Raw genomic sequence first — 57,671 nt, 5'->3', positions numbered from 1 at the left:
CTTTTTTTAGAATCTTTATTGTCAATCAACGGGTCGTTAAAGGCATCCACGTGCCCAGAAGCTTTCCATGTGGTGGGATGCATAAAAATCGAGGCATCAATCCCTACAATATTTTCGTGCATTTGCACCATTGATTTCCACCAGTACTCGCGAATGTTCTTTTTTAACTCTACTCCGTTTTGTGCATAATCATACACAGCACTTAATCCATCGTAAATTTCGCTTGACGGAAAAATGTATCCGTATTCTTTTGCGTGCGAAATTACATTTTTAAAAATGTCTTCTTGTTTTGCCATAGTGCAAAAATAGTAAAATTGAAGTTTATTAAAAATTTGTGCAACAATTCGTTGAACACAATTGTTTTTTATCGTATTTTAACGCAAAGGTACATAAACTTGTTGGTAATGTGGGCAATTATCGATGTTTTTGATTTATTTTATCCGCAACTTTGTTATGGTTGTGATGCTGTTTTGCAAAAGCAAACCGATATTTTGTGCCCTTCTTGTTTGTTGCATTTGTCTTTGGTTCCGGCGAGTGTTTCTAGTTCCAATGAAATGAAACGCAGGTTTTATGGCAAACTGTTGGTGAAACATTGTGCGGCGGTTTTATATTTTTCGCAAGAAAGCATTACTCAAAAACTGCTTCACGAATTAAAATACAGAAACAAACAATCCATTGGCTTTTTCATGGCGCAATTGGCTTTAAAACAGCTAAAAGATCAAAGCATTTTTAATGAAGTTCAGGCTATTGTGTGCATTCCTTTGCATAAAACCAAAGAGCGCAAACGCGGTTACAATCAATTAACGGCTTTTGGAACCGCATTAAGCAAACAACTAAACATTCCGTTTTACAAAGATTTTTTGATTAAAACCACTAAAAGCAAAACACAAACCAAGAAAAATATTTTTCAGCGTGCTAAGAAGAAAGCCGAATTTAAGGTGAACCCAAAATATCATCACTTTGAACAGTTGCATCTTTTGTTGATTGATGATGTAATGACCACCGGAGCTACTTTGCAAAATGCGGGAAAAACCATACTGCAAAATTCCAACCATAAAATAAGCATTCTAACAATGGCATATACACGCTGAAAAAATCAAATAAAAATAGTTACTTTGCAGGGTAAATTTAAGTACATGAAATTGCTACGATATTTTTGTTTTTTTTCGATACTAACGTTGGTGCTTTTTACCAATTGCGCAAAACGCGGAACCATTAGCGGCGGCCCACAAGATTCGTTGCCCCCGGTGATTTTATCCTCTTCGCCCGATAATTTCAGCACGCATTTTAAAGAAAAAATCATTCAAATTAATTTTGACGAATATGTGAAGCTGAACAAAGTAAACCAACAGTTGATTATTTCGCCACCAATGGACACGCAGCCCGAAATTACTCCGATGGGCTATCCCAGCAAATTTATAAAAATCAAGATTTTTGATACTTTAAAACCCAACACCACATATAGTTTTAATTTTGGCGAAAGTATCCAAGACAATAACGAAGGAAATCCGTACACGAATTATAAATATGTTTTTTCTACGGGAGATTATATCGATTCATTAAAACTTGCTACTACTTTTGAGGATGCTTACAACCGAAAATCAAAAGGTTTGGTTAATGTTCTTTTATACGAAAAAGAAGGATTTACCGATTCTACCATTTATAAAAAGAAACCGTTGTATGTGGCCAATGCAAAAGACAGTGTTACCCAAGCCGATTTGGAAAACTTGAAAAGTGGCAGTTATTATCTTATTGCCTTGCAAGAAAAAAACAGCAATTATAAGTTCGACCCTAAATCAGATAAAATAGGTTTTCACCCAACGCCCATCAGCTTACCAACAGACAGTGTGTATCATTTAAAATTGTTTTCGGAAGTAAAGCAAACCACTGCCTATAGACCGTCGATGGTGAGCCAAAACAAATGGTTGGCGGCTTATGAGGGCGATACAAAAAACTTAGAAGTGGCGGTAAAAGGCAACAACCGCACCATTGCCTCACGTTTTAACAAAGTGCCCGGAAAAGATTCTCTTTATATTTATACTCCACTGGAAAAATATGACTCGTTGCAGTTTCAATTCAAATCGGGCATTTATGAAAAAACACATACCGTAACGCAGCGAACCGTGAAACCAATTGATACGCTTCTGATAAAATTCACCAAAACAGGAACTATTCAATTTAGAGATACGATTTCGTTTACCACCAACACGCCTTTTAAAAACATTTCAAAGGATTTAATGCAGGTGATAGGCAAAGATTCGCTTCAGATTCCATTTTCGGTTAAAACCGATAGTTTAAACAATGCCATACAAATTTTGTTTGATAAGGTGGAAGATGAAAAATATACCGTTTTTTTAAAACCAAACAGCGTTACTGATTTCTATGATAATGCTTTAAAAACCGAAATTATTCAGCGCTTTCAGACCGGAAAATTAACCGATTATGGCAACATTGCTTTTACACTTTCGGGAACAGTCAACTATCCTATTATTTTTGAACTGTTAACCAAAGATGAAAAATTGTATGATTATCTTTATATAACCGAAGAAAGTTCAATTGAATTTCGAGCCATTGAACCCGATAAATATTTTGTAAGAATTATTGAAGATGCCAATGGCAACAAAAAATGGGACACCGGAAACTACCTTGAAAAACGCCAGCCCGAAAAGGTTATTAACTTTCAAAAAGAATTTGACATACGAGCCAATTGGGAATTAAACGAGACATTGGTTCTTCCTTAAAATAAAGCCCCAAATAGATTTTAACTTTTGGGGCTTTTTGCTTATTGCACTGCTCTTTTTAAAAATTAATATCTGGTTAAGGCAGCAAAACCATTAAATTTAGTGAGACTATCTTCGGGAAGAAAAACCACATCACCACCAAAATTGCTATTTAAATCAATTAATTCGTCATAAAGATCATCAACTACATTTGTGTTTTCTTGTGTATCGTTTGAAATGTATGTAATTTGATCATCAACAATGAGCGCTGGTTGAAATAAGTTTTTTTCGATGTATAAGGTTTGCACTCGACCTTCTTTAATGGCACGGTAAATTTCATTTGTATCGCTTATGAAGCGGTTAGACGATACCGCTTTTTGCAAATCTTCTTTTCGCTTTTCATTTTGCTCGGAAACATATTGCTGCATAAGCTCCCAAGCATCTTCTACGATAGCATGGGCACTTTCAGAAGCCCGGCTTCTAACCAACACTTTTGGAACAATTATTTGCGGTTTATCTGCTATTTTTAAATACTCGTGATAATTTGGTTCATCCGTTGAAATTAATACAGGTAGCGCATTTTCTTTATGTGTATCGTTTACGGCTTTGTCTACTTGATTAAAAAATTCAGCGATTATATTATCTAATTTACCAGCACCAGAAAGTTCTGCTTTGTTTGATGTTTGTAAAAGCACATTTTCAAACGGGAACGGTGCGTCCCATTCTTTTACAACTTTATCGTTCGATGCTTCTATTAATCGGGCATCTTCTTTTCTTAACACCAACACATAATAGTTCACTTGCTGGTGTATAGTTCTAATTAAATCACGCATGGCAAAACGGTTTCCTATCGCTACACGGTCTTCTACGTCAATGGGCAATCTTATAAATTCTGCTGTTTGGTGGTTTACAAACAATATCAAACTTTCTAGGTTTTGCCTGTGATCCACACTATTTGCCAAATCATGTATCCGATCGACTAATTCATCAACTTGTTTTTTAGGAGCAATTTCGAGTAATTTGCGTTCCGCTTCTTTGATTAAGTTTTTAAGAACCAACGGATCTTGTTCATTTTCGGGGAATGTTCTGTGGGTGTTTAGAAGAATGGTTACACAATTTTCTGCATGCACATTTCTTAATTGTTTCAATTTCGTTTCCATAGGCTTATAATTTTTCATTTATCCTAAATTTACGAAATTCTTTTTAAGCACACATTATCATTCAATTAAAATAGTGAAAATCAAATATATATTTTAAAGCATAAATCCTTATTTCATTTCAAATTTGTCGGCATCATTTAAAAAAGCAAATTTTGCTCTCGCTTTTTGTAAAGATTCTTTTTCAAGAATTGCTGTTTTGGTATGTTGCTTTTCAAATGGCTTCACCATTATATTTCCCATACAATCAATGATTTGTGAATGCCCGGAATAGTACACTCCTTCCGGATCGGTTCCGCAACGGTTTACTGCCACCACATAACTCATGTTTTCAATAGCACGAGCTTTCAGCAAGGCATCCCAAGCATTGATTCTGCGGTCGGGCCATGATGCTACATAAACCAATATATCATAATTTTCACCAACGATTCTCGAAAATATAGGAAAACGCAGGTCATAACAAACCAACAAACAAATGTTCCAATCTTTGTAGGATACAATTAATTTTTCATTTCCTGCCGTATAAACCTTTTCTTCTCCTGCAAGGGTAAACAAATGGCGTTTATTGTAAGTTTTGTAAGATCCATCGGGGAAAACAAAAAACAAACGATTGTAGTACTTGTTGTTTTCTTTAATCACCCAACTACCGGTGATGGCTGTTTGCTTGCTTATGGCTAATTTTTGAAGGTTTTGAAATGTGATTCCTTGCTCCTCTTCGGCCACATGTTCAGGTTTCATGGTAAACCCGGTAGTAAACATTTCAGGAAGTACTATTAAATCAATATCGGTTGGCATACTTAAAATTTCAGTCTGCACAAAGTTTAAATTGGTTTGTTTGTCTTCCCAAATGGTATCAAATTGTAGTATGGCTGTTTTCATACTTAAAGATATTGAATTGTAAACCAAACTAAGAAGAAAATTGCTCTAATTTTTTGCCAATAAAATAAAACAGAAAATTATAACGACTATTTATAGAAATTGAAGCTTTCTCCACTCTACTTATTTTTTTTCCTTGTTCTTCAAAATATTTCTTAACCTCTTGATCTCTTTCTTCATCTAACAACTTATACTCTTTGTACTCCTCAGACTTTTTATCTCTTAATTTATCAATATAAGCGACATATTTTTCATTTTGTGGCGCTAATATTTTAAGTAAAGGAAGTTGTCTAGGCAGATATTGTCCTGACATATTGAAATAAAATGTATCTTCACTATCTCTATGCTTTACAAAATAGTTTAATACCGGAGCACTACCTCCTCTTTGGTCAAAATAGAGATTAGAATACACTTTAAAGACATCATCAACTTTAGCCATTTGGAACATATAAGCCACGTTTTCACGATTCACTTTTAGCGTTTTCTTTTTAAATTTGTAAACATTGATTCTATCAAAAGTCCAAATTTCCTCGCCCTGAAAAACAATTTTCTTTATTTTATCAGCAGAAATTTTCTCATAAACGTCGGATTCTTTTTCCTTAAATTGTATGTAATCTACTTCTACAGGAGCATGTCTAAAAGCATAGGCATCTTGAGAAAGAATACGCAAAACAATTTTATCTGGTCGGTTATTTTTTACATTACCGATTCTCACAACACCATCGTTCATTATCAATTCAACCAATTCTTGAGCTTCTTCTCCAGGTTTCATGTGAACAAATTGAGAAAAAGATATTGTACTAATTAAAAGCATTAATAACACGTAAATATGTTTCATAATTGTAAGTTTTATTTTCGCTAAAATAAAAAAATCCGAACTATAAAGTCCGGATTTCCTATTAAAACATTTATTATTTAATTATTTTATAGATGCTGATAAGTATTCACGGTTCATACGTGCAATGTTTTCTAAAGAAATTCCTTTAGGACATTCTACTTCACAAGCTCCGGTGTTTGTACAGTTTCCAAAACCTTCGTTGTCCATCGCTTCCACCATATTTAATACACGTTCTGTAGCTTCAACGCGACCTTGTGGCAATAAAGCAAACTGCGAAACTTTAGCAGAAACAAACAACATTGCAGAAGAGTTTTTACAACTTGCCACACAAGCACCGCAACCAATACATGTAGCAGCATCAAATGCTTTGTCTGCATTGTCTTTACGAATGGGTAATGCGTTGGCATCTTGCGTGTTTCCTGATGTATTTACAGATACGAAACCGCCTGCATGCTGAATACGGTCAAAAGAAGAACGATCAACAACTAAATCTTTAATTACAGGGAATGCTTTTGCACGGAATGGCTCTATATAAATAGTATCGCCATCTTTAAACTTACGCATGTGTAATTGGCACGTTGTTACGCCACGATCGGGACCGTGTGCTTCACCGTTAATAAACAAAGAACACATACCGCAAATACCTTCACGACAATCGTGATCGAATGCTACGGGATCATCTCCTTTTTCAACTAATTCGTTGTTTAAAACGTCTAACATTTCAAGGAATGACATATCAGGTTCAATACCGCCGATTTTATAATCGACCATTTGACCTTTATCTTTTGCGTTTTTTTGACGCCAAATTTTTAATGTAAGATTCATCTGATTCGAATTTTTACAAAAGAGCACGATAAAAGACCTAAATCTTTCATCGTTACTCCAATATTATTTATAACTACGAGTTACCATTTTAATGTTTTCATATACTAAAGGTTCTTTGTGAAGAACGGCTTCACGCGGATTTCCTTTGTATTCCCAAGCTGCCACATACGAGAAGTTTTCGTCATCGCGTTCTGCTTCTCCTTCGGCAGATTGGTGCTCTTCGCGGAAGTGACCTCCACAAGACTCTTCGCGGTGCAATGCATCTTTAGCAAATAATTCGCCCAATTCTAAGAAATCGGCAACGCGTAATGCTTTTTCTAATTCTTGGTTGAATGATTCTGCAATACCTGATACTTTCACGTTTTTATAGAAATCTTCACGAAGTGCTGCAATTTCGTCCATTGCTTCGTTTAATCCTTTTTCATTACGAGCCATACCTACTTTGTTCCACATAATTTTTCCTAATTTTTTGTGGAAGTAGTCAACCGAATGTGTTCCTTTATTGTTCATAAAATGATCAATCATAGAACGCACATTGTTTTCTGCTTCTACGAATTCAGGTAAATCGGTAGAAATATGTCCGGTACGGATATCATCTGCCAAATAATCGCCAATGGTGTAAGGCAATACAAAGTATCCGTCTGCCAAACCTTGCATTAAAGCCGATGCACCTAAACGGTTGGCTCCGTGGTCAGAGAAGTTTGCTTCACCAATACAGTAACATCCTTCAACAGTTGTCATTAAGTTATAATCAACCCAAACACCACCCATTGTATAGTGAACTGCAGGGTAAATCATCATTGGTGTTTTGTACGGATCTTCATCAACAATTTTGTAGTACATTTGGAATAAGTTTCCGTATTTGTTTTCTACTACTTTTTGTCCTAAATCATACACCAATTTGGCATCGTTTTCGTCTAAATTGTGAATACGGGCTTGCTCTTTACCATAACGTTCAATAGCTGCTGCGAAATCTAAATAAACTGCTTCACCAGTAGCATTTACACCAAAACCTGCATCACAACGCTCTTTAGCAGCGCGCGACGCAACGTCACGAGGTACTAAGTTACCGAATGATGGGTAGCGGCGCTCTAAGTAATAATCTCTATCTTCTTCGGCAATTTGCGTTGGTTTTAATTTTCCTTCGCGAATTGCTTGTGCATCTTCTAATTTTTTAGGAACCCAGATACGACCATCGTTACGCAATGATTCAGACATCAACGTTAATTTCGATTGATGATCACCTGTAACCGGGATACATGTTGGGTGAATTTGGGTGTAACAAGGATTTGCAAAGTACGCACCACGTTTGTGTGCTTTCCAAGCTGCTGTTACGTTTGATCCCATTGCATTGGTAGAAAGGAAGAAAACATTTCCGTAACCACCTGTTGCAATAACTACTGCGTGTGCAGAGTGACGTTCAATTTCGCCAGTAACCAAGTTACGAGCAATAATTCCACGGGCTTTACCATTCACGATTACCAAATCTAGCATTTCGTGACGGTTGTACATTTTAATTTTTCCACGACCAATTTGGCGGTTCATTGCAGAGTAAGCTCCTAATAATAATTGCTGCCCTGTTTGTCCTTTAGCATAGAATGTACGTGAAACCTGAGTTCCACCAAATGAACGATTGTCTAACAAACCACCGTATTCACGAGCCAACGGCACACCTTGCGCCACACATTGATCAATGATGTTTACAGAAACCTCAGCCAAACGGTGAACGTTTGCTTCGCGTGCACGGTAATCGCCTCCTTTTACGGTATCGTAAAACAAACGGTAAATAGAGTCGCCATCACCAGAATAATTTTTTGCTGCGTTGATACCACCTTGTGCAGCAATAGAGTGTGCACGGCGGGGTGAATCTTGGTAGCAAAATGCTTTTACGTTGTAGCCTAATTCTGCTAATGTTGCAGCAGCAGAACCACCTGCTAAACCTGTACCAACGATAATAACGTCGATATTACGTTTGTTAGCCGGATTTACTAATTTAATATGATCTTTATAATCAGTCCATTTTGATGAAATAGGACCTTGAGGAATTTTATTATCTAATGCCATAATCAATCTTCTTTATATGATTATTTAATGAAGTGAATGTAAATTGGAATAATTGCAAACAATAAAGGAACAATGATTGCAAAAAATTTACCTAAACCGTTAATTAATCCGTTGTATTTAGGATTGTTCGCTCCTAATGACTGAAATGCACTTGCAAATCCGTGTAATAAGTGAAAGGCCAAAACTGCCATTGAAAACACATAAAACAAGGTAAAGATTAATCCATAAGAAGGATCTTTGAAAAAATCGATGGTGATTTTGTATAAATCTTTGTATCCTTCTGCAAACTTTACATCGGTATCTTTAATGTAGAATTCTTTGTTGTTTCTAACTTCAAATTCACCGCCTTCTACTTGCTGTTGTGCAACAAATCCACCGTTTGTAGTGTTGTAAACCACCACTTCCATTTTTTGGCCGGTCATTGGCACGGTTTGCGAAACGGTTTGTTGCTGTAAAGGCATTTCAGAAAAATGCATTTTTGCCCAGAAATTTACCATGTGCGTGGCAATAAAAACAAGTAATAATGTTCCTAAAACAGCCATGTTTCTAGATTGCCATGTACTATTTGCTGCTGCATTGTTTTTTACATATCCAATTGGACGAGCCTTTTTGTTTTGGATGGTTAGCATGATACCATCAATCGCGTGGAATAAAATTGAAAAATACGTTACGTAAGATAAAATTTTTACCGCCGGATTTGTAGTCATAAAGTATGCATATTGATTGAACTGTAAATCGGTTCCAAAAATCAATTGCAAGTTACCTGCTAAGTGACCCACCAAAAACAAGCATAAAAATAACCCTGTAAGAGCCATCCAGTATTTTTTACCGATAGACGACTTTAATAGTGCAGATTTTGCCATAATGTAATGTTACTAGTTTTTCTTCTTAAAAAATCACACAAAAATACAGCTAATTATAAAAACAAAAAAAATGTTAATTGGTTTATTTCGCTATTTATAATCAATTTAAACAATTTTGACTTTTGTGTGAAAGGGTTGCTATTCGTAGGTTTTGGGCATATCGGCATCTACTACAATAATAAAATCTGCTTTTTTGAGATGCTCTTTATCTACCTTTTCTATATTTTCTTGTTCTACCACGCTAATTGTTTGCGCTTTTTTGCTGGGATTGTATTGATTGATATACCATCCAATTCCTTCAAAATAATCGCTGTGATACGATCCGTTTAAATGCAAAAAAACAGTATTTGCTTTGCTTTCTTGCAATAAAAAATGAGCCATTGTTGCATCTTTTATGGCTTGTGATTTTGGAAAATTTTCGTTTGCATGCATACTGTCATCAAACATTTTTAGCATTTTCACGTAGCCTGGCAGATTTTTATCATACGGAAACGGCAAAGGCGCTATCCACGATTTTTCTTCTGCTGATAATGTATCCAAAGCTTCTACTCCTTTTTTGAAAACCATGCTGGCATAGCGGCGCGGAATGTTTGTAGCGATGTACTTAATTTTATTTTCTTTAGCGAAATTCAACAGCGGTTTGTAATCGGTTTTATAATTATTCCACAAACGCATTTGTTTTTCAAATTCTTTTTCATCAAGCTTTCCTTCTACATAATTTTTAAGAATTTCTGCCTGATCGCGTTCAAACATTTCTGCGCCAATGATTAATTTTTTAGATTTATCGGCATGTAAACTTTTTGCCACTTTTACTTGCAAATAATGTGCAATGGTATTGTTGTGCAATTCGCCAAACAAAACCACATCTGCTTTTTGAAGACTTTTAGTCATTTTTTTGAACGATACTTCTTTTCCTTCTGAAGAGAATATCTTGTAAGGTTGCACTTGGGCGTTTATGGTTGCAACAAATAAAATTGCAGCGATTGAAAGGATTTTTTTAATATACATATTTTACAAATGATTTTTTACAAAAGTAATCATATTAAAACCTTAATCAATTTGTTTGCAGTTAAACCTTACTTTTTCTGTACCACAAAATATTCGTTTAAACTGTAACAAGAAGACAAGTCGTTATAATACTCCGGAAATTCTTTTTTTAATTTTTGGAATTTAGATGGATACCCATCAAAAGCAAGCTCTTCCATTCTTAAACACAATGCTTTAAACTTATCGTTTCGGGCATTTTGATATGCTTTTTTATAATATTTTTGTGCTAGTAATCTGTTGCGGTATTCCACCTCATCTATATAAGATTGTTTTTCATAGTCTTCGCCCCAACCAAAAGAGCGCGTAGAAGAAAAACGACGCATCATCCAAGAATTTCCCTCATCTGCCATATTGTAATAGCAAGTCGCAATTATAAAATAATAATAATCACAATCGGTATTTTGATTATCATTTGCCAATTTTTCAAACTTTATTAAATGATCTACAACCGATAATTTAGAAACAATGAATTTTTCTTTATGTGGGATAAAATTCGGGGTATATTTAAAATCGTAAAACGGATTTTGATCAAACATATAATATCCTTCATCAAAGCTGCTGCGTTCCCAAGCATTGTAATTTTCTTCCCAATAATCATCGCCCATGGCTTTAAAAATGTTATAAGCTTGCTGTAAATTATTTTCGCGCAGAAATTTTGTTCCCAGCAAGTCATTTAACTTCATATAATCGGTTTTTAGAACGCTGTATATTTTATCATAATACGGTGTAGTGGGTTTTGTATTAACGTTGTTAAGAACTTGTTGCATTTGGTTGGTGTCAAAAACAAAGTCTAAATAATCAAAGTAGCTGTAAAAATAATCAAGATTACCCGATGTTTTTAAGCGGTTTCCACGCCAAAAAGGTTTATCATAATACATATTGTTTTCATCTGCAATTTTATCGGCATATGAAATTAAGGCTAAACCATCGGTAAAATTATCTTTATATTCTAATTCTCTTCCCAAAGCAAAAAGAAATTTTACGTTAAAAAGCTGATTTAAAACAATGTTTTCTATTTCTTTTGTAACAACTGTATTTCCTTTTTTTTGAGCAGCAACCAAACAAAGTGCTTTAATTTGCATTAATTCTTCAACAACTTTTTCGTTAGGATGCTTTTTTTGAAAAACAGCTATTTTATTTAAACACTCATTGTATGATTTTGTCATAAAAAGCAACTGAATTTCGGCAGCTTTCCAAAGCAATGGATCGTTTACTTTATTGGCATTTGCGCTTTTAACAAAACTTAAAACGTCTTTTGCGTACAATCTATCTTTTTCAGACCTTGCAAATAATGTGTTCATAGTTTCTTTTTGTACATTCTCTCCCCAAAGATTATATTGTGTTGATGGCAAATAATTGGTGTAATAGGGCGTATAGATCCAATCTTCCAGCTTGTTTATTTCTCTTAACAATAAGGCTTCTAAAGATTTTGATACAGGGTTTAGTTTGTAAATTGCTTTTAAATTTTCTAGATTTCTATCCACCTTTTGAATGGATGCATACGCGTAAATAGTTGCTTTTTCTGTATTGTTTTTTGCTTGATTTAAAGCTTCGTTAAAGTTAAACTGCTCTTTAAAATAATAATACGAAGCGTATCTTTTACTTACAGAATTTTCGAAAACATTTGCTATATCTACAAAAGTACATTTGCTTGTAAAACAGTAGAAATACAAACTCCAATAATACAAATAGTCTTTTTTTGCAGTTTTAAAATAGGTCTCAAAAAGGTTTTCAATTTTGTGCAAATCACCATCGTAATACGCCAATCTAATTATCAAAAAAGCATATTTTTTCTGCAAAACAGCGTCTTTCTCTTTTTGTAGTTCTGCTTCGAGTTTTTTAATAAACAAACTGCGTTTCGATTTTATTTCCTGATGTTGCAATTCCCAAGGATCATCATCGAATAAAACACTATTAAACGGCTCTGCCATTTTTGCGTTTCTCAAATAGTTTAAAACATTGAACTGTTTATTCTTGTATAAAAATTGAACAAACTGGTTGGTTGATTTTTCGTTTAAATCATGATAATCACTCTCTTGTAAAAAAGATGCGATATGTTGAATAGCTACTTTTTCACCTGTAAACCCATACCAATCTAGCACATTTTCAGGATAAATATTCTTTGAATCTTCAAATGATGTTAAATTAGAATGATAACAGAACGATTCGTAACCTGGAACATTGACGTAAGTTGGCAAGAAAAGAGAAAAACGAATATCCTCGCCATAAGGAGAAAATCCGCAAGCCCACGTTTTTAAAACGCAACTAAAGAAAACGATTGTAAAGAGCTTCCAGTTCCTCATCTTTTCTGTTTATAAAGGTTTCGCCATTCAAATCGAACAACGTAATCGTGATATTATTTTTTCTCTTCAAATACTTTTTTAGTAAATCTGCTGTGTTGTTTAACTGTTCTAAAGTAACGGTTTCACACTTCACTTGATCGCCTTTTCTAAAATAAGTATCATAATTCAAAACAGTGTCCTTAGTAATTTCGTACCACATTGGTTCGGTTTTCTTTGCAAACTTGGCAACGCTTTCTTCATTTATATCAATTAAACCGGCAAACCGATTGTTTTTATAAAGTTGTGTCCATCCAAAAATAGGCAGAGCAATATCGGTATGTAAAGGATATTCTTTTTTGTTCTTTAAATATTTTTCTAGTTCATTGGTATCTAAAATAGCGTTTTTACTTTTCTCTTCCAGTGGTTTTATAAGGTTATAACACATCAAAGTTACTTTATCTACTGGTGGCACGCCCATAATATTGGGATAAGCATAAGGATACAACCTTAAAGTGCAACTTACTGTTTTTTTAGATTTGGTTTTTATTTGCTTTAGCAGATAAAAATATTTGTCTTTGGTAGATTTTGTCCAATCACAATCGATTTGAATTTCATTAAAATTAATATCAGGCTTTTCGTTGAACGATTCTTTGAAATATTTATCTACCAGAAAAACAATATTATCTGCCAATTTATCTAAATCTTTTTCGGTATTGTACTGATAAATTTCATTTTTTATAAAAATAGTAGGTACAACGGTTAAAGAATCTTCAGTAACTCTACTACCTAAACTTGGGCGGTTCTTGCTGTATGGAAAGTTACCCACGGTTTCGCTATAATCAACCTCAAAAAACTTAAAATAGATTTTTTTAGCGTCTAGTTTATTTACTTTTTCAAAATCAATGTCGTAACCCGCATCATTTCTCCAATAGTAAAAAGCTCGTTCCACTTGTCGTTTCTCATTGCACGATATAAATAAAACCAAAACCCAAAAAAATATAAATTTTTTCATAAAGCCGCTGCGTTGTATCATTCAAAAATAATAAAATTTGTCAAGCGATTTTAAGTTGCTCGTAAAACTTTGTATCTTTGAGATACAATTATTTAAAAAAATCAATCATAATGAAATATCATCAAATAGACCGCAACCTTTTTATAAAAAACCGTAAAAAGTTTGTGGCTCAAATGGCTCCTCAAAGCATTGCCGTGTTTAATTCGAACGACATTTATCCGGTTTCTGCCGATTCTACTTTACCTTTTGCACAACATCGCGATATTTTTTATTTATCGGGCGTAGATCAAGAAGAATCTATATTGGTGCTTTTTCCTGATGCTTTTGAAGAAAAACACCGCGAAGTGTTGTTTTTGCGCGAAACCAACGAACATATTGCCATTTGGGAAGGTGAAAAACTAACCAAAGAACGTGCTTTTGAAGTATCGGGCATCAAAACGGTTTATTGGTTGTCTGATTTCCCTACTATTTTCAGAAAAATGATGGTGGAAGCCGAAAATGTATACATTAACAATAACGAACATTACAGAGCATCGGTTGAAACGGAAACGCGCGAAGATCGATTCATAAAGAAGTTAAAAAACGATTATCCGGCACACCAATATATGCGAGCGAACCCTATTTTACAGCGTTTGCGTTCGGTAAAAGAGCCACAAGAAATTGCATTGATTCAACAAGCTTGCGATATTACCGAGAAAGGTTTCCGCAGAATTTTAAATTTTGTGAAACCTGGCGTTTGGGAATATGAGATTGAAGCTGAATTGGCACACGAATTTTTACGCAATCGCTCTAAAGGATTTGCCTACACGCCTATTATTGCATCTGGCAACAACGCCAATGTATTACACTATATTGAAAACAACCAACAATGCAAAGACGGCGATTTAATTTTGTTTGATACCGCAGCAGAATACGCCAATTATTCGTCGGACTTGTCTAGAACTATTCCTGTAAATGGTAGATACACCCCTCGCCAACGCGAAGTTTATGATGCGGTTTTGCGTTGTAAAAAAGCGGCTGAAACCTTATTGGTTGCCGGAAACAATTGGTACGATTACCACAAAGAATTAGGCAAGATTTATACGTCTGAATTATTAGGTCTGGGGTTGTTAGACAAAGCCGACGTGCAAAACGAAAACCCGGACTGGCCGGCTTATAAAAAATACATGATGCACGGAACATCGCACCACATGGGATTAGACACACACGATTACGGAATTTTAACCGATAATTTTGTTGAAGGTATGGTGTTTACAATTGAACCTGGTTTTTACATTCCTGCCGAAGGTTTTGGTATTCGTTTAGAAGATAATTATGTCGTGCAAAACCAAGGTTTACCATTGAATTTAATGAAAAACATTCCGTTGGAAGCTGCCGAGATTGAAGATTTAATGAATAGATAGTTGTAAGTTATAAGTTGTAAGTTATAAGTTGTAAGTTATAAGCAAACTCCGACAGCGTTCAGAACGCTGTTGGAGTTTTTTATTTTACTTTTTTAAGAACACTAAATTCTTTTCCAATTTCTTTCGTTCGAACTTTACAATCATAGACTGTTCCTAAAAAATAAAATTTATCAGTAAAACCAATCCGAACTATTTTTGGTTGAAAACGATCTTCAGGAAAATGCAATAGCAAACTATCCTTTTTTATTTCCCAAGTTCCTTCCCGAATCAAACTATCAACTATTCCTTTTTTTTCTTTGTAAACAACAAATCGCTGTTTAAAATTCTCTTTTAAATACAAAACACTTTTTCTTTCGTCATTAAAAAAGGCAGCTTTTAATTTATTACGTTTAAGTAACAGTATTTTTTCAGGTCGAGAAATTTTTTCTAATTTATATGTTCCAATAAAATCCTTAAAATTATCAGCATTTATGTTAGAGATAAATAGTCTAGAATATAGTTGAAAACAACAGAATATAATTAAACTTATAAAAATTGCAAATACTATTTTTTTAGTCATTGAAGTAATTTATTTGTAACCCTAATATACTAAAAAACAATTATCTAAAACAAAAAAAAATCCCGATTGCTAATCTTATCAGCATCGGGATTTCAACTTAAAAAATAAATAGTTATGTTATGACCAGCGTTTGTTTCCATAAGCTTCGTATTGGTATGCGTAAATTCTACTCCATTTATCGTATTGAGATCTGCTTAACAGATTTTGAATTTTACGATCGTACTCACGGTCTAGCATACGCAATTTTTGCTGTGGATTTCTGTATTTTCTGATAATGTATCGTTCTTCATTTTGTTTGTCTTTTAATAAATCTACCAACATGCGCTCTTGGCGGTTTGATAAATCTAATCGAGAAAAACTATAGTTTCCATATTTATTGTTGTACTGTTGGCTGTAACGGTTGTCTTGGTATCTGTTAGTATTATCAGTTCTTACCATTTGGCGTTGTTGTGCAAATCCGCTTAATCCTAAAGCTAATACTGCTAGTGTAATTATTGTTCTCATGATTTCTAAAATTTACTGTTTTAAACTTATTGTTTGATTAGTTAAAACCAATTCTCGTGCCAAAATATCTTTTTTATTAAATATATTCTTCAATAAATTGATAATCAATATTTTAATAAAAACAAAAAAGCACCAGAAAAACTGATGCTTTTAATATATTTACGTTTTATAATCTTAATACGCTCTGGCGTCTTTTCCTTCCACAAAGTTCATAAACGCTCGGTTTACTACGCGGTTTCCGCCTGCTGTTGGATAATTTCCGGTAAAATACCAATCACCTAAGTTATCAGGGCACGAAATATGTAAATTCTCTACCGTTTGAAACATTACTTTTAAATCGGCTTTTACCGTTTCTGGGTGCAACATTTCAGAGATTTTATCAGAAATTTCTTCGTCGGTAAACGGCGCATATATTTCTTTTACAAAATTCACCACTTCTTCATCGGGCAAATTTTCTTGTTTTTTACATTTCTGATACACTTCGTCAATGATATGATACATGTTACGGTCTTTCAGCAATTCTAAGGTGGCGTTAAAAGCAATTAAAGTTTCCATTTTTGCCATATCGATTCCGTAACAATCTGGATAACGAATTTGCGGAGCCGATGAAACTACGATGATTTTCTTAGGATTTAATCGATCCAACATTTTTACAATCGATTTTTTCAAGGTAGTTCCTCGCACAATGCTGTCATCAATCACAATCAAGGTATCGGTTGGTTTCACAACGCCGTAAGTTACATCATATACATGTTCCACCATATCGTCGCGGTTACTGTCGTCTGTGATAAACGTGCGCAACTTGGCATCTTTAATGGTAATTTTTTCTGAGCGGATGGTTTTTGATAAAATTTCGTTTATTTTTTCAGGAGACAATTCGTCTTTCAAAGCTAAAATTTGTTCCGTTTTTTGCTTATTTAAAAATTCTTGTGCCCCTTCCACCATTCCAAAATAGGATACTTCGGCGGTGTTAGGAATATACGAGAATACCGCATTTTCAACATCGTTATTCAATTCCTTCAAAATCATAGGCATCATGGTTCTGCCCAACATTTTTCGCTCTTGGTAGATCGATGCGTCATTTCCGCGAGAAAAATAAATACGTTCAAACGAACAGGCTTTTCGCTCCAAAGGATCTAAAATTTGTTCAAAAGAAACCGCACCATTTTTCTTGATAATAATTGCTTTTCCGGGATCTAATTCTTTAATATCGGTAAAAGGAACGTTAAATGCTGTTTGAATCACCGGACGCTCTGATGCTACGGCAACAATTTCATCGTCTTCGTAATAAAAAGCGGGACGAATTCCTGCCGGATCACGCAACACAAATGCATCGCCATGCCCCAACATTCCTGCCATTGCAAAACCGCCGTCCCAGTTTTTAGATGCTCTGCGCAAAATACGTGCAACGTCTAAACGCTCACCGATTACTGGTGATGCATCTTTTTTAGACAAGCCTTCTTTATCGCGAACATCGAAATACAACTCTTCTACTTCATCGTCTAAAAAATGACCAATTTTTTCCATCACCGTCACCGTATCTGCCATTTCCTTTGGATGTTGCCCCAAACGCACCAAATCATCAAACAAAACCTTTACGTTGGTTAAGTTAAAGTTTCCGGCCACAATAAGGTTGCGATGCATCCAATTGTTCTGACGCAAAAACGGGTGCACGCTTTCTATGTTGTTTTTTCCGAAAGTTCCGTAGCGTACGTGCCCTAAAAACACTTCCCCCAAATAAGGTATGTGTTTTTTTAGTGCATCTACATCGTTTGCCAACTCGGGCATTAATTCCAATTCTTCGTTGATACGCCCGTTTATTTGTGCAAAAATATCTTGAATAGGCGACGTTTTGTTAGAACGCACTCGGCTAATGTAGCGTTCGCCTGGTTCCATATCTAGCTTAATGCTTGCCAAACCCGCACCATCTTGTCCGCGGTTGTGCTGTTTTTCCATTAGCAAATACATTTTCTGAATGGCATAAAAGCTAGAACCGTATTTTTCTTTGTAAAAAGAAAGCGGTTTTTTTAATCGTAAAAATGCAATACCACATTCGTGTTTTATAGCGTCGCTCATATATGTTGTGTGTTGTTGTTAAACCAAAAAAAGCCCACAATTTGGGCTTTCTGTTGTTATTGTGTTAGTTCTATATCGAACTGTGTTAACATTTTAAATTGTTGCAAACGTGCGTTTACTTCTTCTTTATCTAATTGCTCCATGCGCTCGGTTCCGAATTTTTCAACACAGAACGATGCCAAATTGGAACCGTGAATAATCGCGTTTTTCATGTTGTGGAACGAAACAATTCCTTGCTGCGCTAAATAGCCTGAAAAACCACCAGCAAAGGTGTCACCGGCTCCCGTTGGATCAAACACTTCTTTCAAAGGCAATGCCGGTGCAAAAAACACTTGGTCATTGTTGAAAAGTAAAGCGCCGTGTTCACCTTTTTTAATCACCACGTATTTTGGTCCCATTTCGTGAATAATTTCTGCTGCTTTCACCAATGAATATGCTCCTGAAAGCTGGCGCGCTTCTTCATCATTAATGGTAAGCACATCTACACGTTTTAAAACTTGTTTTAGTTCTTCCAAAGCACAATCCATCCAAAAATTCATGGTGTCTAAAACAACCAATTTAGGTTTTGCGGTTAACTGGTCTAAAACACTGATTTGAATGTTTGGATGCAAATTTCCTAGCATGATTACATCAGAATCTTTAAAATCTTGCGGAACCACTGGATTAAAATCTGCCAAAACATTTAATTGTGTATCCAATGTATCGCGCGAATTTAAGTCGTTGTGATACAATCCACTCCAAAAAAATGTTTTGCCGTCTTTTACTACTTCAATTCCAGAAATATCGATGTTTTTGCTTGATAATAAATCTAAATATTCTTGCGGAAAATCGTTCCCAACTACAGAAACGATGGCTGATTTTACATTAAAATGTGCGGCTGAAAGTCCGATGTAAGTTGCAGCACCTCCAAGAATTTTGTCGGTTTTGCCAAAAGGTGTTTCAATCGCATCAAAAGCAACCGTTCCTACAATCAATAATTTGTTCATATAGTTGTTTGTAAATGAAGATGCAAAGATAAGTTTTTGTTTAGAAGTTTAAAAGTTTATGCGTTTAAAAGTTTAACGAGATTTACAAAACAATTTCTTTCCAAATCACAACCGTTCCAAAAGTTCTCTTTTGATTAAAAAATCTTGTATGAACCACTGATTTAGTTTGAATTAGTTCAGATTTTAGTTTTTCAAAATAGCTTAATTCTTTAAACATTTCGAGTATTATAGTTTCTGACGCTTAAATTTCTACTAAATTTAAAGTTTGGAATTTTACCAGATTACCGCAGATCAGTTAAGGCTAAAATAGGATGTTTCTTTTTATAAACATCCATTTGCAATTTACCCATCCTATTTGCACGCATAATTAGCATTTTAAAATACAACAACCTGTTTTGAAAATGCAGGCGTATCTTTTTAGAAAAAAAATTATAACAACATCCCTTCTTCGCTTTCGTAAAATTCATCAATTAACAATTTTGGTTCTTTTGATGCCTGAACTGCCAAGAAATCGCAACGTTCGTTCATTGGGTGGTTGTTGTGCCCTTTGATCCATTGAAAGCTCACTTTATGTTTGCGGTACACTTTTAAAAATCGTTGCCATAAATCGGGGTTTTTCTTCCCTGCAAAACCCTTTTTTTCCCAACCAAAAACCCAGCCTTTTGCAACAGAATCTACGACATATTTGGAATCAGAAACCACCAAAACCGTTAAATTGTCTTTTGTTAAAGCTTCTAACCCCACAATTACTGCCAACAATTCCATACGGTTGTTCGTGGTTTTGCGATATCCTTTTGATAATTCTTTGTAATGCTTGGTGTTGTTTAAATGAAGGATCACGCCATATCCACCCGGACCTGGATTGCCGCGCGATGAACCATCGGTATATAAAAGAATTTCGGGTTGCATGTGATTTCGTTTCAGCAAAAATACAATTCTATTTTGGCATTTTTTTTGTTAGTTTTGATAAAAATTTCTTTATGAAAACACTTCAAACATTCTTTTTACTATTTAGCTTCGGTTTTGGCAACGCTCAATATTTGCAAAACGACACCATTTATTTTGATATACCAAATGATACCATTGCCCGACTTTGGGACAGCAATGATTACAATCACACCGATATCGATTTAAAAAACAAACGAATTATTAACGATTATTATGTTTTTGAAGAGAATCTTATTTTTGCGGTTGATGATTCGCTATCATTTGAAATTGGCAGTTACAAAAGAAACGATTTGTATTTAGAAAAACACTACAAATTATCAAAACCATTGTTTAATCGATTAGAAATAACCGAAGTTGAAAGTAAAAAATCGGCAAAGATTCGCACAAAAACCGACCACCTTATTTTTGATGATCCACACCATATTTTAACCGATGTGGTGAAACTTTGGGCTACCGAAAAGTGTATTCGCCGCTTGCTGAACCGCGAAGAAGCCGAAGGTTTTATAGGGGAAATACTTATTGGTGTGGGAACATCGCTTTAATCGTTCAATAATTTTTCGATCACTTTCGGGAAATGTTCATACTCTAGTTTATGAACTTTATTGGCAATATCTAAAGGTGTATCGGTTACCACAACCGGCGTTTTTGCCTGAAAAATCACAGCACCTTCGTCGTAATGTTCGCTCACATAGTGAATAGTGATGCCAGTTTCGCTTTCTTTATGGGCAACAACCGCTTCGTGTACAAACGACCCATACATGCCTTTGCCGCCAAATTTGGGCAACAATGCCGGATGAATATTTATTATTTTATTAGGATACAAAGCCACAATTTCGGCAGGAAACAACAGTAAATATCCAGCCAAAACAATTAAATCGGGCTTTAATTCATTGATTCTATCAAGCAAAACACCCTCCTCATTTTGGTTTTTTGTAATTACTTCGGCAGGAACATTTAATTTTTTGGCACGTTCCAAAACAAAAGCATCCTTTTTATTAGTAATGATATGAAAATTGCACAAAATATTTTTATCTCTAAAAAAACAAATAATATTTTCAGCGTTACTACCCGACCCAGAAGCCATTAAAACAATGTTTTTCATACAATTACAAAATTTTTTATTGTGTTTTAAAAATAAAATAATTAAATTAACCACCACAAAAGTCGAAAAAAATATCCAATTAAAAATTATTTTTTTAACTTCGCAATTACAAAAACAATTAAATGTGTGGTTATAAACGAAAGTTTTATATTTTTGCCACAACAATTAAACTTAAAAAATAGAAAAGATTATGTCAGACATTGCATCAAGAGTAAAGGCAATTATCGTTGACAAATTAGGAGTTGACGAAAACGAAGTTGTAACAGAAGCAAGCTTCACAAATGATTTAGGAGCTGATTCATTAGACACTGTTGAGCTAATCATGGAGTTTGAAAAAGAATTTGACATTCAAATCCCAGACGATCAGGCTGAAAACATTGCTACTGTTGGTCAAGCTATCTCTTACATCGAAGAGGCTAAAAAATAATAACTAATAAGCCTGCGTGATACTATTATTGCGCAGGTGTTATTATTTACCTTTTTTTGGTTAAGATTAAATTTTAGATTAAAAATCTATAAAATTATAGCAACCCAATGTTTCCATTATCCTGAAACTTGGGTTTTATTTTTTTAATTAAAAATACAAAGTATATGCAATTAAAGCGTGTTGTTGTAACGGGTCTTGGAGCATTAACTCCTATTGGAAACAATCTTCAAGAATATTGGGACGGCCTTTTGAACGGAAAAAGTGGCGCTGCCCCTATTACTTATTACGATACTGAAAAGCATAAAACCAAATTTGCTTGTGAGGTAAAAAACTTCAATGTTGAAGATTTTATCGACAAAAAAGAGGTGCGTAGATTGGATAAATTTGCTCAATACGCAATTGTTGCCAGTGACGAAGCCATTAAAGATGCTGGAATTACATTGGAAAATGTAAACAAATACAGAGTGGGCGTTATTTGGGGAGCTGGAATTGGAGGTTTGCAAACTTTTCAAGACGAAGTGATGAATTATGCCGCTGGTGATGGAACACCGCGTTTTAATCCATTCTTTATTCCTAAAATGATTGCTGATATTGCTCCAGGACACATTTCTATGCGAAATGGTTTTATGGGACCAAATTACACTACCGTTTCTGCATGTGCTTCTTCGGCAAATGCGTTGGTAGATGCTTTCAACTACATCCGTTTAGGAATGTGTGATGTGATTGTTTCAGGTGGTTCAGAAGCAGCTGTAACCATTGCAGGTATGGGCGGATTTAACTCTATGCAAGCATTATCAACCAGAAACGAAAGTCCGGAAACCGCTTCAAGACCATTTGATGCTACTCGCGATGGATTTGTTTTAGGCGAAGGTGCGGGTGCTTTGGTATTAGAAGAGTACGAACATGCTGTTGCTCGTGGTGCTAAAATCTACTGCGAAGTTGGCGGTGGTGGTTTATCTTCTGATGCGTATCACTTAACTGCCCCACATCCTGAAGGAATTGGTGTTATTGCCGTAATGGAAAACTGTTTGCGCGACGCTGGCTTAAAACCTGAAGACGTGGACCATATCAACACACACGGAACTTCAACACCGCTTGGAGATGTTGCCGAATTAAAAGCAATTAAAGCAGTTTTTGGCGATCATGCTAAAAACATCAACATCAACTCTACTAAATCAATGACTGGTCACTTATTGGGTGCTGCTGGTGCTATTGAAGCAATTGCTTCTATCTTGGCGATGCAAAACGGAATTATCCCTCCAACAATCAACCACACAACGGTAGATGAAAACATTGATCCATCATTAAACCTTACTTTAAACAAAGCACAAAAACGCGATGTTAAAGTAGCCATGAGCAATACTTTTGGTTTTGGTGGGCACAATGCTTGTGTTTTATTCAAAAAAATATAAGAACAAACCGTGAATTGGCTTAAAAAAATAATATCAAAAAAATCCCCTATGAACAATAGTGGGATTTTTTGTTCTGCCATCACCAAAATCATCGGGTACAAACCCAAAAAAATCTTATTGTTTGAAACTGCGTTTACCCACAGGTCTTTAAACAAAACCACCCTTACAGGCGATGCGCTTAATTACGAACGCTTAGAATTTTTAGGCGATGCCATTTTAGGTTCGGTCATTGCTGCTTTCCTTTACAAAAATGCCCCAAAAGGCGATGAGGGCTACTTAACCCAAATGCGTTCCAAAATTGTGAATAGAGCGTATTTAAACAGCGTTGGCAAAAAACTGCAATTAATTCATTTAGTGCGATCTAAAGCCAATGTAGCCAATTTTGGAGACAACATCAACGGAAACCTTCTAGAAGCTTTAATTGGCGCTATTTATATTGATGCCGGATTTGCCGTTTGTGAAAAATTCATCTATAAAAACATTTTAATAGATTTTAAAGATTTGGGCTATCTGGAAAACAAAATCACCAGCTACAAAAGCTTATTCATTGAATATTGCCAGAAAAATAAATGTACGTTTAGGTTTGAAAATTGCGAAGACAATGGCAAAGACACTGTAAAACATTTCTGCATAAAATTATACTTCAACGATGTAGAAATTGCACGCGCACGCGCAACCAGCAAGAAAAAAGCAGAAGAAAAAGCTGCCCAACGGGCGTTTTTTGCATTGCAAAAAGAAATGCAGTAATTGCTTTAGAGGTTATGCATGATTTTCGCAAATAAAAAACTTTAGTCCATCTCACACTATATTATGAGTAAAAAAGCGTTTTATTGATTTTTTTTACCAATTCATTTTGTTTTACGTTAAAAAACAATAATTTAGCAATACACAAAAACAAAATCTTATGAAAAAACTACTATTTATATTAGCAACCATTGCTTTCTTTGTTTCTTGTAACAAAGACGACCAAGCACCACAACCAGAACCGCAAATAGCCGAAATAGACAAGCTGCCACCAGCAACACAAACCGGAGCCAATAAAATTGGTTGTTTGGTTAACGGTAAGGCTTTTTTACCTAAAGGGCAACTAACTGGTAGTAGCAACCCCTACTGTGCCTATTACCACGATGCTTTTGTTTTAATTATCAGAATTGTAAAAAATGAGGGGAACATTACCGGAAACGGAACGGAATCAGTAGCAATATACAGTAGTGATATTATTTTAGAGGAAAATATGACATATTCATTAAAAGAAATCCAGAGTAGAAAAAATGCTGTATTTGCAATAACAGGGGGAATGGCGGGAGTACCTGACGAAAGCTATGAAACTAATGAGGACTATAAGGGCGAGCTCCATATTACCAAATTGGATAAAGAAAAAAATATTATATCCGGTACATTTTGGTTTGATGCTGTGAATGAACAGAGTGAAAAAGTTGAAATCCGCGAGGGGCGTTTTGATATGAAGTTTGAAGGCTGGGCTGGATAATATACCGTTAAAGTAAATCAGCAATAAAACCAAGTGTTATAAATATAAAACGTTGATTTAAAATTTTTATTGATTAAAGTTTTGATTTTTAGTTATTTTTTTATTAATTTACGTTTCAAATTAAAACTACTTTTATGAAAAAACTACTATTTATATTAGTAACCATTGCTTTCTTTGTTTCTTGTAACAAAGACGACCAAGCACCACAACCAGAACAGCAAATAGCCGAAATAGACAAGCTGCCACCACCTACCCAAACCGGAGCCAACAAAGTAGGCTGTTTGCTAAATGGTAAAGCTTTTTTACCAAGTGGTACAAGAACAGGAGGGGCAAATCCCAACCCTTATTGCGGCTATTATCATGATAATTTAACATTGAAATTTTCTATTATAAGAAATGAAAACAATACCTCAATGCAAGGGACTGAATCAATTACAATCTACAATAATAATCAAATTTTAGAAGAGGGCAAAAAATATATCTTAAAGACAAATTCAAGTAATAATTCAGGAAGTTATATTCACTATACAAATATAGTTAACCCAGATAGCTATGAAACCGACAACAATAATACTGGCGAATTTCATATAACCAGATTAGATAAAACCAATAATGTCATATCGGGTACGTTTTGGTTTGATGCCGTTAATGAACAAGGTAAAAAAGTAGAAATCCGCGAGGGGCGTTTTGATATGAAGTTTGAAGGCTGGGCTGGATAATATACCGCTAAAACAAATTAGCAATAAGGTCAGGTATTGTAATTAAAACAACCTTATTTTATTGGCAAGCCTCTGCAATAGAAAGCTATTGCAGAGGCTTTTTTAATTTGCAAAGAGCGCATCAAACATTAAAAAACAATTAAATCGCAACTATGCTTCATTAAAACCGTATAATTTTTGTAATTTTGTTAAAGAATGAGTATGGTTAAAAAAAATACAAACGAAATTTTACATAAGTTAGATTTCATTGATGATGCAGACGATGAAACGATCCTTATTGCCTTAAAATCAAATATTCCCGATTACAAAATGGCGTATTTGCTCAACAGGCATTTATCGGTTCGTTTTGAAAAGGCAACAGATGATATTTCTTTGACCACCGACACTGGCGTGGCTTATTTTAGAACCTTTGCGTTTCAAGATACAAAAAATCACTTGGTTTGGCGGCTTTTAGAAAACAAATCCAATTATTCTGAAAACACCACCGAACAACCTCATTCATTATTTACCAACGAAAACACCTTGTTTACAGCCACCAATTATTTAGTAAACGAATGGAAAAACATCGATTTTTTTATTTTAATCGAAAATGCAGATCTGTTTTTTAACCCCGAAGAATTGCTGGAAAAACTGCAAGATATAAAGAACCTTTCAACCCATTTTTTAGTGGAATGGGATTCTTTAAGTATAAAAACACAAAAAAATTTAATTTTTTAATATGTTACCAAGAAAAAAAACAAAAATAGTCGCAACCTTAGGACCGGCTTGTAGCACCAAAGAAATTATTAAACAAATGATTGAAGCAGGTGTGAATGTTTTTAGAATCAATTTTTCGCATGCAGATTACTTTGATATCGAAGACAAGGTGCGAATTATCCGAGAACTGAACGAAGAGTTTCAATACAACACCTCGATATTAGCCGATTTACAAGGACCCAAATTGCGCGTAGGTGTGATGAAAGACGAAGTGGTTCTTAAAAAAGGCGACATCATTACTTTTTCAACTAAAGAAGAGTTTTTAGGAACAGCCGAAAAAGTGTATATGACCTATAAAAGCTTTCCGCAGGACGTGAACCCCGGAGAAAGTATTTTGCTTGATGACGGCAAACTGATTTTCAACGTTTTGGATACCGATCGCGAACACGAAGTGAGAGCGATTGTGGTGCAAGGCGGGCCTTTGCGTTCCAAAAAAGGCGTTAATCTACCCAACACTAAGGTATCGTTACCGGCATTGACCGAGAAAGATATTAAAGACGCTTTATTTGCCATTAAATTAAGTGTGGATTGGATTGCCCTTTCGTTTGTTAGAACAGAAGACGATTTGGAAGATTTGCGTTTATTGATTGAAGAACATTCGGATCACAAAATTCCGATTATCGCAAAAATAGAAAAACCCGAAGCAGTGGCAAACATCAACAAAATTGTTTCGCATTGCGATGGATTAATGGTGGCACGTGGCGATTTGGGTGTAGAAATTCCGGCGCAGGAAGTACCGCTCATCCAAAAACAATTGGTGCACAAGGCCAAATATGCACGTATTCCGGTTATAATTGCCACTCAAATGATGGAAACCATGATTACCAGCCTAACTCCTACTCGTGCAGAAGTGAACGACGTTGCCAATTCGGTGATGGATGGTGCAGACGCGGTAATGCTTTCAGGCGAAACATCGGTGGGTAATTATCCGGTGCAAGTTATTGAACGAATGACACAAATCATCAACAGTGTGGAAGATTCCGATTTAATTAAACTACCGGTGAATGATCCAAAAATAAAAACCAAACGCTTCATTACCAAATCAATCTGTTTCCACGCTGCCATTATGGCAAATGATATCGAAGCCAAAGTAATTAACACTTTGACCAATTCTGGTTATACAGCGTTCCAAATTTCGGCTTGGCGACCAAATGCACACATTTTGGCTTATACATCAAACAAACACATGCTAACGCAGTTGAGCTTGCTTTGGGGCGTTACTGCTTTTTGGTATGATAAATACGAAAGTACCGATGTGACGATTGAAGACATTAACCAAATTGCTAAAGAAAACAATTATGTGCAACCAGGCGATTACACGATTAATTTAGCTTCGATGCCCTTGATTGAAAAAGGAATGGTAAACACGATTCGAGTTTCTGAAATTGAATAGCAAAATTATCATTACATAAACAAAAAGTCATTCTTAACCGAGAATGGCTTTTTATTTTTTATTCGAAAAACACCAAGTGATCTGCAGGTTGCTACCCAAAAAGTTAGCTATTTTCAACTCCGGGAACTGTAAAAGGAAGTTCTTTAAGCCATGCTACTCCAAATTTTTGTGTTAATTGTTTGGCTATTTCTCTGTTGTTTTCTTCCGCTCGTTTTAAATCTGTTGGTAAAACTACGCAACTTTCAAACCGAAAACCAACTGCAAACTTATTTTTAAAAGAAAGAGCACTCTCGGAGTTGCTGTGGTCTGCAATTCCAAATAAAATAAAACTTACCGGAGTTTTTATTGTATCTCCTTTAATTGTTGATACACTGTGGGATTTTTGAGTTAATTTATAATCTTGGCTGTAAATGTTTAAGCTTACAAAGAAGATAAGTATTACTATAAGTTTCATAACCGGTTGTTTTTGATTGTTGTTATTTTATAAAAATACTAAAAAATATATTTGCTTAACAAGCAAATTGAATGTAAAGAACGAAAAAATATAAAAATGAAACCTTATAGTATAATTTGTTTTTTGCGGAAGGTTCATTTTACAAAAGGGATTACTTTCGGTAAGTTCGGATGAAGCCTCGGGTGAAGTGAAAATCCTTTTTTGTGAGGAACGAACAAAAAGATTGAAACAGAAAGCCCGATCCGCCCGGCGGAATTGTCCGAAATAATAAAAAAAAGAAAAGCCTCGAAAAATCGAGGCTTTTGTGTATAAAAGGTTGAAATTACTTTTTCTTTTTTGCTCCTTTTTCTGCTTTTGCAGCTTCTTGAGCAGCTTTCATAGCCGCACGAGAGATACGAACTTGAGCAACAACTGTGTTGTCTGGGTGTAACAATTTAAAGTTTTCGGTTGGCAACTTTGTAACGTATAATTTGTTACCCATTTCCAATTCGGTGATATCCGCCTCTACGAAATCTGGTAAGTTTGCCGGTAAAGCGCGCACTTTTAATTTGCGTTGGTTTAAACGCAATACACCACCTGCCATTACACCTTTAGAGTTTCCAACTACTTTTACAGGAACTTCCATAGTGATTTCTTTATCTTCGTGTAATTGGTAGAAATCGATGTGTAAAATTTTGTCTGATACTGGGTGAAATTGGATATCTTGTAGAATAGCATCAATTTTTTTACCACCTAAATCAATTGCAACTGTGTGTACGTTTGGAGTGTACACCAAGTTTTTAAACGCTTTTTCTTCAGCTGTAAAATGCACTGGTTGTTCTCCTCCGTAAACTACGCAAGGAACCAATCCAGCATTACGTGCGGCTTTTGTAGCTACTTTGCCCACGCTTTCTCTTTCTTGTCCTTTAATTGAAATTGATTTCATTTTGAATATATAAAAATTAATAAAAAATTACATGATAAATTTATCGCTGATTGATGTGTTGTTTTGCACCATGTGCATCACGTCTGCGAATAATTCGGCACAGCTTAATACGCGTATTTTGCTGCTTTGTTTTTTTAACGGAATAGAATCGGTAACGATCAATTCGGTTAGTGATGAGTTTTCTATTTTTTCGTAGGCATTGCCTGATAAAATGGCGTGTGTGCAAATTGCTCGTACGCTTAATGCGCCACGCTCGATCATTACATCGGCTGCTTTTGCAAGAGTGCCGCCTGTATCAATCATGTCATCTACTAAAATTACGTTTCTACCGGTTACGTCTCCAATAAGCTCCATGGTGTCTATTACATTTGCTTTTTTGCGTTGTTTGTAACATACCACTACTTCGCTTTCTAGATATTTTGCATAGGCATAAGCGCGTTTAGAACCGCCCATGTCTGGTGATGCAATGGTTAAATTATCTAAGCCCAATGATTGCACATACGGCAAGAATATGGTTGATGCATATAAGTGATCTACTGGTTTTTCAAAAAAGCCTTGTATTTGGTCTGCGTGCAAATCCATAGTCATTACACGGGTTGCTCCGGCTGTTTCTAGCATTTTTGCTACTAATTTAGCACCTATTGGCACGCGTGGCTTGTCTTTACGATCTTGACGCGCCCATCCAAAATAAGGAATTACAGCGGTAATGTGACGAGCCGACGCACGTTTGGCAGCATCGCACATTAACAATAATTCCATTAAATTATCTGCACTTGGAAAGGTAGAGCATACTAAGAACACGCGTAACCCGCGGATTGATTCTTCGAATGAAGGCTGAAATTCACCATCGCTGTAATGCGAAAAGGTGACTTTTCCTAGCTCTACTCCGTAATGCTTGGCCATTTTTTCTGCTAATTCTTTACTCTGCGAACATGCAAACACTTTTGCTTCAGGTTCAAAGTAACTCATTGTTGCTTAATTTAGTAGTTATTATTGCTTGTTGTATTGTGGGTGCAAATTTAGAAATAATTTTGATGCTGCTCACATTTTTTTAGATTTTTATTTGTTTTATTTGAAAATGTACTTACATTTGCAATCACAATTTCAAGCAAAAAGCCTGAGTGGCGGAATTGGTAGACGCGCACGACTCAAACTCGTGTTCTTCGGAGTGTGGGTTCGATTCCCACCTCAGGTACAGAAAGCCCAACTGGAAAGTTGGGCTTTTTTTATGTAGTTATCCAAACACTTTGAGCGTTTGTGGCATCGAGCACTTTTAGATTCAAGGAACGATGAAAGTTCATTGCCATTTTAAATGCGTCTTCTTTGTTGGTTGTCTTATAAAAAGTGATTCGATTGCTGTTTTCATAAAATAAATTCACTTCATATATTTCTTCGCGCATGACTGTGGAAGCGGTAGCCACGCTGATTCTTTTACCTTCTGTGGTTTTAAAAACCGATACATAATCAAAAACAGGCAAAGGCTTCCATTTGCCCACGTGGATTGCAAAAACGGACTGTATATTTCGATATTGCTGGGTTTGAAAATCAATTTGCGAGCCTTCGGTTTTCATCAAACCAAAACCAATTACCGTAAATAGTAATCCAAAAAATATATTTTCATAAATTAAAAAATACAATCCCGACAGGAACAATAAAAAGGAGATCAAATATTTTGTAAAAGGCACTTTTCGCAGATAGGTGATTCGATGCATGGTTGATGTTTTAAGCATTTTTAATAATTTCTAAATTTAATTTAAAACTTTAATTTTATCTATCAATTTAAAACAAAAACACTTTAAAAAATAAATAAAAAGTATATTTGTTTGAAAATCAAATAATTTGTTGTATATTTGTGCTTTATTTACAACACAGGCTTCTGCCTATTGCCTTTTCTGAATAGTTTAAAGCATTTTTTTCTCTCAGTTTTTGCTTTTTTTCAGCTGCCACCAATACCATAATTTATGAACCACATAACTGGCAATCTGAAAACGATTATTTTTCATGAAAAATGTATTCAATCATAACGTTGATATTTCATTTGATTTATATTAAATGGTACAAGCACATTTCGCTTGAAACTTTTACGATTTATAAATTACGTTTTTTATGATTTAATAGAATCAAAAAAATTTAATACCAGCCCACGGGCACAATCTATTATGACTTTTAAAGAATTACATATCATACCCAATATCCTAAAAGCTGTAGCAACAGCAGGATATACTAATGCAACCGAAATACAGAAACAAGCAATCCCTCCTATTTTAAACGGAAAAGATGTGATTGGTTGCGCACAAACAGGTACCGGAAAAACAGCATCATTTGCTATTCCTATTTTACAACTACTTAGCCAAAAAATACCAACCCATAAAAATGCTATTCGTGCACTGATTTTAACACCCACTCGCGAATTAGCAATACAAATAAGCGATAATTTCAGCACCTACGGAAAATTTCTTCCTGTAAATCATTTGGCAATTTTTGGTGGCGTACCGCAAAGCAACCAAGTAAAACAATTAAACAAAGGAACCGATGTGCTTATTGCCACACCCGGACGGTTATTAGATTTAATGGCGCAAGGATGCATCAATTTGCGTTCACTTGAAATTTTTGTACTTGATGAAGCCGACCGAATGCTAGACATGGGTTTTGTGAACGATGTAAAGAAAATTCTAACTAAAATACCCACTAAAAGACAAAGTTTGCTTTTCTCTGCTACTATGCCTAAAGAGATACGAAATTTTGCGTACAGCTTTCTTCAAAATCCAACAGAAATTAGCGTAACGCCTGTTTCTTCTACCGCGCAAACCGTTCAGCAAGGGGTTTATTTTGTAGAGAAACCAGAAAAACTAAATCTATTGGTTCACATTTTGCAAGAGCAATCTATTGAGCGTACTTTAATTTTTGCCCGCACAAAATACGGCGCTGATAAATTGGTAAAACAGTTAAAAAGAACGGGCATTCATGCAGCCGCTATTCATGGTAATAAATCGCAAAATGCCCGCCAAAAAGCGCTAGAAGATTTTAAAAACAACCGAATTCAGGTTTTAATTGCAACTGATATTGCTGCTCGCGGCATTGATATAGACGAACTGCCGCATGTTATCAACTACGAGTTACCCAATGTTCCCGAAACCTATGTGCACCGAATTGGACGTACTGGCAGAGCAGGAAATTCTGGCACCGCCGTTTCATTTTGCGATGACGAACAAAAGAAAGACCTAAAAAACATTCAAAAACTAATTGGGTTTACCATGTCAGTACTAACTGTTGCAAACTAAAAAACTATTAACAAACTTAAAAAATAACGATAAAATATGGCCGATTCTTTTTCTAAAAAAGAAAATAATAAGAAAAAAACAAAAAAATTACAAGACAAACAATCACGACGCGAAGACCGTAAAACCAACAATAATAAAGGCAAAAGCCTCGACGATATGATTGTATATGTTGATATAAACGGAAATTTCACATCAGTACCGCCTCATCTTCAAAATAAAGAAGAAGATCTGGCAAAAGCACAAAAAAACGCAAAAAATCAAGCAGTTGATGAAAATGCTGTTTTCACGGGTATTGTAACTTATTTAAGCGACAAAGGCTTTGGTTTTATTACAGAAGACAAAACTGGCGACAGTATTTTTTTCCATATAGGTCAAACAACAATCGCAGTGAATAAACACGATAAAATTAGTTTTAAAAAAGAAATGACCCCAAAAGGTTTCCGAGCAATCGACTTGGAAAAGTAAACGAATAATTAATTTAATATATAGAAATGATGCACGAAGGCACAGTAAAATTTTTTAATGAATCTAAAGGATTTGGATTTATTTCACAAGCAAATGGTGATGAAGATATTTTTGTTCACACAAGTGGCTTGTTAGACAGAGTACGCGAAAACGATTTAGTTGTTTTTGACATGGAACAAGGAAGAAAAGGGATTACAGCAATAAATGTAAAAAGAAAATAATACCTGTTTTATTTTATCTAAAAGGATATACCCAAAAAGTATATCCTTTTTTATTTTTAAAATTGATAAACCATTGCATTTACATTCATACCAGCGCCTACAGATGCAAACAAAACCACATCACCCTTTTGAATCTTGTGATGTTCTAATTCATCATTTAAAATCATAGTAAGTAAAGAGGGAATTGTAGCCACACTGCTGTTTCCTAACTTATGAATCACCATAGGCATTATATCTTTTGGCACAGACCTATTGTATAACTTATAAAACCGATTTACGATTACTTCATCCATTTTCTCATTCGCCTGATGAATAATGATTTTACAAAGTTGTTCTATATTAAAACCACTCGCATCAAAACACTTTTTCATTGCACCAGGCACATTTAAAAGAGCAAATTCATAGATTCTACGCCCTTCCATCTTGATATATCTAATATTGTCAGAACTTTCTATATTAAACGATTTACCAAAATAGAGATAATCTTTCTCCTTAAAAGTAAATGATGCAGATAAATGCGATTGCACACCTAATGAATCTGTACTTAATTCTAAAATTGCGGCGCCTGCACCATCGGCATAAATCATACTGTCGCGATCGTGAATATCAACAACTCGTGAAAGGGTTTCTGCACCTATTACCAAACAGCGCTTTGCAGTCCCAGCTTTAATAAATGTATGAGCTTGAATCATTCCTTCAATCCATCCAGGACATCCAAAAACCAAATCATATCCCACACAGTAGTTATTTTTAATCTGCAATAAGTTCTTTACGCGCGATGCCAAACTTGGTACCATATCAGATTGAATAGTTCCAAAACGAACATCACCAAAATTATGAGCAAATATAATATAGTCTAAAGTTTCTGGATCAATCCCAGCATTCTTAATCGCTTGCTGGGCTGCAAAAAAACCTAAGTCCGAACTTACTTGACGTTTATCGGCATAACGCCTTTCTTCAATACCAGTAATTTCCTTAAGCTTATCTGCAATAATTGCATTGGTTTGTTGTAAAGCCACCCCGTTTTCATCCAAAAAATCGTGATCATCAAAAAAAAGGTTGGTAATAGTTTGCGAAGGAATGTAATTTCCCACGCCAATGATTCTGCTTGTCATTTAAAAAATTTTGTGCTTTACAATCTATCTAAATAAAAATAAATATTCATAAAGTAATATTAGTAAATATACAACTTTTTTCACAAAAAAACTTAACATAAAAAAACAAAAATAATTTAAGCATTTTTAATATATTTACTAAACAAAAACGTATCATTATGAAAAAAGACGAATTAAAGAAAAAACTAAAAACTCAAAACAAACAGCTTAAAAAACAAAAATCTATTATCAAATCATACAACAAACTTTTAGGCGAATACGAAGACTTAGCCAAACGCATGAAAAAAAGCATTAAACGCTTTGAATCGTTACTAGAAGATATCGAGGTAGAAGAAGAGTTAACCGACGAAGAAATTGATCAAATCATGAATCAATTCAATGAATTAGGCGAAGATGATCTTGATATGGATCTAGATAATTCTGAAGACACACAAGAAAAATAGTAAAATCCTCTCTATGGGGATTTTTTTTATTTTAGCAAAAAAATCAAAATGAACAAAAACCCACTTTCGGTAAACGAAGCAATAAAGAAATTAGAATATTATTGTTCGTATCAAGATCGGTGCTACAAAGAAGTTATTGCCAAATTAAAAACGCTGGGAATGTTTCAAACCGCCATAGACCACATCCTTACCCACTTATCTGAAAACAACTTTCTAAACGAAGAACGCTTTGCAAAAAGCTTTGCGCGCGGCAAACACAAATTCAAACATTGGGGCAAACGCCGCATAGAACAAGAGCTGAAATTCAGAGATATTTCCTCACACAACATTAAAACAGCTTTAAAAGAAATAGAAACCGATTATTTAAACAATTTCTACAACCTAGCCGAAAAAAAATGGCAATCCCTCACCGACACTTCTCTCGAAAAGAAAAAACGTAGATGGACCGATTATCTTTTACGCAAAGGCTATGAAACCCACTTAATATTTGATTTTTTGAAAGACTTAAGTAAATAAACACTCTTTTTTAAAAAACATAAGGGCAATCCCTTCCACTAACGTTTCAGGTCGGACTTTCCGCCGTCGCTTTTGTTTTTTTGCAAAAAACAAAGAGCTCCAACAAGGCTGCAATCCCTATTGCTGGGTGTTTGATGTGGGATGTTAGGTGTTGGGTGTTGGGTATTGGGTGTTTGAAATTGATATTTGATATTGATGTTTGATATTATTGTTTGATGATTATAAAAATTTGTAGTTAAAGGTTTAAAGTTTCAAGTTTAAGGTTTGATACGGGATGTTGGATGTTGGATGTTGGATGTTTTAGATTTGATTCTTTAAAAGATGAATTGCGTCGGGCTTTAGCCTGATGTTATTAAGCAATAAGTAGTTGGCTTTAGCCACATTTTATGTATAATGTAAATTGTATTACTGTATATTGTAAAAAATCTGAGTTAATCTGTGAAGCTATGGTTAATTTGTTTAAGGTTTCAAGTTCTCTTAAATCAATTGCCTCGAACTTTAGTTCAATGGTTATGGTTTAAATTAACAATTGGCTTTAGCCACATTTTATGTATAATGTAAATTGTATTGCTGTATAGTGTAAGAATAAAATCGGTGCAAATCTCTGCTATCTGTGGTTAAAACGTTTAAAGTTTAAGGTTTGAAGTTTGAAGTTTGATGTGAGATGCTGGGTATTACAAAGATCCTTGCAAATCTGTGTCATCTGTGGTAAAATAAAAAAGTCCCTTACATTTCTGTAAAGGACTTCTAAAAAAAAGGCGGCGACATACTCTCCCACATGAAAATGCAGTACCATCTGCGCTATCGGGCTTAACTTCTCTGTTCGGAATGGGAAGAGGTGAGCCCCGATGCTATAACCACCTTAAATCTTTGTTTAAGGTTTAAAGTTTTTTTTGTTTTAGGTTTTAACCTTGAACGTTAAACTTTGAACTTTAAACGCCACGCCAATGGCGGGCTAATATTGTTAACATATTTTCGATACTTTTTTTTGTAGATATTCCAGTCTTAATACTTAATACTTAATACTAAAATCTTAATACTATTCTTTACAAAGCAACTTCCAGAGCACATAAGCATACGGGCTATTAGTACTACTCGACTATGACATTACTGCCTTTACATCTATAGCCTATCAACGTTGTCATCTCCAACGACCCTTTAAAGAAATCTCATCTTGTGGTGGGTTTCGCGCTTATATGCTTTCAGCGCTTATCCCTTCCCAACGTAGCTACTCAGCGATGCACCTGGCGGCACAACTGATACACCAGAGGTTGGTCCAATTCGGTCCTCTCGTACTAGAATCAGATCCACTCAAATTTCTAACGCCCACAGTAGATAGAGACCGAACTGTCTCACGACGTTCTGAACCCAGCTCGCGTGCCACTTTAATGGGCGAACAGCCCAACCCTTGGGACCTTCTCCAGCCCCAGGATGTGACGAGCCGACATCGAGGTGCCAAACCCCCCCGTCGATATGAGCTCTTGGGGGAGATCAGCCTGTTATCCCCGGCGTACCTTTTATCCTTTGAGCGATGGCCCTTCCATGCGGAACCACCGGATCACTATGCTCTACTTTCGTACCTGATCGACTTGTAGGTCTCTCAGTCAAGCTCCCTTTTGCCATTGCACTCTACGCACGGTTACCAAGCGTGCTGAGGGAACCTTTAGAAGCCTCCGTTACTCTTTTGGAGGCGACCACCCCAGTCAAACTACCCACCAAGCAATGTCCCCCGCATAGCGGGGTTAGATCTCAGATAAGCAAAGGGTGGTATTTCAACAATGACTCCACAACGCCTAGCGACGCCGCTTCATAGTCTCCCACCTATCCTACACATCACTTATCCAAGAACAATACTAAGCTATAGTAAAGGTGCACAGGGTCTTTTCGTCCCACTGCGGGTAATCGGCATCTTCACCGATACTACAATTTCACCGAGCTCATGGCTGAGACAGTGTCCAGATCGTTACACCATTCGTGCAGGTCGGAACTTACCCGACAAGGAATTTCGCTACCTTAGGACCGTTATAGTTACGGCCGCCGTTTACTGGGGCTTCAATTCAATGCTTCTCCGAAGATAACATCTCCTCTTAACCTTCCAGCACCGGGCAGGTGTCAGGCCCTATACGTCATCTTACGATTTAGCAGAGCCCTGTGTTTTTGATAAACAGTCGCCTGGACCTTTTCACTGCGGCCATCACGCCTTGCGGCGGATGGCGACCTTTCTCCCGAAGTTACAGGTCTATTTTGCCTAATTCCTTAGCCATGAATCTCTCGAGCACCTGAGGATACTCTCCTCGACCACCTGTGTCGGTTTGCGGTACGGGTTCTAATAATCTAAGTTTAGAAGCTTTTCTTGACAGCCTTTAGGTACACTATCTCTTTGCCCGAAGGCTCCGAGTACTATCGCATTTCTCCATCCTCTACGCATTTTACTATAAAGGATATAGGTACGTGCTTTAACGAACTATTCCGTCAGTTCGCGGTACTTTCACCACTGCGTCACTCCATCACAATTATTACAAGTACGGGAATATTAACCCGTTGGCCATCGACGTCCCCCTTCGGGTGTGCCTTAGGTCCCGACTAACCCACAGCTGATTAGCATAGCTGTGGAAACCTTGGTCTTACGGTGTGCGGGTTTCTCGCCCGCATTATCGTTACTTATGCCTACATTTTCTTTTCTAAACAGTCCAGCAATTCTCACAAATCACCTTCTACCCAGTTTAGAATGCTCCCCTACCACCACGCCTTAGGCGTGGTCCATAGCTTCGGTAGTATGCTTATGCCCGATTATTATCCATGCTCGATCGCTCGACTAGTGAGCTGTTACGCACTCTTTAAATGAATGGCTGCTTCCAAGCCAACATCCTAGCTGTCGGGGCAATCAAACCGCGTTTTTTCAACTTAGCATACATTTGGGGACCTTAGCTGATGGTCTGGGTTCTTTCCCTCTCGGACATGGACCTTAGCACCCATGCCCTCACTGATGAAAATCATTTAATAGCATTCGGAGTTTGTCAGGAATTGGTAGGCGGTGAAGCCCCCGCATCCAATCAGTAGCTCTACCTCTATTAAACTTTTTCAGCGCTGCACCTAAATGCATTTCGGGGAGTACGAGCTATTTCCGAGTTTGATTGGCCTTTCACCCCTACCCACAGGTCATCCGAAGACTTTTCAACGTCAACCGGTTCGGTCCTCCATTTGGTGTTACCCAAACTTCAACCTGCCCATGGGTAGATCACACGGTTTCGCGTCTACCATTACTGACTCATGCGCCCTATTCAGACTCGCTTTCGCTTCGGCTGCGTAACTTAATTACTTAACCTTGCCAGCAACGGTAACTCGTAGGCTCATTATGCAAAAGGCACGCCGTCACCCAACGAATGGGCTCCGACCGCTTGTAGGCGTATGGTTTCAGGTTCTGTTTCACTCCGTTATTCACGGTTCTTTTCACCTTTCCCTCACGGTACTGGTTCACTATCGGTCTCTCAGGAGTATTTAGTCTTGGCGGATGGTCCCGCCGGATTCAATCAAGGTTTCACGTGCCCCGACCTACTCAGGATACCACTATGTATTACATCGCTTACCAATACGGGACTATCACCCTCTGCGGTTCATCTTTCCAGATGATTCTTATTCGCTTTGCATACAATATCGTGGTCCTACAACCCCAAAATTGCCGTAACAACTTTGGTTTGGACTTTTCCGCGTTCGCTCGCCACTACTTACGGAATCACTTTTGTTTTCTTCTCCTCCGCCTACTTAGATGTTTCAGTTCAGCGGGTTTGCTCATCTATCGATGTGACATGTCTTCAACATGCCGGGTTGCCCCATTCGGATATCTACGGATCACCTCGTGTGTGCCGATCCCCGTAGCTTTTCGCAGCTTATCACGTCCTTCTTCGCCTCTGAGAGCCTAGGCATTCCCCATACGCCCTTATTTTGCTTATTGTGCTCTATTTTTTTTGTTTCATGTTTCTTTTTTTAAGGTTTTAAGTTAAACTTGTTACTTTAAAAAAATTTATGACCCAAAAAATGTGCTTTATATTATTTCTAATATCTTTTCTACTTTTTAAATGTATCTCAATATGTCAATGAACTTTTTTTGTTTAATTGTTAAACCGTGTTATCGGTTAACCGCTTAAACAAATCAACGATTAATCGTTGAATCGTGGAGAATAAGGGAGTCGAACCCTTGACCTTCCCGCCTGTAGCGGGACACTCCAGCCCCTTTTGGCTGAATCTCTTATGGTGGAGAATAAGGGAGTCGAACCCTTGACCTCCTGCGTGCAAGGCAGGCGCTCTAGCCAGCTGAGCTAATCCCCCAATTTAATTATGAATTGTGGATTATGAATTATGAACTAAATTTAATAATCCCTCAAACCTAAAATTTGCTTTGAATAAAATACTTTGTAGTCCCGGGCAGACTTGCTTCGACTTAGCTCAGCATAAACTTCTCGTCTTCCCAGTAATACTTCGTAGTCCCGGGCAGACTCGAACTGCCGACCCCTACATTATCAGTGTAGTACTCTAACCAGCTGAGCTACGAGACTCTGTATTTTTTATTCTGCTTTTTTTTTGAACCAACAGTTAAAGAGTAAAAGATGTTTAAACCATCTCTAGAAAGGAGGTGTTCCAGCCGCACCTTCCGGTACGGCTACCTTGTTACGACTTAGCCCTAGTTACCGGTTTTACCCTAGGCAGCTCCTTGCGGTCACCGACTTCAGGTACCCCCAGCTTCCATGGCTTGACGGGCGGTGTGTACAAGGCCCGGGAACGTATTCACCGGATCATGGCTGATATCCGATTACTAGCGATTCCAGCTTCACGGAGTCGAGTTGCAGACTCCGATCCGAACTGTGACCGGTTTTATAGATTCGCTCCTTGTCGCCAAGTGGCTGCTCTCTGTACCGGCCATTGTAGCACGTGTGTGGCCCAGGACGTAAGGGCCGTGATGATTTGACGTCATCCCCACCTTCCTCTCAGTTTACACTGGCAGTCTTGCTAGAGTTCCCGACTTGACTCGCTGGCAACTAACAACAGGGGTTGCGCTCGTTATAGGACTTAACCTGACACCTCACGGCACGAGCTGACGACAACCATGCAGCACCTTGTAATTTGTCCGAAGAAATATCTGTTTCCAAATACGTCAAACTACATTTAAGCCCTGGTAAGGTTCCTCGCGTATCATCGAATTAAACCACATGCTCCACCGCTTGTGCGGGCCCCCGTCAATTCCTTTGAGTTTCAGGCTTGCGCCCGTACTCCCCAGGTGGGATACTTATCACTTTCGCTTAGCCACTCAAACCGAAGCTCGAACAGCTAGTATCCATCGTTTACGGCGTGGACTACCAGGGTATCTAATCCTGTTCGCTACCCACGCTTTCGTCCATCAGCGTCAATCATTTGTTAGTAACCTGCCTTCGCAATTGGTATTCCATGTAATATCTAAGCATTTCACCGCTACACTACATATTCTAGTTACTTCACAAATATTCAAGCCCTACAGTATCAATGGCATTTTTTTGGTTAAGCCAAAAACTTTCACCACTGACTTATAAAGCCGCCTACGGACCCTTTAAACCCAATGATTCCGGATAACGCTTGGATCCTCCGTATTACCGCGGCTGCTGGCACGGAGTTAGCCGATCCTTATTCTTACAGTACCGTCAAATTCCCACGCATGGGAGTGTTTCTTCCTGTACAAAAGCAGTTTACAATCCATAGGACCGTCATCCTGCACGCGGCATGGCTGGTTCAGGCTTGCGCCCATTGACCAATATTCCTCACTGCTGCCTCCCGTAGGAGTCTGGTCCGTGTCTCAGTACCAGTGTGGGGGATCTCCCTCTCAGGACCCCTACCCATCATCGTCTTGGTATGCCGTTACCACACCAACTAACTAATGGGACGCATGCTCATCTTATACCAATAAATCTTTATAATATAAATGATGCCATTTCTATTAACTATAAGGTATTAATCCAAATTTCTCTGGGCTATCCCTTAGTATAAGGTAGATTGCATACGCGTTACGCACCCGTGCGCCGGTCTCTCCCGCCCGAAGGCGGGATACCCCTCGACTTGCATGTGTTAGGCCTGCCGCTAGCGTTCATCCTGAGCCAGGATCAAACTCTTCATCGTATAATTTTTTTTATTGTTGATGTGTCGTTTAAAACCTCTTGGTTGCCCAAGAGCTTTTACTCTTTAATTCTCTGTTAATCCAATATGTCTATGAACTTGTTCTTCTTACATTCGCTTCTCTCTCAAAGCGGTTGCAAAAGTAAAACTTATTTTTTAATCAGCAAAATTATTTTTGCTTTTTTTTGAAAAAGTTTTTTTGTGGGCGATGAGGGGTTCGAACCCCCGACCCCCTCGGTGTAAACGAGGTGCTCTGAACCAGCTGAGCTAATCGCCCTTTTTCTTTTTTGAACGGACTGCAAAGATAATAACCTTTTTCTATACCATCCAAATTTATTTTTTACTTTTTTTTCTAGGAACGTGGCTTTCGTTGTCCTGAAAGCGGTTGCAAATATACTACTCTTTTTTTGGCTTTTGCAAATGCTTTTTGAAAGTTTTTTAATCTTTTTTGTAATTGTTTGACAGCGTGTGGTTTTGAAGTTTAAGCTAGGTAAAAATAATCTTTGCCAAAGTTTGGAACTTTGGCAAAGTTGTTTTGAAGCTACAGAAAAAAAAACTACTTTTTCACCAATTTTTTAACCGCTGTACCCTGATTCGTTTGCAAGTGCAGCATATACGTGCCACTTGCTAAATGTTCTACGTTTAATTGTATATCGGTTTCGTTGTTGTAGGTTTGGGTGCTTAACTGTTTGCCTGCAACATCATACACCGTGATTTGCTGTATCTGCATATTCTCAGCGTTGGTGATGTTTACAACATTGCTTGCTGGGTTGGGGTATAAGTTAAATTTTGCAGCCAACTGCTCGGTAGTTGCTAAAGTGGGTACCGTGTTTTGAGCTACTAAATTAATGTTATCTATTTTGGGGGTATAAAAAGTACCATCAACATCGCCAGACTTCGTGTAAAAAAACACTAATTCAACAGGGCTGTCATCAGGCAAGGGGTTGCCCTCGGTATCTAACCCCCCCAACTCTAAAGTAAATGCAATGTTTTTAACATTCGTATAGTTTAAAGTTGGTATGCTGAAATACGCTTTGTTGTTATCATAATCTATATACATTTCTACAGTAATCCAACTGCCATTTGGTGGCGGTTGTAAGGGGGTGCCGGGACTTACCACTACAGCTTCACCACTTCCGCGATTAAAATTACCCCTAGAAAAATCAAAACCAGCCATAAAACTATGATGATCAGGATCATATGAAAACCTAGTCAACCCTCCTTCCTTGCTGTATAAAATTATACGTATTGGATCAGATGGAGGAGTGGAACTGATATAACTATCATCTACATACAAATCAAAACTGCACTTAAAAACATTATTACCTGCTGTGCGTTGTTGCCAATAGGGGTTGATATCGGTACGGAATAAAGTACGTGTCCATTCACCTTTTTTGGTAAGGGGTCCTATTTGTGCAACATTCCCTTTGTTGGCTTCGGCTACAATTTTATAATCGTTATTGGTAAGCGGCGTATTGTAGATAGGTTTATTTTCGGATTTGGTAAACCAACCGCCTACACCGGGTACCGTGCCGTTATAATCGGTGCCTATATTTCCCACAGGATAACTGTTAAAATTTTCGATGTAGAGTACTTGGGCAGTTAAGTTATAAACGCCTAACAAGGTGGTTATAATAAGGAGAATCTTTTTCATAGTTAACTATTTACTCTATATAAATTTTTACTCCACGAGGTTGTCTATTAGGTTTTGGCACCCAAGGACCGGTAAGAGCCGGAATTTGAACCCACTCATCATAAAACGGCACGGTAGTTATTTTGCGAATACCAGTGCCACTGCCGAGGGTAGCAGTACCAAACAACTGTCCTGAACTCACGTTCATAGGGTCTGAACCTGTAAACGTATCGGGATTAACAACAATTTCCTTTGTGCTTACACCACTGGGGCTATCGTGATATAATAAATCGCTGCCAAAAGGTACATCTGAAAGCCCCATTAGAGACCAATCGTCATTAATACTATTATTCTCTAGGGCTAATACATAATACGCATCGGGGTCAAAATTATACATATCGGTACCAAACTCTACTTTGTAATAAAACACTTTGCCATACTCGCGCAACAAGCGTTCTTCTGCACTTGTACCAGCAGGTGGTGGTGCAGGTAATGGATACCCTAGCTGCATAGGTTGTACAATATCATTGTTTATAATATCAAAACCAATACTGTTTAAATTATAATTAATACCCACTGGTATGTTTACTAACGGGCAATGATCTTCATCATGTTGCACCCACAACTCGTGGGTGTACCAACCTGTACCAGGCACTTGTGTTAATACAATAGGATTTGCTTGTACATAATCGCCGTATTCATTTCCACTGGCAAAAAGATTTGGATAGGCACCACTTGCCAAGTTAAACCCACCTGTTGGGGTATTGTAAAAACCATCATTAGCACCATCATAATATGCCAAACCTATATAAGGGGTTACCCGGACGTGTACACCGTCGTTCATTGTACCGCTGTATAATTCGTATTTCACTTTATACAATGAATCAATATCCCATGGCGACTCATAAGAATCAGACATGCTATAAGTTGCATACTGTGAACCGGGATTAGAAGGATGCTCTGAAGTACTTGCTTGACCATTGTCCTCAAATACACTGTCGGTTGTACATGCTGTAAGGGTTAGGCCTATTACCCCCCCCCCACAAAATTTTGCTTAATTTGCTCATAATTATTATATTTAAGTTGATTGAATTGTAAATATAATAAAAAAATTAACATGTTGTTAAATAAAACAAAAAAAGCTAAAAATTTCTTTTTAGCTTTTTTTTGTTTTTGTATAAAATCTTATTTCATTTCCTGCAACCAATTGCGCATTGAAACTTCTTCGTTGATAATGTTTTTAATCTTTGCCAAAGTTTGGAACTTTGGCAAAGTTGTACAATTTTACAACATACAATTTACATTATACAGTAAAATCCGCGTTAGGGATAGCAGCGGATAGCCCGCAGCGAGGAGGTACGACAAGCGAGGACTTGGAGCGTATAGCCCGACCCGACTGTTTGCTTGGATTTTTCTGTGATGGACGAAATGGTATGTGTACCCTGAGCTTTGTTTTGAAAAGGAATGGAAGGGGAACGCCCAAATTATAAAAAAAATCCCGCCACTTTTGAAGGTGACGGGATTGAGTATGTGTGAAAAACGTATTAGTTTTTACCTTCCATTTTAGCTTTTAATTCTGCTAATGCGTCGATATCTCCTAAGGTAGTTTTTTCGTTTGAAGCGTTGTTTGCTGCTGCTTTTTCTTCTGCTGCTTTGAAGTTTTTCTCTTCTTCTTCACGGAATGTTGCAGTGTGCGATGCTACTACTCTTTTGAATTCTTTGTTGAATTCGATTACTTTGAAATCAGCTGTATCGCCTTTTTTCAATTTTTTTCCGTCTTCTTTTTCTAAGTGACGAGTTGGGATGAAGGCTACTACATCTTCTTCAAAGTTAATGGTTGCTCCTTTATCGTTTAAGTCTGCAATTGTTCCGTTGTGAACAGTACCTACGCCGTAAGCTGCTTCGTGTGCATCCCATGGGTTGTCGGTAGTTTGTTTGTGACCTAAAGATAATTTGCGACCTTCTACATCTAATTCTAACACTACAACGTCTAATTTGTCTCCTACGTTTACAAATTCTGATGGGTGTTTGATTTTCTTAGTCCAAGATAGGTCTGAAATGTAAACTAATCCGTCGATACCTTCTTCTAATTCAACGAAAACGCCGAAGTTTGTGAAGTTACGAACGGTACCTGTGTGTTTAGAACCTACTGGGTATTTGGATGTGATGTCTGTCCAAGGATCGTTTGATAATTGTTTGATACCTAATGACATTTTACGCTCTTCGCGGTCTAAAGTTAAGATAACTGCTTCTACTTCGTCTCCGATTTTAACGAAATCTTGAGCTGAACGTAAATGAGTTGACCATGACATTTCAGAAACGTGGATCAATCCTTCTACTCCTTCTGCTACTTCGATAAATGCACCGTAATCGGCTAAAACAACTACTTTACCTTTTACTTTGTCACCAACGTTTAAGTTAGCGTCTAAAGCATCCCAAGGGTGTGCGTTTAATTGTTTTAAACCTAATTGAATACGTGTTTTCTCGTCGTCGAAGTCTAAGATTACTACGTTTAATTTTTGGTCTAATTCTAATACTTCAGATGGGTGGTTGATACGAGACCATGATAAGTCTGTGATGTGGATTAATCCGTCAACGCCACCTAAATCGATGAATACACCGTATGAAGTGATGTTTTTAACTACTCCTTCTAATACTTGACCTTTTTCTAACTGACCGATGATTTCTTTTTTCTGAATTTCGATATCAGCTTCGATTAATGCTTTGTGAGATACTACTACGTTTTTGAATTCGTGGTTGATTTTTACAACTTTAAATTCCATGGTTTTGTTTACGTATTGATCGTAATCGCGGATTGGTTTCACATCGATTTGAGATCCTGGTAAGAATGCTTCGATACCGAATACGTCAACGATCATACCACCTTTTGTTCTGCATTTAACAAAACCGTTTACGATTTCGCCTGTGTCATGAGCTGCAATCACGCGATCCCAAGCTTTGATGGTACGTGCTTTGCGGTGAGATAATACTAATTGTCCGTTTTTATCTTCGCGAACGTCGATTAGAACTTCTACTTTGTCACCAACTTTTAAGTTTGGATTGTAGCGAAATTCGTTTAAAGAGATAACACCTTCAGATTTAGCGTTGATATCAACAATTGCATCTCTGTCTGTGATTCTTACTACTACACCTTCTACAACTTCTTCATCACCGGTTGAGATAAATGTTTTTTCTACTAAGTCTTCGAATTCTTTAAGGTTTGAAGCATCTACTGCATCAATACCGTTTTCATAACTGTCCCAGTTGAAAGTGTCTAAGAATTCTTTTGTGTTTTGTGTTTGTTCAGACATGTCTGATAATAAATTTGTATTCTGTTTATTTAAGGATTGAAATGAAGTTTTAAACAGAAGTAGTTATTGATTATTGTTTTCGCTTTTTAGCTCAATCCTTATCTTCTGCTAAAAAGTGGTGCAAATTTACGTTGTTTTTTTTTATCTTCCTAGAAATCAATAAAAAAAGTCTGAAAAATGAATTCCAGACTTTTTTTTATTTAGAAATTGGTTGTTAGGTTTACGGTTAATCCGTTTGATTCTGGCACGAACCTGCATACACCGCCTACGCAGATTAAACCACCACGTTGACGTCCATAGTTTAGAGCAATACGTGTTGCTCCTTTGGAGAAGCTTCCTCCTACGCTGTAGTAATGAATACGACTTTCTGGATGTGAGTTTCCGTAGTTATACATATCGGTTACATAAAGGCTAAACATTGTGTTTGGAACAAACTCTAATAGCGCTGCTCCCCAATCACCTTTATCTGCGGTTGCCCACATATTTTGTAACTGCAAACGAACAGAGGTTGTTTCTGAAAAATTATATAAGCCTTCCACACTAGCTATATCTGTTTTAACATCATCAAACTTTCCTTCTAAAAGGGGTGCGTTGTAATATTGGTTCATATACATGGCAATCATTTGAAATTTTGTTGAGTATCTTTTTCTAACTTCGATTGCCAGATCCTTATAGTATTTTTCTCCAAATTGCAAAAATTCATCATTTAGTATATTGGTATCAAAGTTGTATGATGATTTTAGACCTGCCCAATAGGATCCATTAACGGCCAAATGGGTTCCATATTCACCTCCTAATGTTGTTCCTTCTACAAAATCATAGTAAAAATCATACTGCCCGCCAATTTCTCCATTTCTTTTCTCGAACCAATTAACCCCTCCTTGCGCTTGATACACATAAATATTTTGCAGCGAAAAATCGTATTGTTTGGTTAGTGCAGGCACATAGTTTATCACTCCTTTATTATATACATTTCCGCTAAACTTTCTTTCAGAATAAAACATCATATTTTCTAACCTACGCAGATTCACACTAGATCCAAAATTATTTTTATTATATCCTAGGTTTAACAATATTGCATTCCCGTCTAGAAATGTTTCGCCAACATAATCATCATTTTCAAAAATGATGTCTTTTTGCTTATGAATATATTCACCACTAAGGTTAAAGCTACCTAAGCCTAAGCTTACACGACCTGAAAAGGCGTTGATAAGATCATTTACACCATTGTAGTCAACCACTTTTTCTTCATCTAATCTACCCACATAGCTGGCACCTAACCTTAAATCGGTACTTTCTAATTTTAATGCGTCTGACAAGTTAAATTCTAGATTGGTTCCCACCACATAGCTCTCAGACAGGTCAAATCCCATTCCAAAACGTTGTTTACCACCTAAAGTGGTAAGGTCAAGGTTTTTTGTTAATCGCAACTTCGCATTCAAGCCAAAAAGCGCATTGTTAATTCCTAATGCACGATCTTCCCATGAACGCAGAATTAATCCGCTGCCAAATTGCTCATAAAAGTGTCCCAAAGTAATGTTTACACCATTATCAAAATCGTTATACTTTGCGTATATGGTACCGATATGTGCATCCTGTAAATCTGGATTGTAGTTGATTATTGCTTTGGGATAGTAAGCTTCTATCTGGGTTCCAAACTCCCATTTGTTTTTAAAATAATCTAGTTTGATATAGGTATTCGACCTTAGCCTTTCTTCCGCTTCTGTTTCGTCTATCTTAATTTTTTCATCGTCTATGTAATATTGACTATTTGATTCAATACCTACACGAATTTGCGCATAAAAGAAAGACGACGTTAAGAACGCCGCCAAAAAAAATATTTTTTTCATTAATTATTTTTTTAAAATTTTCACCAATTCTTCTTCAATAATATTTTCAATACCCGGTGTATAATTGGAGTGAGTAAACATCACTTTTCCTTTGTAAAGCACCATGGTATATGGAACATTAACAACATTTAATGTTCTTTTAAGGTCTTGATTGGTGTCTAATAAAACATTGTATTTCCAGCTTTTAGATGCAACCATAGGCTTTACTCTATTAATGGTTTTTGAATCATCGATAGAAACAGCGATTAATTCCACCCCATAGTCTTTTTTCCAGTGGCTGTATTTTGTTTTAATGGCTTCTAACTCTCTAATACAAGGTCCGCACCAAGTAGCCCAAAAGCTAACGATTACCGGTTTTGATGAGTTATTATAATTGGCTATATTGATTGCTTTGTTATCTAATGTTTTTAGGGATACATTTGGGAGTTTGTTCTGCGCTACAGCAATAGTAGCTATAAAACAACACACAATTAATAATGATGTACGTAATTTCATGATACTTTAAGATTCTATTAAATAATGATTTTCAAAAGTAAGAATAAAATAATTACATAAACAATTTTGTAACTATTATTTTTTTTTTACTTTTACATATTATTAACTTATTATTAACTTATTTCTATGTTTACTAAAAATTTATTGCCCGCTTTGCTATTTGGAATAGCTTCTATTGGTTTTGTTGGTTGTTCAGGTTCTGATGATTCAGCTGACACACCAACAGAGGTAGATTTTACAAAAGGAGAATACAAACAAAAAGTATTAGTTGAAGATATTACTTCTGCAAGTTGTATGTGGTGTCCGCTAGGTACTGTTGCAATTGAAGGATTAGAGGGTTCTGACTATAAAGATAGAGTTATTGGTGTTGGTGTGCACGGTGATTTTAACCCAAACAGCGTAAAAGATCCATTTGTTTTACCAGGTATGACCACTCTTATGAAAGCTATTAAACTAAAAGGTTGGCCACATTTAAGTTTTAACCGAAATACCACCATTCCTGGAACTGGGTTTCAAAGTTTTATTCCTGCAACTGCTTCAGGGGTTTACTCCTTTTCTGCTGATAGATTTGAAACTTTCCAAAAGAAATATAAACTTTTAAATGAAGGATCTCCAATCGGAATCAAAATTGAATCAAACTTAGGTGCAACAAGCGGTAAAGTTGATGTGAGCTTAAAATTCAGCCAAAACATTGATCAAGAACTTAAATATGTTGTTTATTTATTGGAAGATGGCTTAGTGTTTCAACAAGCAAATGCTACTGCTATGTTTGGCAACAACTCAGGAGAACCAGCTTGGTCAATGAATTTTGTTCATGATCATGTGGTGCGTGCTACTAATAATTTCTTAGGTGAGCCTGTTCCTGCTGGTCAAAAAACCACAAGCGAATTCAAAGCTTCTGCAAGCTTATCATACACTATTGAAGATCTTTCAAAAACAAGTGTGGTTGTTGCAGTTCTTGATAAAGACGGAAACGTGGTAAATGCTCAAAAAGCAAAAGCTAATACCACACAAGACTACGAAAAAATGTAGAAACATTTAAAAATCAATTCTAAGAAGCTGTCCAAAACAATGGACAGCTTTTTTGCTTTAAAACCGAAATTTTAATTGCACATACTCTGCTTTTTTTTGGTTGATGTTTAAATTGCTTATTTGAATTCCAATTAAGCGTACCGAAGTTTTTAAATGACTGTTTGCAAGCAAATCTAAGGCTGTGTCGAGTAACAAATCGTAGCTGCTTATGTAATAAGGCAAGGTGGTGCTTTTGGTTTGAAGCGTAAAATCACTGTACTTTATTTTAAGGGTTAGAGTTTTCCCCGATAAATTGCGTTTTTGTAAGCGTATAGAAACTTCTTCGCAAACGTCTTTTAGTTTATCTTGCAAAGGAATGATTGAGGTGAAGTTTTCTGTGAAGGTTCGTTCGGCACCAATTGATTTCGGCAATCGGTTGGGCACTACTGGCGAATTGCTAATACCACGCGCCAATTGATAAAAATGCAGTCCTGAATTGCCAAAATGTTCCTCTAGAAAGTCTATTGATTTCATTCGCAGGTCGCTGCCTGTAAATATTCCCAAATGATACATTTTTTCACAGGTCTTCTTCCCTACTCCAAAAAAACGTTTAATTTCCAGTGAATCTAAAAAAGGAATTATCTCGTCGGGGCGAATGGTTTTTTGTCCGTTTGGTTTGTTATAATCGCTTGCTATTTTGGCTAGAAATTTATTTATTGAAATTCCGGCTGACGCTGTTAATCCAGTACTTTGAAAGATTTTTTGTCGGATTTCTTCTGCCATTAAAGTGGCGCTTTTCATCCCTTTTTTATTAACGGTAACATCTAAAAACGCTTCGTCTAAAGACAAGGGTTCTACTAAATCGGTATATTCTAAAAAAATGGTACGAATTTGTTGCGATACTTCTTTGTAGCGATCAAACCTGGGTTTCACAAAAATAAGTTCCGGACATTTTTTTATAGCTAATTTTCCGCTCATAGCGCTTCGCACACCAAATTTCCGTGCTTCATAGCTTGCAGCAGAAATCACACCGCGGATTTCTGAACCACCAACAGCCAATGGTTTGTTTCGCAATTCGGGAAAATCGAGTTGCTCTACCGAAGCGTAAAACGCATCCATATCGATATGTATTATTTTTCGATGCGCTGCCGTCATTTATTATTCATTTACAAGTTTTCCTTATTTCTCTTTGGGAAAAAGAAATGAAGAGGGTGCTTTTTAAAGTGTTGCCAAACCGACTTTTGTAGCGCGAATACTTCAATCAAAGGAATGTTTCTGGAACGGAACGCCAATCCTAAAGACAATCCAAAACTGACAATAAAGTTCATAAATCCTACAAAAAACAATCCTAGCAAACACCATAACCAGGTTTCTGTGGGCAATTGAAAATCGGCTCCATAAGCACCCAATGCAATGTTTCCACCCACAAAGGTTATATGGCGAATATCTAAATTCAGCCCTAAGAAAATTCCAATAGAGTGTGTACTGCCCATAAACACACCAAACCAAAAGTTGGATATAATACCCGGCCATTTTTTTTCGAGCCAAGTAGCCAACCGGTGCGATTTGTAAGCACCAATAGTGCTTTTTAGAAATGGATTTTCTTGAATGCGGTAATACACTTGGTTGTGTTTGTTTTTGTTGGATACATTTCCAGAAATGATTCCAGAAAGAAAAAGAAAAACACCTGCGATACCTGCATGCAAAATTGCCCAAGAATGCACAGGGCTGGCATCTTTTAGCAGCGTGTGCCATTTGGTATCGGTAATATTGATGCCCGTAACACTGTCTATACACCAAATAAGCAGCAAAGCAACTAAAAATGCCATAATTACATTGCCTACAAATGCAATAAATTGCGAACGAAACAATCGGGCAAACAATCGGGCAAAAGCAGTATGCTGTTCGGCAGACGATTGGTTTTTGCGGCCTTCTTCTATCGCTTTAATAATGGTTGATGCTGTCATAGCAGGCTGTTTGGTTGCTAAAGCAAAGCCTAACAAATAAATCACTATGAATCCAAAAGCATAGTTCATACTGTACAGAAAGGCAAATCCAAAATCGCTGGTATCGGACTTGGACAGCAACACTTTAAAGATACACAAAAAACCCACTATTAACCCGGCACCTAATGAAGCTTTGAACATTCCAAAATATTCTTTTACAGTTTCGGTAATGTAATGTTCTCCGGTTTTGGCGGTATATTGTGTTATTTCGTAGGAAACTACTTGCGTACTTTCTGCGATTAGTTTGCTTACATTGTTTTTATAGCAATTGTATTCGATTAGTCTGAGTGACAATTTAATGGTGTTTGTGAGTTGGTCTTGTTTGGTATCAACCACTAATAAATCCATTAAAAATTTGATGCGATCTAATTGCTGCCTAATTCGCAATAAACTTTGGTTTACTTTAAGGGTAATTCCAAACACGGAGCTGTTTTTATAGGCGTGTTTCACCAACTCTACACATTGATTGTGCAAAATAACTAATTGTTTATAGTTTAAATCATTGGCATCAACAAACTGAATTTCGCCTTTGCGCAAGCGGCTTTCTATTTCTAGAAATTCACTTTCGAAACCTAAAAACGGACTCGCCAAGTGGTTGTATTTAGGAATCATATTTAAAATACTGGTTTCCATGGAACGACCACTCATTCGTTGGGTGAGCAATCCCATGGCATAAAGCATTTCAGACATGGCACCTTCATCGGCTTTTTCAAACTGATAAATATCTTTTATTTGCAAGATTTCAAGCAGCTCTACCAATTCGGTCAGTGGAATTTTATTAATCCAAATAAAATCATTTTCTTTATAAAAAACCTGATTTAAAACATATTCTAATGTTTCTTTCTGGGGCTGATAGGGCAAAACTTTAGCCGAGATACGCTTTCTTATTTCATATAAAAAATCAGAATCTTGCAGAATACCGGCGTCTGAAGCCATTAAGTGAAACTTTCTTCCTGAAAGAATATTTTTTAAATAATCACTTAACGTTTTTCGATCCTTATCAAATTCAATTAAATGATCCAACAATTCGCGAAGAGTAATGTTTGCTACGCGTTTTGGATTTTTCGGACGAATATATCGAACCAAATCGTACAAAAAATACAGGCTATCTTGCAACATTACTTGATCTTCTACGATATACTTCGCAAAGATTTCGCTAATGTTTTTATAGGTAAAGTTCTTTTTTAATAAACTCATACAATCTTTTTTACGATATTTGATTCTTTAGTAAAACTTAAAAAAATCATGTTTGAAATTGAACGAAAATTCAGCGTTAAAAGTACTACTTTTTTGGCGAATGCTAAAAAAAGCTATAAGATTACGCAAGGTTATTTGAATTCTAACGAAAACCGAACGGTTCGGGTGCGTATTAAAGGCGATAAAGGTTTCATTACGGTTAAGGGAATAAGCAGTGCCGATGGTTTAAAACGGTTTGAATGGGAAAAAGAGATTGCTGTTGAAGAGGCAGAAGCTTTGCTATTGCTTTGTGAGGATTTCATCATCGATAAAACCAGATATATAGTTTTGAATGGAGATGCAGTGTTTGAAGTGGATGTTTTTGAAGGATTAAACACCGGTTTAGTTATTGCCGAAATTGAATTGCAAACTACCGATGAACATTTTGAAAAACCCGATTGGCTGGGCGATGAACTTACAGGTGATAAGCGATTTTACAACTCTTATTTAAGCAATCATCCGTTTGCTAATTGGGTGGATTAACCAATTCTAATTTCACTTTTAGCTTACCTGCTTTTTTATCGTGGGAAATGGCATTGAACGCTTTTTTGCTTAGGTCAATTTCTAAGCCTTTTGTGAATGGACCGCGGTCGTTAATCAACACCTCAACACTTTTGTTGTTTGCAAGGTTGGTTACTTTTACTTTTGTGCCAAATGGGAGGGTTTTGTGAGCGGCCGTTTGCTTATTATTTGAAAAAATTTCTCCATTGGCAGTGGTTCTGCCATTGAATTTATCGTGGTAATAACAAGCAAAAACCTCATTTTTAAACAATGAGGTTTCTGTTTTTTTGTTTGTTTTGGCGGTTTTGCAACTTGCCAAACACATTAATATTAGTATAAAAAATACGTTATAGCGCAAATTCGTTTAAATCTAAATCTTCTGGAATAGAAGTAATGATACTTAATTCTTCTTGCAATTCGCTTTTTCTTTCTTCGTAGTTTTCTGGTAAAACTTCTATTTTAACAGGTAAAACACCACGACCTTTATTACTTGCTAGGTCCATAAAAGCGGTTTTGCTTAAATCTAGTTTTCGACCTTTCACAAAAGGGCCGCGATCGTTTATTTCTACAATTATTTCGCGATCATTTCTTAAATTGGTCACGCGTACTTTGGTACCAAAAGGAAGTGTTTTGTGAGCCGCAGTATATTTTTTATTGCTAAAAATGGCACCACTTGCTGTTTTTCTACCGTTGAATTTGTCGTGGTAATAAGAAGCATTTGTTTCTTCATGCACCACCTCTACTTCCTCTTCCAAGGCTTCTAATTCGGCATTTAATTTAACTAATTCGCTTTTTAAGTCTGCTTCTTTTTCGTTTATTTTAGAAGAATCTTTCCCCAAACTGTTAGCTGTTGCTACTTCTGCAAACGCTAATTCTTTCCCCACAACCTTTTCGTTGTTATCCGTCTCCGTGTTTTTTGATAATACACCGTAGCTCATTATTGCCGTTAGTGTTACCAATCCTACTAAAATTAATGAAAAATGCTTCTTCATAAATTGTAATTTAATTAAACTTCTTTTTTTCTTGTAAAGACAAGAGGATTCTTTTCTTTTTATTTAATTTAAGAATTGAATTTTATAACCAAGCGCTCCAAGGAATTCTAGACAATATCAAGATGGTTCCCAAGGCATACATGATGGCAATTGATTTGAATTTTGCTTTACTTGTTGTCATTTTTTTGTGACGCGACCAACCAATTGTAATTAAAACTACTGCAATTATATTGATCAATGGATGCTCTAAAGCATACAATCGCAAGGTGCTATCTTTCATTGCTACTGAAAATGATTGAACCATTGGAGACACAAAATAAAGTATGATTCCAATTAACAATTGTATGTGTGTAAAAATTAACGCAAATAACGAAATTTTACGGTCGCCATCTTTAAATTCTTTGTTTGATGTCATTCCAATGATTGCGTTGATCGAAGCAACAATTAACAAAATTAAAGCCAAATAGGCAATGTAAGAATGTGCGTGTTGTAAACCTGTGTACATAGTTTTAAATTATTGTTGTTTGCTGGCAAATATAGGCTTTTTTTATTGTTAAAAAGCACCTTTTAATTTTAACACAAAGGCAAAGATACTGAAAAACAAATACATAGTGAAATTTTTGCTTAAAATAAATAGTTTTTAACACAATTTTAAAAGCTGTACCGCACTCCAAAAAAAGTTCTAATACCTTGGTTTGGTGCATAAATATAAGTGGGATCAAACACTAAACCATACGGATTTTCAGCCGTTACCAAAGCAGTTCCATTAGCATCATATTGCACATTTTTGTTAAATGGATCATGTGAACGAGCAATTAAAAACGGATTGTTTTTGTTGGGTGTCCAATTCAAAATATTTTTCACACCTCCATAGATTTCAAAATGCTTAAAACCTTTATATGTAAATTGAATATTTTGTAAACTATAGGTTTTAGAATAGGGCAAACGCGGATCTAATGCACTCACTAAAGGCAAACGCATCGGTCCATATACATTTCCAGAATAGTCAACCGTAAGGTTTAAATTATTAAAAGTGTAGGAAACCACCCAAGTGCCCGAAAATTTTTCAGTAAGAATTTGTTGCGTACGCACACCCTTTTCTACCTTACCTACATCTTGCAACGTTACCCCCAACATCATTTTTAAATTATTAGCATACACTGCATCTACATTCAAGCTGATTCCTTTAGTTTCGGCATATCCTTCTAAATTTTTATAAATAATTTCATTGGGGTTGGTGTCATAGTCAGGGATAATGGAATTGGTAAAATGCGTGTACCAAGCTGCTGCTTCGGCTTGAAGCATTAAATCATCTTTCAACATCCAGGTTTTTAGGAAATTCAGATTCACATTAAACGATTGTTCGGGTTTTAAATCTTCTAAAATCACCACTTCTCGTGCGCCGGAAAGCGCCGCATGTTCTTCTGTAAACAAATTTACTACTCTAAAACCGGTGCCAGTGTTTAAACGCAAAATGGTTCCTTTTTTAGATTCATAGCGAAATGCCAGTCTGGGCGTAACAATACTTTTGTGGGTTTTGTGGTAATCATATCGCAAACCGCCCAACACACTGAAAAGCTTGTTGATTTTATATGAATCTTGAACAAAAAAACTGGGAATAAATGTTTCATCTGCTGTAGAAGTGGCTACGCTGTTGTCATCATACAATTGATAGCGGGCAGCAGTTCCCATCAAAAAATCGTGTTTTCCATAGGTTTTATCCCAATAGAATTGAGCAAAAGCAATGTTTTGTTTGGCAAGAAAAGGTGTATCGCCATACATGGAATTTTGATCGTGAGCGGTAAAGGAAAACTGACTGGTAATTTTTTCGGTAAACGGCAATTCGTATAAACCAAGCAATTCAAAGCGGTTGGTGTAAATCGATTCTCCATACACATCGGTTCCTCCTCGGAAATTGCGGTTCCAATTCATTTGTCCACCCCACCGATCTTCGTAAAAATAACGAGTGGCAACTGCTAATTGCTTTTTTGAGTTGCGATTAAACGTAAATTTGTTGAAAATTGAAATACGGTCTTGCAAAGTAATATCGGTAAATCCGTCTTTATTTTTGTCGATGGTATTGGAATAATTAAAGTAATTCACCCCCATTAACCAATGCACTTTTTCTGAAACTTTTAAAGAAAGACCCAAATCAGTATTGATTTCACCCCACGAAGTTCCAAAAACATCAACTGCATATTTTGATGCATACAACGGATTTTTTGTAATGATATTGATCAATCCACCCACAGCTTCACTACCGTATAACGACGATGCCGGACCTTTCACGATTTCTACTTTCTCTATTAACGAATTCGGAATGCCCGACAAACCATAAACTGTTGACAAGCCACTTACAATAGGCATTCCATCGATCAAAACAAAAGTATAAGGTCCTTCTAAACCATTTATATGAATATCGCCCGTGTTGCAAACACTGCAATTTACCTGCGGCTTTACACCATTGACATTTTGAAGGGCTTCAAAAATATTTGGGGTTGGATTTTTTTTGAAAAAAGTAGGTGTATATACCTCTACCGGCATTAAACTTTCAGACCGAAGCACAGGTTTTAAACTGCCCGAAATCACAATTTCGTCTAATTGATCAGCAACCGGTTCTTGGTTTAAAATAAAATGGAACTGTGGATTATCAGCCGATACCATCCACTCAAAATCTTGTATAAATCCATTTTCATTCTGAATTTTGGCATGATACAAACCTTCTTTTTCAAATTCATAATAAAAATATCCATCGGCGTTTGTAGGCAATTCCGTATCGATTTCTTCAATATAAACAACTGTTTCAACAGGCAATCCATTATTTATCACCTTTCCCTTGAAAAAAACTTGCGCAGTAACACTCTGAAAAGAAATAAATACCACGAAAAATATAATTAGTTTCATTTTATTTAATTTTTAGACAAATCTAAAAATATTTTTTAAACATCTAAACATTTAAATTCAATTATTTATTTATATTTGATATTTATTTGAAACTATGCTTACTCATTCCGAAGAAAACTATTTAAAAATAATTTATCATTTATCGCAAACCGAAGATAATGGCATTTCTACCAATGCCATTGCTCAAAAAATTGATACCAAAGCGTCATCGGTGACCGATATGATAAAGAAATTAAAAGAGAAAAAATTAATTACACACGAACGATACAAAGGCGTTTTTATCACTAAATTGGGGATACAAACAGCCAAAATGATTATTAGAAAGCACCGTTTATGGGAGGTTTTTTTGGTGGATAAACTACATTTTAATTGGGATGAAGTGCACGATGTTGCCGAAGAATTGGAACATATCAAGTCGGAAAAATTGATTAACGCACTAGATGCTTTTTTAGATTATCCGAAAGAAGATCCGCATGGCGACCCGATTCCCAATGCCAAAGGCGAAATTCCGTACCGAGAAAAAGAGTTGCTCACAGAGGCAAAAGTAAGCAGCGAATATATGTGTGTGGGTGTGAAAGACACTTCGCCTGCATTTTTGCAATATTTAGACCGACAAAAAATTGCTCTTGGAAGCACGTTTAAAATTTTAAAACACGAAAATTTCGACCATTCAGTAACGGTACTTTTTCAATCAACCGAGTTAACTCTTTCTAAAG

General features: G+C 36.3%; 51 protein-coding genes, 5 tRNA genes and 3 rRNA genes (2 of these 59 only partly in view). 20 read left to right on the top strand and 39 right to left on the bottom strand.

The annotated features are described in order from the left end of the window. A protein-coding gene (locus tag MG290_RS11035) for a glycine--tRNA ligase (RefSeq protein ID WP_264561345.1) crosses the window boundary here: on the bottom strand, positions 1 to 296 show its beginning. 1,249 nt of this gene lie to the left of the window's left edge; 296 of the gene's 1,545 nt are visible here — the first part of the coding sequence; it begins with the start codon at positions 294 to 296; its stop codon lies beyond the left edge, outside the window. Between the two features lie 108 nt (positions 297 to 404). On the opposite strand from MG290_RS11035, the gene MG290_RS11030 reads away from it, so the two are divergent. Both MG290_RS11030 and MG290_RS11025 read left to right on the top strand, forming a co-directional pair. Further along, entirely contained in the window at positions 405 to 1,091 is a 687-nt protein-coding gene (locus tag MG290_RS11030) for a ComF family protein (protein WP_264561344.1), read from the top strand. A 45-nt stretch (positions 1,092 to 1,136) separates the two neighbouring features. Further along, on the top strand, positions 1,137 to 2,741 hold the full coding sequence (locus MG290_RS11025) for an Ig-like domain-containing protein (RefSeq protein WP_264561343.1): 1,605 nt from the start codon (positions 1,137 to 1,139) through the stop codon (positions 2,739 to 2,741). 65 nt (positions 2,742 to 2,806) lie between these two features. On the opposite strand, the gene MG290_RS11020 is transcribed toward MG290_RS11025, so the two are convergent. The 9 genes from MG290_RS11020 to MG290_RS10980 all read right to left on the bottom strand — a co-directional run bounded on the left by MG290_RS11020 (position 2,807) and on the right by MG290_RS10980 (position 13,684). Beyond that, entirely contained in the window at positions 2,807 to 3,898 is a 1,092-nt protein-coding gene (locus MG290_RS11020; protein ID WP_264561342.1) for an AOC03_06830 family ribosome hibernation factor, read from the bottom strand. Between the two features lie 90 nt (positions 3,899 to 3,988). Continuing rightward, a complete protein-coding gene (locus MG290_RS11015) occupies positions 3,989 to 4,756 on the bottom strand; it encodes a nitrilase family protein (RefSeq protein ID WP_264561341.1) in 768 nt (255 codons plus the stop codon). A 28-nt stretch (positions 4,757 to 4,784) separates the two neighbouring features. Next, positions 4,785 to 5,591 carry a hypothetical protein gene (locus MG290_RS11010; RefSeq protein WP_264561340.1) on the bottom strand — a complete coding sequence of 269 codons (807 nt, stop codon included), beginning with the start codon at positions 5,589 to 5,591 and terminating at the stop codon, positions 4,785 to 4,787. Positions 5,592 to 5,672: 81 nt separating this feature from the next. Next, positions 5,673 to 6,416, bottom strand: a complete 744-nt coding sequence (locus MG290_RS11005; protein WP_264561339.1) for a succinate dehydrogenase/fumarate reductase iron-sulfur subunit — start codon at positions 6,414 to 6,416, stop codon at positions 5,673 to 5,675. 63 nt (positions 6,417 to 6,479) lie between these two features. Further along, positions 6,480 to 8,480 carry a fumarate reductase/succinate dehydrogenase flavoprotein subunit gene (locus tag MG290_RS11000; RefSeq protein WP_264561338.1) on the bottom strand — a complete coding sequence of 667 codons (2,001 nt, stop codon included), beginning with the start codon at positions 8,478 to 8,480 and terminating at the stop codon, positions 6,480 to 6,482. 20 nt (positions 8,481 to 8,500) lie between these two features. After that, the gene (locus MG290_RS10995; RefSeq protein WP_257500541.1) at positions 8,501 to 9,343 is read right to left on the bottom strand and encodes a succinate dehydrogenase cytochrome b subunit; all 843 of its coding nucleotides are present in this window, start codon (positions 9,341 to 9,343) and stop codon (positions 8,501 to 8,503) included. Between the two features lie 138 nt (positions 9,344 to 9,481). Next, on the bottom strand, positions 9,482 to 10,345 hold the full coding sequence (locus MG290_RS10990; RefSeq protein ID WP_413614625.1) for a ChaN family lipoprotein: 864 nt from the start codon (positions 10,343 to 10,345) through the stop codon (positions 9,482 to 9,484). A gap of 74 nt (positions 10,346 to 10,419) precedes the next feature. After that, positions 10,420 to 12,693: a hypothetical protein gene (locus MG290_RS10985; protein ID WP_264561336.1), complete on the bottom strand. Its 2,274-nt coding sequence runs from the start codon at positions 12,691 to 12,693 to the stop codon at positions 10,420 to 10,422. Next, on the bottom strand, positions 12,656 to 13,684 hold the full coding sequence (locus tag MG290_RS10980) for a hypothetical protein (RefSeq protein ID WP_264561335.1): 1,029 nt from the start codon (positions 13,682 to 13,684) through the stop codon (positions 12,656 to 12,658). The genes MG290_RS10985 and MG290_RS10980 overlap by 38 nt, the downstream gene beginning before the upstream one ends. 110 nt (positions 13,685 to 13,794) lie before the next feature. On the opposite strand from MG290_RS10980, the gene MG290_RS10975 reads away from it, so the two are divergent. Then, positions 13,795 to 15,087, top strand: a complete 1,293-nt coding sequence (locus MG290_RS10975) for an aminopeptidase P family protein (protein WP_264561334.1) — start codon at positions 13,795 to 13,797, stop codon at positions 15,085 to 15,087. 79 nt (positions 15,088 to 15,166) lie between these two features. Here MG290_RS10975 and MG290_RS10970 read toward each other — a convergent pair whose 3' ends face one another. The 5 genes from MG290_RS10970 to rnhA form a co-directional block, all read right to left on the bottom strand. Then, positions 15,167 to 15,646: a hypothetical protein gene (locus MG290_RS10970; protein WP_264561333.1), complete on the bottom strand. Its 480-nt coding sequence runs from the start codon at positions 15,644 to 15,646 to the stop codon at positions 15,167 to 15,169. A gap of 117 nt (positions 15,647 to 15,763) precedes the next feature. Then, on the bottom strand, positions 15,764 to 16,150 hold the full coding sequence (locus MG290_RS10965) for a hypothetical protein (protein WP_264561332.1): 387 nt from the start codon (positions 16,148 to 16,150) through the stop codon (positions 15,764 to 15,766). 174 nt (positions 16,151 to 16,324) lie between these two features. Next, on the bottom strand, positions 16,325 to 18,226 hold the full coding sequence (locus MG290_RS10960) for an amidophosphoribosyltransferase (protein ID WP_264561331.1): 1,902 nt from the start codon (positions 18,224 to 18,226) through the stop codon (positions 16,325 to 16,327). A gap of 56 nt (positions 18,227 to 18,282) precedes the next feature. Continuing rightward, positions 18,283 to 19,212 carry a PfkB family carbohydrate kinase gene (locus MG290_RS10955; protein WP_264561330.1) on the bottom strand — a complete coding sequence of 310 codons (930 nt, stop codon included), beginning with the start codon at positions 19,210 to 19,212 and terminating at the stop codon, positions 18,283 to 18,285. Between the two features lie 429 nt (positions 19,213 to 19,641). After that, positions 19,642 to 20,121, bottom strand: coding sequence for a ribonuclease HI (gene rnhA, locus MG290_RS10950; RefSeq protein ID WP_264561329.1), 480 nt, complete (start codon positions 20,119 to 20,121; stop codon positions 19,642 to 19,644). A 71-nt stretch (positions 20,122 to 20,192) separates the two neighbouring features. On the opposite strand from rnhA, the gene MG290_RS10945 reads away from it, so the two are divergent. Then, positions 20,193 to 20,702 (top strand): hypothetical protein, encoded by a 510-nt coding sequence (locus MG290_RS10945; protein WP_264561328.1) that lies wholly within the window; start codon positions 20,193 to 20,195, stop codon positions 20,700 to 20,702. On the opposite strand, the gene purN is transcribed toward MG290_RS10945, so the two are convergent. Next, positions 20,699 to 21,262 (bottom strand): phosphoribosylglycinamide formyltransferase, encoded by a 564-nt coding sequence (gene purN, locus MG290_RS10940; RefSeq protein ID WP_264561327.1) that lies wholly within the window; start codon positions 21,260 to 21,262, stop codon positions 20,699 to 20,701. The two genes, MG290_RS10945 and purN, sit on opposite strands and share 4 nt — an antisense overlap. A 190-nt stretch (positions 21,263 to 21,452) precedes the next feature. Between purN and MG290_RS10935 the strand changes: the two genes are divergently transcribed. From MG290_RS10935 to pyk, 7 genes are all read left to right on the top strand, one after another. Then, positions 21,453 to 21,689 carry an acyl carrier protein gene (locus MG290_RS10935; protein WP_007137004.1) on the top strand — a complete coding sequence of 79 codons (237 nt, stop codon included), beginning with the start codon at positions 21,453 to 21,455 and terminating at the stop codon, positions 21,687 to 21,689. 164 nt (positions 21,690 to 21,853) lie between these two features. Continuing rightward, positions 21,854 to 23,101 (top strand): beta-ketoacyl-ACP synthase II, encoded by a 1,248-nt coding sequence (fabF, locus tag MG290_RS10930; RefSeq protein WP_264561326.1) that lies wholly within the window; start codon positions 21,854 to 21,856, stop codon positions 23,099 to 23,101. 48 nt (positions 23,102 to 23,149) lie between these two features. Next, positions 23,150 to 23,848: a ribonuclease III gene (gene rnc / locus MG290_RS10925; RefSeq protein ID WP_264561325.1), complete on the top strand. Its 699-nt coding sequence runs from the start codon at positions 23,150 to 23,152 to the stop codon at positions 23,846 to 23,848. A 157-nt stretch (positions 23,849 to 24,005) separates the two neighbouring features. Further along, positions 24,006 to 24,590: a DUF6252 family protein gene (locus MG290_RS10920; protein ID WP_264561324.1), complete on the top strand. Its 585-nt coding sequence runs from the start codon at positions 24,006 to 24,008 to the stop codon at positions 24,588 to 24,590. A gap of 134 nt (positions 24,591 to 24,724) precedes the next feature. Continuing rightward, on the top strand, positions 24,725 to 25,309 hold the full coding sequence (locus MG290_RS10915; RefSeq protein WP_264561323.1) for a DUF6252 family protein: 585 nt from the start codon (positions 24,725 to 24,727) through the stop codon (positions 25,307 to 25,309). Positions 25,310 to 25,504: 195 nt separating this feature from the next. Beyond that, on the top strand, positions 25,505 to 26,026 hold the full coding sequence (locus MG290_RS10910) for an IPExxxVDY family protein (protein WP_264561322.1): 522 nt from the start codon (positions 25,505 to 25,507) through the stop codon (positions 26,024 to 26,026). A gap of 1 nt (position 26,027) precedes the next feature. Further along, positions 26,028 to 27,458 (top strand): pyruvate kinase, encoded by a 1,431-nt coding sequence (gene pyk / locus MG290_RS10905; RefSeq protein WP_264561321.1) that lies wholly within the window; start codon positions 26,028 to 26,030, stop codon positions 27,456 to 27,458. Between the two features lie 103 nt (positions 27,459 to 27,561). On the opposite strand, the gene MG290_RS10900 is transcribed toward pyk, so the two are convergent. The 3 genes from MG290_RS10900 to MG290_RS10890 form a co-directional block, all read right to left on the bottom strand. Continuing rightward, positions 27,562 to 27,912 (bottom strand): FEKKY domain-containing protein, encoded by a 351-nt coding sequence (locus MG290_RS10900; RefSeq protein WP_264561320.1) that lies wholly within the window; start codon positions 27,910 to 27,912, stop codon positions 27,562 to 27,564. Between the two features lie 322 nt (positions 27,913 to 28,234). Further along, positions 28,235 to 28,837, bottom strand: a complete 603-nt coding sequence (locus MG290_RS10895) for a 50S ribosomal protein L25/general stress protein Ctc (protein ID WP_264561319.1) — start codon at positions 28,835 to 28,837, stop codon at positions 28,235 to 28,237. A 27-nt stretch (positions 28,838 to 28,864) separates the two neighbouring features. Further along, positions 28,865 to 29,806, bottom strand: a complete 942-nt coding sequence (locus tag MG290_RS10890; RefSeq protein WP_264561318.1) for a ribose-phosphate pyrophosphokinase — start codon at positions 29,804 to 29,806, stop codon at positions 28,865 to 28,867. A 146-nt stretch (positions 29,807 to 29,952) separates the two neighbouring features. Here MG290_RS10890 and MG290_RS10885 point away from each other — a divergent pair. Beyond that, positions 29,953 to 30,032 (top strand) — tRNA-Leu (locus tag MG290_RS10885). 31 nt (positions 30,033 to 30,063) lie between these two features. Here the strand turns inward: MG290_RS10885 and MG290_RS10880 are convergent. Continuing rightward, positions 30,064 to 30,567 (bottom strand): hypothetical protein, encoded by a 504-nt coding sequence (locus MG290_RS10880; RefSeq protein ID WP_264561317.1) that lies wholly within the window; start codon positions 30,565 to 30,567, stop codon positions 30,064 to 30,066. A gap of 429 nt (positions 30,568 to 30,996) precedes the next feature. Here MG290_RS10880 and MG290_RS10875 point away from each other — a divergent pair, with 429 nt between their 5' ends. The 3 genes from MG290_RS10875 to MG290_RS10865 are packed head-to-tail and all read left to right on the top strand — an operon-like array spanning position 30,997 to position 32,804. Continuing rightward, positions 30,997 to 32,118 carry a DEAD/DEAH box helicase gene (locus tag MG290_RS10875; protein ID WP_264561316.1) on the top strand — a complete coding sequence of 374 codons (1,122 nt, stop codon included), beginning with the start codon at positions 30,997 to 30,999 and terminating at the stop codon, positions 32,116 to 32,118. A 36-nt stretch (positions 32,119 to 32,154) separates the two neighbouring features. Next, a complete protein-coding gene (locus MG290_RS10870) occupies positions 32,155 to 32,583 on the top strand; it encodes a cold-shock protein (protein ID WP_264561315.1) in 429 nt (142 codons plus the stop codon). A gap of 29 nt (positions 32,584 to 32,612) precedes the next feature. Beyond that, entirely contained in the window at positions 32,613 to 32,804 is a 192-nt protein-coding gene (locus MG290_RS10865) for a cold-shock protein (protein WP_264563202.1), read from the top strand. A gap of 56 nt (positions 32,805 to 32,860) precedes the next feature. Here the strand turns inward: MG290_RS10865 and MG290_RS10860 are convergent, their stop codons facing one another. Continuing rightward, positions 32,861 to 33,919: a 3-oxoacyl-ACP synthase III family protein gene (locus MG290_RS10860; protein WP_264561314.1), complete on the bottom strand. Its 1,059-nt coding sequence runs from the start codon at positions 33,917 to 33,919 to the stop codon at positions 32,861 to 32,863. 158 nt (positions 33,920 to 34,077) lie between these two features. On the opposite strand from MG290_RS10860, the gene MG290_RS10855 reads away from it, so the two are divergent. Continuing rightward, a complete protein-coding gene (locus tag MG290_RS10855) occupies positions 34,078 to 34,362 on the top strand; it encodes a hypothetical protein (protein ID WP_264561313.1) in 285 nt (94 codons plus the stop codon). A gap of 48 nt (positions 34,363 to 34,410) precedes the next feature. Then, the gene (locus MG290_RS10850) at positions 34,411 to 34,878 is read left to right on the top strand and encodes a regulatory protein RecX (protein ID WP_264561312.1); all 468 of its coding nucleotides are present in this window, start codon (positions 34,411 to 34,413) and stop codon (positions 34,876 to 34,878) included. A 753-nt stretch (positions 34,879 to 35,631) separates the two neighbouring features. Here the strand turns inward: MG290_RS10850 and rrf are convergent. The 12 genes from rrf to MG290_RS10790 all read right to left on the bottom strand — a co-directional run bounded on the left by rrf (position 35,632) and on the right by MG290_RS10790 (position 48,305). Next, positions 35,632 to 35,743 (bottom strand): 5S ribosomal RNA (gene rrf, locus MG290_RS10845). A gap of 201 nt (positions 35,744 to 35,944) precedes the next feature. Next, positions 35,945 to 38,829, bottom strand: a 23S ribosomal RNA gene (locus MG290_RS10840). Positions 38,830 to 39,050: 221 nt separating this feature from the next. Further along, a tRNA-Cys gene (locus MG290_RS10835) sits at positions 39,051 to 39,122 on the bottom strand. 5 nt (positions 39,123 to 39,127) lie between these two features. Continuing rightward, positions 39,128 to 39,204 (bottom strand) — tRNA-Ala (locus MG290_RS10830). 153 nt (positions 39,205 to 39,357) lie between these two features. Next, a tRNA-Ile gene (locus tag MG290_RS10825) sits at positions 39,358 to 39,431 on the bottom strand. A gap of 70 nt (positions 39,432 to 39,501) precedes the next feature. Beyond that, positions 39,502 to 41,019: ribosomal RNA gene (locus tag MG290_RS10820) — 16S ribosomal RNA — on the bottom strand. Together the 16S, 23S and 5S rRNA genes with 4 tRNA genes alongside form the textbook arrangement of a ribosomal RNA operon. A gap of 199 nt (positions 41,020 to 41,218) precedes the next feature. Further along, a tRNA-Val gene (locus MG290_RS10815) sits at positions 41,219 to 41,293 on the bottom strand. A 279-nt stretch (positions 41,294 to 41,572) separates the two neighbouring features. Then, complete coding sequence (locus MG290_RS10810; RefSeq protein ID WP_264561311.1) at positions 41,573 to 42,670, bottom strand: T9SS type A sorting domain-containing protein; 1,098 nt, start codon at positions 42,668 to 42,670, stop codon at positions 41,573 to 41,575. Between the two features lie 10 nt (positions 42,671 to 42,680). Next, entirely contained in the window at positions 42,681 to 43,568 is an 888-nt protein-coding gene (locus MG290_RS10805; protein ID WP_264561310.1) for a hypothetical protein, read from the bottom strand. Between the two features lie 625 nt (positions 43,569 to 44,193). Then, positions 44,194 to 45,960 (bottom strand): 30S ribosomal protein S1, encoded by a 1,767-nt coding sequence (gene rpsA, locus MG290_RS10800; protein ID WP_257500054.1) that lies wholly within the window; start codon positions 45,958 to 45,960, stop codon positions 44,194 to 44,196. Positions 45,961 to 46,160: 200 nt separating this feature from the next. Further along, a complete protein-coding gene (locus MG290_RS10795) occupies positions 46,161 to 47,810 on the bottom strand; it encodes a DUF6029 family protein (protein WP_264561309.1) in 1,650 nt (549 codons plus the stop codon). Positions 47,811 to 47,813: 3 nt separating this feature from the next. After that, a complete protein-coding gene (locus tag MG290_RS10790; RefSeq protein WP_257500056.1) occupies positions 47,814 to 48,305 on the bottom strand; it encodes a TlpA family protein disulfide reductase in 492 nt (163 codons plus the stop codon). A gap of 126 nt (positions 48,306 to 48,431) precedes the next feature. Between MG290_RS10790 and MG290_RS10785 the strand changes: the two genes are divergently transcribed. Continuing rightward, positions 48,432 to 49,337 (top strand): Omp28-related outer membrane protein, encoded by a 906-nt coding sequence (locus MG290_RS10785; RefSeq protein WP_264561308.1) that lies wholly within the window; start codon positions 48,432 to 48,434, stop codon positions 49,335 to 49,337. Positions 49,338 to 49,394: 57 nt separating this feature from the next. Here MG290_RS10785 and dinB read toward each other — a convergent pair whose 3' ends face one another. Further along, on the bottom strand, positions 49,395 to 50,471 hold the full coding sequence (gene dinB, locus MG290_RS10780; protein WP_264561307.1) for a DNA polymerase IV: 1,077 nt from the start codon (positions 50,469 to 50,471) through the stop codon (positions 49,395 to 49,397). A gap of 11 nt (positions 50,472 to 50,482) precedes the next feature. Further along, on the bottom strand, positions 50,483 to 52,519 hold the full coding sequence (locus tag MG290_RS10775; protein WP_264561306.1) for a site-specific recombinase: 2,037 nt from the start codon (positions 52,517 to 52,519) through the stop codon (positions 50,483 to 50,485). 48 nt (positions 52,520 to 52,567) lie between these two features. Between MG290_RS10775 and MG290_RS10770 the strand changes: the two genes are divergently transcribed. Continuing rightward, complete coding sequence (locus MG290_RS10770) at positions 52,568 to 53,041, top strand: CYTH domain-containing protein (protein WP_264561305.1); 474 nt, start codon at positions 52,568 to 52,570, stop codon at positions 53,039 to 53,041. On the opposite strand, the gene MG290_RS10765 is transcribed toward MG290_RS10770, so the two are convergent. From MG290_RS10765 to MG290_RS10750, 4 genes are all read right to left on the bottom strand, one after another. After that, entirely contained in the window at positions 53,025 to 53,384 is a 360-nt protein-coding gene (locus MG290_RS10765) for a septal ring lytic transglycosylase RlpA family protein (protein WP_264563201.1), read from the bottom strand. The two genes, MG290_RS10770 and MG290_RS10765, sit on opposite strands and share 17 nt — an antisense overlap. Before the next feature lie 22 nt (positions 53,385 to 53,406). Next, positions 53,407 to 54,051 carry a septal ring lytic transglycosylase RlpA family protein gene (locus MG290_RS10760; protein ID WP_257500061.1) on the bottom strand — a complete coding sequence of 215 codons (645 nt, stop codon included), beginning with the start codon at positions 54,049 to 54,051 and terminating at the stop codon, positions 53,407 to 53,409. 82 nt (positions 54,052 to 54,133) lie between these two features. Beyond that, positions 54,134 to 54,556 carry a hypothetical protein gene (locus tag MG290_RS10755; protein ID WP_264561304.1) on the bottom strand — a complete coding sequence of 141 codons (423 nt, stop codon included), beginning with the start codon at positions 54,554 to 54,556 and terminating at the stop codon, positions 54,134 to 54,136. Positions 54,557 to 54,702: 146 nt separating this feature from the next. After that, a complete protein-coding gene (locus MG290_RS10750) occupies positions 54,703 to 56,955 on the bottom strand; it encodes a TonB-dependent receptor plug domain-containing protein (protein ID WP_264561303.1) in 2,253 nt (750 codons plus the stop codon). A gap of 94 nt (positions 56,956 to 57,049) precedes the next feature. Here MG290_RS10750 and MG290_RS10745 point away from each other — a divergent pair, with 94 nt between their 5' ends. Then, positions 57,050 to 57,671, top strand: the 5' portion of a protein-coding gene (locus MG290_RS10745; protein ID WP_264561302.1) for a metal-dependent transcriptional regulator. Its footprint extends 35 nt past the window's final position; 622 of the gene's 657 nt are visible here — the first part of the coding sequence; the start codon lies at positions 57,050 to 57,052; its stop codon lies off the right edge, out of view.

This window comes from Flavobacterium sp. CBA20B-1, assembly GCF_028473145.1.
Lineage (GTDB): Bacteria > Bacteroidota > Bacteroidia > Flavobacteriales > Flavobacteriaceae > Flavobacterium.
The sequence above is the reverse complement of the archived record's forward strand: the minus strand, read 5'-3'. Positions and strand labels throughout refer to the sequence as shown.

What these genes read in the sequence shown, in the direction of transcription:
- MG290_RS11030 (WP_264561344.1), top strand. Translation starts at nt 405, where the DNA reads ATGTGGGCAATTATCGATGTTTTTGATTTATTTTATCCGCAACTTTGT.
- MG290_RS11025 (WP_264561343.1), top strand. Translation starts at nt 1,137, where the DNA reads ATGAAATTGCTACGATATTTTTGTTTTTTTTCGATACTAACGTTGGTG.
- MG290_RS11020 (WP_264561342.1), bottom strand. Translation starts at nt 3,898, where the DNA reads ATGAAAAATTATAAGCCTATGGAAACGAAATTGAAACAATTAAGAAAT.
- MG290_RS11015 (WP_264561341.1), bottom strand. Translation starts at nt 4,756, where the DNA reads ATGAAAACAGCCATACTACAATTTGATACCATTTGGGAAGACAAACAA.
- MG290_RS11010 (WP_264561340.1), bottom strand. Translation starts at nt 5,591, where the DNA reads ATGAAACATATTTACGTGTTATTAATGCTTTTAATTAGTACAATATCT.
- MG290_RS11005 (WP_264561339.1), bottom strand. Translation starts at nt 6,416, where the DNA reads ATGAATCTTACATTAAAAATTTGGCGTCAAAAAAACGCAAAAGATAAA.
- MG290_RS11000 (WP_264561338.1), bottom strand. Translation starts at nt 8,480, where the DNA reads ATGGCATTAGATAATAAAATTCCTCAAGGTCCTATTTCATCAAAATGG.
- MG290_RS10995 (WP_257500541.1), bottom strand. Translation starts at nt 9,343, where the DNA reads ATGGCAAAATCTGCACTATTAAAGTCGTCTATCGGTAAAAAATACTGG.
- MG290_RS10985 (WP_264561336.1), bottom strand. Translation starts at nt 12,693, where the DNA reads ATGAGGAACTGGAAGCTCTTTACAATCGTTTTCTTTAGTTGCGTTTTA.
- MG290_RS10980 (WP_264561335.1), bottom strand. Translation starts at nt 13,684, where the DNA reads ATGAAAAAATTTATATTTTTTTGGGTTTTGGTTTTATTTATATCGTGC.
- MG290_RS10975 (WP_264561334.1), top strand. Translation starts at nt 13,795, where the DNA reads ATGAAATATCATCAAATAGACCGCAACCTTTTTATAAAAAACCGTAAA.
- MG290_RS10970 (WP_264561333.1), bottom strand. Translation starts at nt 15,646, where the DNA reads ATGACTAAAAAAATAGTATTTGCAATTTTTATAAGTTTAATTATATTC.
- MG290_RS10965 (WP_264561332.1), bottom strand. Translation starts at nt 16,150, where the DNA reads ATGAGAACAATAATTACACTAGCAGTATTAGCTTTAGGATTAAGCGGA.
- MG290_RS10960 (WP_264561331.1), bottom strand. Translation starts at nt 18,226, where the DNA reads ATGAGCGACGCTATAAAACACGAATGTGGTATTGCATTTTTACGATTA.
- MG290_RS10955 (WP_264561330.1), bottom strand. Translation starts at nt 19,212, where the DNA reads ATGAACAAATTATTGATTGTAGGAACGGTTGCTTTTGATGCGATTGAA.
- rnhA (WP_264561329.1), bottom strand. Translation starts at nt 20,121, where the DNA reads ATGCAACCCGAAATTCTTTTATATACCGATGGTTCATCGCGCGGCAAT.
- MG290_RS10945 (WP_264561328.1), top strand. Translation starts at nt 20,193, where the DNA reads ATGAAAACACTTCAAACATTCTTTTTACTATTTAGCTTCGGTTTTGGC.
- purN (WP_264561327.1), bottom strand. Translation starts at nt 21,262, where the DNA reads ATGAAAAACATTGTTTTAATGGCTTCTGGGTCGGGTAGTAACGCTGAA.
- MG290_RS10935 (WP_007137004.1), top strand. Translation starts at nt 21,453, where the DNA reads ATGTCAGACATTGCATCAAGAGTAAAGGCAATTATCGTTGACAAATTA.
- fabF (WP_264561326.1), top strand. Translation starts at nt 21,854, where the DNA reads ATGCAATTAAAGCGTGTTGTTGTAACGGGTCTTGGAGCATTAACTCCT.
- rnc (WP_264561325.1), top strand. Translation starts at nt 23,150, where the DNA reads ATGAACAATAGTGGGATTTTTTGTTCTGCCATCACCAAAATCATCGGG.
- MG290_RS10920 (WP_264561324.1), top strand. Translation starts at nt 24,006, where the DNA reads ATGAAAAAACTACTATTTATATTAGCAACCATTGCTTTCTTTGTTTCT.
- MG290_RS10915 (WP_264561323.1), top strand. Translation starts at nt 24,725, where the DNA reads ATGAAAAAACTACTATTTATATTAGTAACCATTGCTTTCTTTGTTTCT.
- MG290_RS10910 (WP_264561322.1), top strand. Translation starts at nt 25,505, where the DNA reads ATGAGTATGGTTAAAAAAAATACAAACGAAATTTTACATAAGTTAGAT.
- pyk (WP_264561321.1), top strand. Translation starts at nt 26,028, where the DNA reads ATGTTACCAAGAAAAAAAACAAAAATAGTCGCAACCTTAGGACCGGCT.
- MG290_RS10900 (WP_264561320.1), bottom strand. Translation starts at nt 27,912, where the DNA reads ATGAAACTTATAGTAATACTTATCTTCTTTGTAAGCTTAAACATTTAC.
- MG290_RS10895 (WP_264561319.1), bottom strand. Translation starts at nt 28,837, where the DNA reads ATGAAATCAATTTCAATTAAAGGACAAGAAAGAGAAAGCGTGGGCAAA.
- MG290_RS10890 (WP_264561318.1), bottom strand. Translation starts at nt 29,806, where the DNA reads ATGAGTTACTTTGAACCTGAAGCAAAAGTGTTTGCATGTTCGCAGAGT.
- MG290_RS10880 (WP_264561317.1), bottom strand. Translation starts at nt 30,567, where the DNA reads ATGCTTAAAACATCAACCATGCATCGAATCACCTATCTGCGAAAAGTG.
- MG290_RS10875 (WP_264561316.1), top strand. Translation starts at nt 30,997, where the DNA reads ATGACTTTTAAAGAATTACATATCATACCCAATATCCTAAAAGCTGTA.
- MG290_RS10870 (WP_264561315.1), top strand. Translation starts at nt 32,155, where the DNA reads ATGGCCGATTCTTTTTCTAAAAAAGAAAATAATAAGAAAAAAACAAAA.
- MG290_RS10865 (WP_264563202.1), top strand. Translation starts at nt 32,613, where the DNA reads ATGCACGAAGGCACAGTAAAATTTTTTAATGAATCTAAAGGATTTGGA.
- MG290_RS10860 (WP_264561314.1), bottom strand. Translation starts at nt 33,919, where the DNA reads ATGACAAGCAGAATCATTGGCGTGGGAAATTACATTCCTTCGCAAACT.
- MG290_RS10855 (WP_264561313.1), top strand. Translation starts at nt 34,078, where the DNA reads ATGAAAAAAGACGAATTAAAGAAAAAACTAAAAACTCAAAACAAACAG.
- MG290_RS10850 (WP_264561312.1), top strand. Translation starts at nt 34,411, where the DNA reads ATGAACAAAAACCCACTTTCGGTAAACGAAGCAATAAAGAAATTAGAA.
- MG290_RS10810 (WP_264561311.1), bottom strand. Translation starts at nt 42,670, where the DNA reads ATGAAAAAGATTCTCCTTATTATAACCACCTTGTTAGGCGTTTATAAC.
- MG290_RS10805 (WP_264561310.1), bottom strand. Translation starts at nt 43,568, where the DNA reads ATGTCTGATTCTTATGAGTCGCCATGGGATATTGATTCATTGTATAAA.
- rpsA (WP_257500054.1), bottom strand. Translation starts at nt 45,960, where the DNA reads ATGTCTGAACAAACACAAAACACAAAAGAATTCTTAGACACTTTCAAC.
- MG290_RS10795 (WP_264561309.1), bottom strand. Translation starts at nt 47,810, where the DNA reads ATGAAAAAAATATTTTTTTTGGCGGCGTTCTTAACGTCGTCTTTCTTT.
- MG290_RS10790 (WP_257500056.1), bottom strand. Translation starts at nt 48,305, where the DNA reads ATGAAATTACGTACATCATTATTAATTGTGTGTTGTTTTATAGCTACT.
- MG290_RS10785 (WP_264561308.1), top strand. Translation starts at nt 48,432, where the DNA reads ATGTTTACTAAAAATTTATTGCCCGCTTTGCTATTTGGAATAGCTTCT.
- dinB (WP_264561307.1), bottom strand. Translation starts at nt 50,471, where the DNA reads ATGACGGCAGCGCATCGAAAAATAATACATATCGATATGGATGCGTTT.
- MG290_RS10775 (WP_264561306.1), bottom strand. Translation starts at nt 52,519, where the DNA reads ATGAGTTTATTAAAAAAGAACTTTACCTATAAAAACATTAGCGAAATC.
- MG290_RS10770 (WP_264561305.1), top strand. Translation starts at nt 52,568, where the DNA reads ATGTTTGAAATTGAACGAAAATTCAGCGTTAAAAGTACTACTTTTTTG.
- MG290_RS10765 (WP_264563201.1), bottom strand. Translation starts at nt 53,384, where the DNA reads ATGTGTTTGGCAAGTTGCAAAACCGCCAAAACAAACAAAAAAACAGAA.
- MG290_RS10760 (WP_257500061.1), bottom strand. Translation starts at nt 54,051, where the DNA reads ATGAAGAAGCATTTTTCATTAATTTTAGTAGGATTGGTAACACTAACG.
- MG290_RS10755 (WP_264561304.1), bottom strand. Translation starts at nt 54,556, where the DNA reads ATGTACACAGGTTTACAACACGCACATTCTTACATTGCCTATTTGGCT.
- MG290_RS10750 (WP_264561303.1), bottom strand. Translation starts at nt 56,955, where the DNA reads ATGAAACTAATTATATTTTTCGTGGTATTTATTTCTTTTCAGAGTGTT.